Raw genomic sequence first — 57671 nt, 5'->3', positions numbered from 1 at the left:
GGAATATTTCCGGCACAAGGTCACCATTTTCGCAGACCGGCTACCTAAAGGCAAGCATACCTATACCATCAAACTTTTACCGCGCTATAACGGGGTGTACACACTCAATCCTGCTAAGGCCGAGCTAATGTATTTTCCGGTGTTCTATGGCCGCACGGGTCTGAAGGGGATGAGAATTGAGTAGGCCAGGCAAATACGCTGCAGTGGCTTGTTTTTTTTCGGGAAAGCGCAAAATCCTACGCAATGCAACCAGTGTATAAGTTGTTATACATCAATGGTTTGTGTTGTTTTAATGTGCCTGTCAGGTTTCCTGGAGGCCGTTTTGGATAAGTATTAAAATATTGTTAAAATTATTTGTAACAATTATTGGGAATTAAATTTTTGTCTCCTAAATTGCACTATGCTGTTTAAGTTCAAACACATACGCAATCTATCCCTAACCTTAAAAACACACAACCTGATTTGAACTAAAATGTGTACTTTTCGGCTTTATACCCTAAATGGTACACTTCCTGGGAAAATCAGAAACAACATTTAACTTTTAGCCAATGTTAGATATCATCAATTTTATTGCGCTTGCCGGCATCTTTAACATCTGTTTCTTTTGGTATGCATCCACTAAAATGAAAACAAAGCCCGATCCGGTTAAGACGCTCGTTGTGTCTTTTGTATTCTCTATCCCGCTTAGCTTTTTGTTGATCGCCGTTTATACAACCATGCTGCTTTATGCGGCTAAGATCGGTGCCAGCGAAGATGCCATGTGGGAGTACATGGAGCAGGAAGAATTGCAGTAGTACCTCGCAGGTATAGCCACTCGGCTAACCTGTTCTCTTAAACGCATCGCGGGCACTTGTCAAAAGCAGGTGCCCGCGATGCGTTTAGGGTTTATTGAAAGAAGTCTTTATGAGCGATCGCTGTCCCAATCTACGAAGCACTTAATACCAGATAATCTATCAGGTTAAGAAAGAAAACCTGTTTTGCGTTTTTAATAACAGAAGACTTACCCCGGGCGATAGATCTTCTGCTATCTGCTGCCAAGATCCTTTCAGGATGACAAAATAATAGAATGTGTAACGAACGTGCTTATAAGGCCTAACTCAAAATCCGCAATTCGTCGCGCCTGATCAGCGGAGAGCCTGCGTAGCGGTCTTCACGCGGACCATTCTCCAGTTTCAGTACGCCGCGCGGACAAACGTGTGCGCAAATGCCGCAGCCCACGCACGATGCCCGGATGATCGGCTCGCCCTGTTGCGCATACCAGCGCACATCAATGCCCATTTCGCAGTAAGTGGAGCAGTTGCCGCAGGAGATGCATTGTCCGCCATTGGTACTGATGCGGAAGCGGGAGAAATGCTTTTGCAGCAGGCCCAGGTAAGCGGCCATCGGGCAGCCAAAGCGGCACCACACCCGGTTGCCCATCAGCGGATAGAAGCCCACGCCAATCACACCCGAAAACATAGCCCCGATAAAGAACCCATAAGTGCTGGCAAAGCCGCCCGACAGATCGCCCAATAGCCGTCCCTCGCTCCAGGAGTTAACCCAAAGGAAAAGCGTGGTGAGGATGACGAACCCCAGAATCGGATAGAGGATGGCCACTTCCCACTGCCAGGCCTTGCGGCTTTTGTCCGAGAGGTGCCGGTAGGGGTCACCTGCGGTTTCGGCCAGTCCGCCGCAGCCGCACACCCAGGAGCAGTACCAGCGCTTGCCATAGAAGTAAGTGAGCACCGGTGTTGCCAGAAAGGAAAAAACGGCTCCCCAAAACACCATGAATACGCCCAATGCGGCGCCATCGCGCACCAGATAATCTATAGTGCCTGGAAACAGGTAGTCGTATTTGAGTGGCCAGAAGTAGCTGAAGTAGTACTCTGGTTTGTTGAGCATCAGCAACAAGCCTGGCAGCAGAAAGGCAAAACCCAACTGGAAAAACATGACCGAGATAGTCCGGATGATGTGGTAGCGGCTGTTGCGGTACTTGAGCAGGGCGTATACCCCCATCACGAGAATGGCCAGGGTATAGAAAGTACCATACAGGAACCACTGATCGCTTGGTCTGCCGCGCAGCCACTGGCTCAGGGGCTCTGTGGCCTGAATCAATCCTTGCAGCGTGTCCGGGAACCAGTAGAGCAGCACGTAAAAACCAGTGAGCACAAAGCCAATGACCCAGGCCGAAGGCCCGCGGGAGGTGGCTTCCTGGTGCCAACGCCCGTGGTTTTGCTCAGCGGGCGATTTGTGCCAGCGGCTTTGCCAGATGTAAACCAAAGCGCCAACTGTGAGGACAAGCGTACCTCCCAACCCGGTGAAAACAGGGGAGATATAATCAGCTCCCACGGCAGCCACCAGAATACCCAACAGCCCGATGCTGATAAGCAGCAGACCCGCCATTTTCAGCACATTTTGCGAAGTGTTGGAAGTCGTGGAGGCAGTTTCAGAAATGAGAGCAGTATGCATCGTTATGATCAGTAATTAACAGGAAGTAGAATCAGAAAACAGCCCGAAGCGCTTGCGTAGCTCCCACCAGTTGCTGTGTCTACCAGGAGGCGGTTGGTCCGGGAAACGGGTATAATACTGGCGCAGGAGCTCTTCTTCGTAGTGCTGGAATAACTCAGGATCGAAGTTAACGGCCGGCAGCTCCTGCATCGCCTCGTGCAAGGTATAGCCTTGCTGCAGCCAGTGGTGACACAGGTCGTGGCGGTAGCGAACGCCGAGCAGATTTATACCTAACAGTCTGGCTGTATCCTTTTCATAGAGGAAGCGAATCGCCTTGTTCGCCGCCTCGTTCTGCCAGTAGAGCGATTCCTGCTGTTCCGTAAATTGGGCAGGCACGGTGCCGTAGGTCTGGTATTCGATGTCGAAAAACTTGGCCGAGTTGAACCAGGGCCCGCGCACGTAAGGCTGACGATCGCCGAGCAGGGTGGAAGCCAGCGCCTCGGCATGCAGACGACCCGTATACCAGAGCTGCTCCAGCATCGGCTGGCCCGGCGCGGGGTTCCGGAACTGGGCGCAGTCGCTCAGAGCGTATACATGGGGTTGGTTGGTTTCGAAAAACTCGTTTACCAGGATACCCCGGTCGAGGTCTATACCTGAACCTTTCAGAAAATCCACGTTCGGCTTTACGCCGGTAGTGATGCCCACAAACTGGCAGGGCAGCTCATGGCCGCTGCGGGTCCGGATACCGCGTACTTTACCTGTGTCGTCAGCCAGAATCTCCTGCAGTTCTTCCTGCAGCAACAGTTCGATGCCGTGCTGTCGGATGTGGTCGGTCACGAGCCGGGCTTCTTGCTGGGGCAGCACATTGTGCCAGTACAGTTTGTCCCGTATCAGCATGGTCACGGCTATACCACGACTCCGAAGCATCTCGGCCATCTCCACGCCGATCAGCCCTCCGCCTACGATCACCGCATGTTGTATACCTGCCGTGTTGGCTTCCATCAGTTCCAGATCCTGCAGCGAGACAAGACCCTGCACACCTTTCAGCGTTTGTCCGGGCCAGTCGTAGTAGGTGGCGCTGGAGCCGGTGGCCAGCACCAGTTTATCGTAGTGCAGGGGAGCGCCATCGCGCAGCACCAGCTTTTTATCACGCGTCTCTACCCGCTCCACATAGTCTTGCACCAGCTCGATCTGCTGTTCCTGCCAGTACCAGTCGGCATAAGGCACAATGTCCTGAAAGCGCATGTGGCCCATGTACACGTACATGAGGGCGGTGCGGGAAAAATGCAGCGGCGACTCGGCCGACACCATGGTAATGCGGCATTTGCTCCTTTGCCGCACACGCTGCGTCAGGGTAACGCCCGCTATGCCGTTGCCGATAATGACTAAGTGCTCCTGTGAGTTGATCTTCTCCATTGAAAAAGCCTGTGCCGGGTAAACGGCTATACCTGTTATACTTTGTGATGGCAAAGCAGGTATAGCCAAAGATACGAAATATGGGCAGGCATCAAAAAGGAAGGCCGGGTCATCCCCGGCCTTCCTTTTGCAAATCTATTTAAATGTTAGCGGCTACCGGCACTGCTGCCGACATCCTGTCCGCCGTCTTCCACACTTTTACCGCCCTGGCGTCCGCCGCTGCGTGGCTCGTTGCCCATGCTACGACCGGCCTGGTTACTCTCCTCAGAGCGTGCGATCTGCTCTGATGTGTCCTTTTTGGCGGTTGGGTGGATGTTCGGCACTTTGTTGCCTTCGTTTATTTTGCTTTTGTTTTGATCTTTGTTCTGGTCTTTATTCTTATCTGCGTTCATCTTCAATCTGTTTTAGTTGTCTTAAGTTGTACTCTGAATTGCTTCCAAGGTTAAGGCTATACCTTAATAGCGGTCATAATCCGGGTTGGAGGCGGTGCTGTCCGGTGGACCATAGCGGCGTGACTGACGCTGCTCGTAGCTACCCTGGCGTTGGCGCAACTCACCGGTCAGGGGGTTGTAACGGCGGTTATAGTCCGGATCGGAGTTATAGCCACCATCGTAGCCATAGCTCAGGGAGCCGGCCATGTTGCCGTAGTTCTCGCCACGGCGCTGTGGGTAGTGATCGGGGCGGTAGTCGGCGTCGAAGTTACTCGAGGTGCGGCGGCTGTAATAATCACCGTATTGCTGGTCTCCACCGCGTGAACTTCCTCTGCGGTCATCGTAATCTGAGCGGTTGTCGCGCATGCCTGCACTGCCTCCATAGCGGCCACCGAAGTCGTTGTAATCTCGCTGGCCTGGACTGCCGCCGCGGTAGCTCTGCTGGTACTGGCGCTCGGTATAGCCATCGTTGTCCTGCAGGTTGCGGCTGCGGCGGTATACGTAGTCGCCTCCGTGGTTATCGTGGTTGCGGTCTCTCTCTCCCAGATCACCGTGGCGGGATCGGTTGTAGGTGGTGTAGTGACTGTCTTCATCTAAGCGGTAAGCGCCTCTGTACTGTGATTCATCCAAACGACGGTTGTCGTGTGCGCGATCATCGCGTCGGTCCTGCCAATTATTATGTCTGTCCATAGTTTTATCTTGATTGGTACACCCTCTATAAACGCACAATCCGGGTGGGAGTTTAGGCTTGTCTTTAACCCAAAGCGGGGGCATGCCCGTAAACAGTAGCTGGATTATGTAGGAAATAAAACACAACGCTATGAGACACAACCGAGAAGAAAACCGTGAAAACCGTAACGTGGAGCCGCGCTGGGCGCACAGCCACCACCATGGCGAGAACTCAGACCGCGGCAACTACACCGTGGATTCGCGCTTCAACAGCGGCTACGGTGCGCAGGAAGACGACTACTATGACACTAGATCTTTCAACACCAACATTGACCACGAATACGGCTCCCGGCAGGGCCGCTTTCAGCCGGGCGGGGCACAGTACAGCGGCGAAGATTATGCTTCGAACAGACGCAGACGAAACGACAACCCCTATGGCATGAGCTATGTGCCAAACGACGACTACAACTCAGATAGACACTACGATCCGCAGGCCGACTACAGCAACCGCGACTATGACGACCTGCGTCGGCCGGGCAACTCGTGGACACGCTCTGCCCAGTACGACGAGTCATTCGGGCATGACCTAAGCCGCCGAAAAAAACGAGGAGACCAGGGCTTCCAGGGGCACTCCTCCATAGGCGACTACGAATCTTACCGCCGCTACGAGATGAACAATCCGGCCTATGACAACGATTACAGCGGGGGCTTTGCCGGGCGTAACCACACCGAGGGCCGCGACCACTTTGGTGAGGACAGCCATTACAGCAACCTTAGCCGCTGGGCACAGGAGAACCGCCCGCGCCGCCGCTCTGAAGACCGACACAACCGACACTAATTTGTAGAATCATGCAGCCGCAGGAGAGCACTCTTCTGCGGCTGTCATTTAAAAGATATAACCATGAGAGATTACAGAGATCAGCAATACGATGACTTCAATCGGCAGTACGAACAGGGATATCCGCGTCAGCAGTACTACCGCGAGGAGCGCCAAGACTGGGGGAGAAGACCCGAGGACCAAGGGGCAGGCCGGCAGTACCGCGCCACGTACGGGAACGCACGCATGCCCGAAGGTAACTACCGCGGCGACATGGAGGATTACTACAACACCACCTATGAAACCAACAACTACAGTGGTGTGCCGCGACATGAAGAGTACGGTTTGCCGCACGGTTCCGAAAATGATCTGGGAAGGGTAAGCCGGGGCAATCCGCAATTCTACAACCCAGACAGCTTCGAACGCACCCGCTACCGCTATAGTTCAGGGTATAATCCAAATTACGACAATCCGGAGGAAGGTGACCTGTACCGTAACTTCGACAGCCGGGGTAACCATGGCTACCGCCACGACGCTTCTTACGGCACAGCCGATGAGTTCAGAGACTTCGGCGATGACCACTACGGCTCGTCTGACCAAAGCGGCAGGTACTAATGAAAACGGCCCGGTGAAATGGTATTACGCGCTTGTATACTTTTTTTAACTATTGCGTATAAGTCACTATACATTAGTATTGAATTTCCATCTGAGAAAGGCCACAGCGTAACAGCTGTGGTTTTTTTCATTTCTTACGACATTTTGAAAATTGTATTAAATTAATTTGGATTGATAAGAATTTACGTTTACTATAAACTTATATGCATGTATTAAAATCTTTACTGCTTGGAGCCGCCACGTTAATCGCCATTTTGGGCGTTATTTCCATTAGCCTGCCCCGTCAGATCCATTTGCAACGCGATATCATCATCAATGCCCCTGCTGAAGTGGCCTTCGAGCAGCTCAGCGATTTGCGCAACTGGCCCAACTGGCTGCCTGGACATCACGTTGACCCCACTGAGGCGGTCAGCTATGCCGGCACGGCCGAAGGGGCGCGCTACAACTGGACGAGCCAGCGGCGGAGTATCGGACAGGGTGTGGTGACGATTGTAGAAGTTGAGCCACCAAGGCGGGTTGTCACTAACCTCGAATTTGAGAAAAACGATAAGGCAAACAGCACATTCGTACTGGAGGAGACAGAAGAGGGAACGAAGTTGACCTGGCATTTTGACCAGTACATAGGCGACAATCCTATCCGGAAATTTTCAGGCTTACTGATTGACAGTACCGTGGGGGAGGAATTTGAGGACGGGCTCGATAATATCAAAAAAGAAGTGGAGGCCAGGTATGCGCTGACCGATAATTAAGCATTCACCTTACATGCCGTATACCAGTAGGTATAGCAAGGTATAGCCTGAAAAAGCTATACCTTTTTTTATTTCCTTCCGCTACTGTTCTTTTGGAATGATCGTGATCTTACCGTCTTTTTCCAGAATGGCGTACTTGATCTGGTCGAGCCGCTCCAGGCCCTGCATTGCCCGGGCCGATTCCATGATGTCCGCTTCATCTACCCGCACTTTCTTCAGCCGGTCGTGCAGCAGCTTGCCATCGTCCAGTATGATGACCGGCACCCCGTCCAGCACCTTGCCAAAGTACTTGAACTTCTGCTTGAGAAGCGAGAGACTGATGTCGGCCAGCAAAAGCGTAATGATCAGCAAAAAACTATTGGTTACAGACTTATCCTCGCCACCGAGTGCCTGCTCCGCCGTTTCAGCAATGATTAGCAGGAGCACAAAGTCGAACACCGTGGCCTCGTACAGGGTTCTTTTGCCGCTTACCCTGAAAATAATCATCAGGAACACATACAGGAGCAATCCTCTGATAACGGTTTCCATAGCGTAGGCTTAAGGGTATATGAAGGGTGTGATGTTAACAGCTTTTCCGGAAGTGGAGAATTGCAAAGGCAGGGAGCCCATGCCATCAGGCTTCACGTAGAAGATAACTAAAAACGGCTGTTTGGCGGAAGCAAATCGATACGTAATGCCCTGCTCGTGGGTGAATTGCTCTGAAGGTTCAGGAAGAATCCTTTCCACATGGAGTTTCTCGTAAAAATCTTTGTTGAGGCGCAGGTTCGTGAGGGAGTCGCCGGGGGAGGGGGCCAACTTTACTTTGATTTCGGCCGGGGCGCCGCGCCTCAGGAACCTTTCATATTCAATCTCAAGCCCATCGGCACTGCTGCCGGCTTTTAATCGCTGCAGGTTGCCAATGCCACCGTTGCCGGTAAAACCCAGCAAAGCGGCCATCACAACGAAGACCATCAGGACCCAGGCTACCCGCTGGACTTTCCAGTTGGCGCTTTCCAGTTTAATATCCTCGTCTATTTCGAGTTCACCCCTGTGTTTTTTCACGGCTATACCTTGCGTTTGCAGGTATATAACGCTCGGGCAAGTTTATGGTTTTGCCAGGCTGTCAGGGCTGGCGATTTCGGGGTAGGCTTCTGTTTTAAAATCGGCCACTTTCTTGTAGAGTTTACCCTTTTCGGCGAGTGAGGACAGGAATAGCGTGACTTTGGAGGTATTGAAGTGGTTGGACAGATCGGCCAGCAGATCAGGTATACCATCGCGGTCGAGGTCGCCGACCCAGAGGAGGACGTAGATAGCACTCTCGAAGTTTTCGTCAGAAGCCAGTTCCTGCGAAATCCTGCGTCCGTTCTTGGTGCCCGACACCGTCCACTTGTAGTTTTGCACCGAGTAGGACTCCGATCCTTCCTGCTGTATGCTGTCGCCGCTGGCCGCCAGGGTATAGGTCTTGCCTTTATACCTGAGGTCGATGGATGTATTCGGCAAGATGACCTGATCCGGGTAGCCCACCGTGTCCACTTCACTGGCCTGCAGTTTGGCTATACCTGATACAAAGAGGAGGGTGTTTGGCAATTCGCCGCGCACTTCTCGACCTGAGCGAACCTGACGGCCCTTGTCATAAACCGGATCGAAAAAAGTAGTGACCTGCAGGTGGCTGGGCTGCAGCCGGAAAACGCTGTCGTCCTGCACAAGCGCCATCCAGGGCTTTCGCTCCGCACCCTGCCATACCTCATGCTTATGAAAGCGTCCCTCGATCATGATCTTGGCTGCCGTGTTGGGCTCCGGGCTCAAATCGGTCGTGTCGGGGGCATAGTGTTGCAGCTCGTCGTCTGGAGGCAGGGCGGCCGAGTCGGTCGCCTGCACCAGACTGGAGTCGGTTTCCAACAGATGCGTATGGTCCGTTTTATCGGCCTGCGACTGGTCCGGGGAGTTATTGCAGGCCGTCATGCTCAGTGCTAAAAACAGGATCGCAGGTATACGCATGGTGGTAAAGTATTAGGATAGAAGAAAACGAATATAGCGAAAATATCTTTGGCGGAACAAAAAAACAGGAAGGCTGACCTTCGCCAACCTTCCTGCTCTGTTTGCTATACCTTGCGCAGCTAACTACAGTTGCTTGTAAAGTCTGTCTTTGAGACCGGCAGAGGCCTCCACCAGCGGGAGACGCACCGCGCCGCCGCATACGCCAAAGCGTTCCAGCAATGCCTTTACGCCCACTGGGTTGCCTTCTTCATACATCATCGGGTTGATGTCCACAAAGTCGAACAGCAGATCAGTCGCCTCTTTGAACTGATTCGATAAGCCCAGGCGGACCATATTGCTGAATTTCTCAGGGAAGGCGTTGGCCAGCACGGAGATCACGCCCACGGCACCAAAGGTGAGCATCGGGAGGGTGAGCATGTCGTCGCCGCTGATCAGCAGGAAGTCGGCTGGCTTGTGTTTGGCAATGTGCATGCACTGTTCCAGGTTGCCGGAAGCTTCCTTGATGCCCACAATGTTTTTATGAGCTGCCAGCCTTACCGTTGTCTCCGGGGCCATGTTGCTGCCCGTGCGGCCCGGTACGTTGTAGAGGATCACCGGCACGGGGCAGGCGTCGGCAATCTGGGTATAATGCTGGATGATGCCCTGCTGCGAAGGCTTGTTGTAGTAGGGGCTCACCGATAGCACGGCGGCTATACCTTCCAGGTCCGTTTTCTGGATCGCGTCGAGCACCTCCCGTGTGTTGTTGCCACCCAGACCGTATACCAGCGGCACGCGGCCGTTCATGTGCTGCTTCACAAAAGCCAGGATCGCGGCTTTCTCTTCAGTTGTAGTGGTCACGGACTCACCCGTGGTGCCGTTCACCACCAGGTACTCCACACCACCTGCTATGGTGAAATCAAGCAGCTGGCGCAGGCCGTCGTAGTCCACGTCCAGGTTGCTGGCGAAAGGGGTCACCAGAGCAACACCTGTTCCTTTTAAATTATCTTGTATCATGCGCTGTTTTTCTAATGCGCGAAGTTCGAATTATCTGGCGGATTCTGCAAGTGATTTAAGGTATCACGACACACGTATCACGTAGCACGACTTCAGTGAAATGAACAATAGACTGCTTGACAAAAGACAAAATAATAATAGCGCAATCGTTTCCCGAAAAATCCTTTGTCTTTTATCAAGCAGTCTATTGTCCAGTCCTTTCTAAGGACATCGTGCTACGTGATACGTGTGTCGTGCTACGTAAAAGTGATACACAAAAAAGCGCTACTGTATATTATTCTCCTCCACCCAATGCAGGAAGTGGTCTTTGTATACCTCACCGATCGGGATTTCTTTGTTGCCGATGCGGATGCGGCCTTTTTCGATGCTGTCGATCTTGTGCAGGGCCACGATAAAGGAGCGGTGCACGCGCATGAACCTGGACTCGGGCAGTTTTTCCATGGCCTTGTTCATGCTCAGGAGCGTGATGATCTTTTGGTCTTTGGTCTGGATGATGATGTAGTCCTTCAAACCTTCTATCCAGAGGATGTCGGCAAAGCCAACACGCACGGTTTTGTAGTCGGCCTTCACAAACATGAAGTCCTGTTCGGGCGTCTGTGGGGCAGGAACGTTAGCCGGTGCCTCAGGCGTCTTTCTGCGCTGCAGACGTTCCTGTGCTTTGGTCACGGCCTTCAGGAAGCGGTCGAAGGGGATGGGCTTGAGCAGGTAGTCCACGGCATCGTGGTTGAAACCCTCCAGCGCGTAATTCGGGTAGGCCGTTGTGAAGATGATCAGCGGCTGATGCTTGAGGATGTTCAGAAACTGTATACCTGTCAGCTCGGGCATCTCGATGTCCAGAAACATCAGGTCGATCTGCTCTTGCTGCAGCACTTGCATGGCCTCCGTCGCGCTGGAGCATGTTTTCACAAGTTGTAGAAAAGGCAGTTTGCTCACGTAGCTCTCGATGATGTCGAGGGCTAGCGGTTCGTCGTCAACGGCAAGGCAGCGGATGGTCATAGGTTTATTTTTTGGGTTGGAAGTACAGTTTCAGCGAAGCAAAAAAAGTGTCGTCTTTATCTTCTAGGTACAGTTCGTGTTGGTGGGCGTAGAGCAAGTTAAGGCGTTGCTTTAGATTTTGCAAACCAATGCCGCCAAAGTCCTTTTTTTTATGACTGCTGCTGTTATTCACAGTCGAGAATTGGAGCCATTCATCCGTCACCACCAAATTGAGCGTAATGCCCACCTCGTTGCGACTCACCAGGCCGTGTTTGAAAGCGTTTTCAACCAGCGTCATCAGCAGCATCGGGGCGATCTGCTTTCCGCTCAGGTCGCCTTCAACATTTAGCCGGATGCTCGTCTGCTCGCGCAGGCGCAGCTTTTGCAGGTCGATGAAGTTCTGGATGTGCTCCACCTCCCGTTCCAGGCTCACCAGCGTGTCGTTGCTTTCATAGAGCATGTAGCGCATCAGGAGCGAGAGCTTCATAATGGCGTCCGGCGTCTCGGGCGACTGCTTGTAAGCCAGCGAGTAGATGTTGTTGAGCGTGTTGAAGAGGAAGTGCGGGTTCACCTGCGACTTCAGGAAGTTCAGCTCGGCGGCCAGTTTCTGGTTCTCGAGCTCCTTGTTGCGCCGCTCGTTGCGGATGTAGTTGCCGGTCACTTTCAGGGCAGAACTGATGAACACCACAATCAAACCTGCCAGCACGTAGTTGAGAATGCGGTCTGAGGAGTAGAGTACCGTCATACCTGGGTTAAACTCCCGGAAGACGTAAAAGTCGAGCGGCGAGCGGACCAGTGCCACCACCGTGAGTGTGAGCAAAACGACCCCGAGGTAGGCAAAAATGCGGTTCTTGGCCAGAAACTGAGGGATCAGCACATACCAGTTCAGGTAGAAGATCATCATGGCGAAGCTAAGCCCAACCAACGAGTCAACCGCCTTGTTGAAAGTAAGGCCGCGCTGAAACTGGATGTAGAAGATCCATGCTCCAAAAAATGCCCAGGCTGCCACGTGTATGGCTAATTTGTACCGCTTCTTCATGGTAAATGGTGGTAGGGCTATCAAGTTCAAGGCTATGCTGGGAATGGGTAGTGAAAGCTTTTAAAGATCAGTCTTTTGCTGAAGTTAAGCAATATTACGACGCGCCCATATAAACACAGCCCTATACTATACGGAAGGGTAAACCTGCCCCATCAATTCCCCTTTTTAAAAGATTAAACCTGAAAAGGAAGGGAAACGGTTGTTCGTATATCCTTTTCGGCTGTTCGTCTATTTCATTTTTATTTGTCTGATTAATTGGCTCCATTTGCAGCATGCTTCCCGGCTTTCAAGCTGTGTTGGGAAGAAGGGCCTTGCGGCCTATTCCCAAGTTTAATTGTTTTATTGTTTGTTTGTAAATCAATAAGCGCCGGCCTCTGGTAGACCGGCGCTTATTTTTTTGTAAGATGCCCAAATTATTGGCTGACCAGACCCAGGAACTCGTCTTCGGAGAGGATGGTGATACCGAGCTTGTTGGCTTTCTCGAGTTTGGAAGGCCCCATTTTATCGCCTGCCACCAGGTAGGAGAGCTTGGCTGAGATAGAGCTCACCACCTTGCCGCCGTGGCTGGCAATAAGGCGCTGCAGGTCATCTCTGCTCAAGCTCTCGAACACCCCCGATATCACAAAGGTCTTGCCCTCCAGCTTGTCACTTTCCATTTCCAGGGCGGTTTTATCACTCTTAAATTGCAGCCCGGCAGCTTTCAGGCGTTCGATCAGCTCCTGGTGCTCGGGTCTGCTGAAGTACTGCAGCAGCGACTGCGCAATGCGGTCACCGATCTCGTTCACGGCGATCAGTTCTTCATACATGGCACCACGCAGCGCTTCTATATCCGGAAACTGCTCAGCCAGTTTCTTGGCAACAGTGCTGCCCACATAGCGGATTCCCAGCGCAAACAGCACGCGGTCGTAAGGCGTCTGCTTCGACTTCTCCAGACTGTTCAAAATGTTGTTGGCCGATTTCTCACCCATACGCTCCAGGTTCACCAGGTGCTCAAACCGCACGTCATAAAGATCCGCGACGTTATGAACCAGGCCTGCCTTGTAAAGCTGCTCGATGGTTTTGGGGCCGAGCTCGTCGATGTTCATGGCTTTTCGGGAGATAAAGTGCTCCAGTTTGGCCTGAATCTGCGGCGCGCAGCCTTCTTCGTTCGGGCAGTAGAAGTTCGCCTCGCCCTCGGCGCGCACCAACTCAGAGCCGCAAGCCGGGCAGTGGGTCGGGTAAACGATGGGCAGGGAGTCGGCAGGGCGTTGGCTGAAGTCCACCCCGGTGATCTTCGGTATGATTTCGCCCCCTTTCTCCACGTGCACGATGTCACCCAGGCGCAGGTCGAGGCGCTGGATCTCGTTGGCATTGTGCACAGAGGCACGTTTCACGACCGTGCCGGCCAGCAATACAGGCTCCATGATGGCGACAGGCGTAACGGCACCGGTGCGGCCAATCTGGTACTGAATGTCAAGCAGGCGGCTTACGGCGCTCATGGCCGGGTACTTGTAGGCAATCGCCCAGCGCGGGCTCTTGGCGGTATAGCCGAGCTCTTCCTGAAGGGCATAGCTGTTCACTTTCACTACCACGCCGTCAGTCGCGATGGGCAGTTCGTGGCGTTTCTGCTCCCATTCGTTGATGTAGTCCAGCACCGTGTCGATGGAGTTGCACTTACGCCAGGTATCCGACACCTTAAAACCCCATTTCTGGATGGCCTGCAAACTTTCAGAATGCGTGTCGAAGGGACTGGAAGCACTCATGAAACCGTATGAGAAGCAGCCCAGTTTGCGACTGGCCACAATGGTGGAGTCCTGCTGCTTGAGCGTACCGGAGGCGGCGTTTCGCGGATTGGCCAACAGTTGTTCACCAGCCTCTTCGCGGTCGGCATTAAGCTGCTCAAACACCTGCAAAGGCAAAAAGACCTCGCCACGCACCTCAAAACTATCCGGGTAATTTTTGCCTTGTACCTGCAGCGGAATGTCGCGGATTGTACGTACGTTGGCAGTGATATCGTCGCCCCGGGTACCGTCGCCCCGGGTGGCGCCCTGCACAAATTGGCCGTTCTCGTAGGTCAGGCTGATGGCCACCCCGTCGAACTTCTGCTCGCACACATACTCCACCTCGTCGCCCACGATCTTGCGCACCCGCTTGTCGAACTCGCGCAGGTCTTCCTCGGAGTAGGTGTTGCTTAGCGAAAGCATCGGGTACTTGTGGTACACGGTCTTGAAGCTCTTGGTGATAGTACCGCCCACACGTTGCGTAGGGGAGTTAGGCAGGCGCAGTTCCGGGTGCTGCTGCTCCAGTTGCTGCAAGCGCTCGAGCATCATGTCGAACTCATAATCACTGACTTCCGAAATGCTGTTCTGGTAGTATTGGTAGTTGAGGTAGTTGATGCGCTGGGTGAGTTCCTGAATCTCAGTGGCCGGATCGTGTGCTAAGTCCATAGGGTATTTCTGTTATGTCTGTAAAAATAGAAAACGGACCGCAGCTTGCCAAGACACGGCACGCATATACCTGCAACGAAGCCTTATAAATTACCAGTGAAGGTGTAAGCCATCCTGGTGCACAGCACTTGGCGGGAGTCGCAGCGCTAAGGTCAGGTATAGGGTAGGTATAGCAGCGGACAAAAAAAGCGGCTGCTCCGGAAGAACAGCCGCTCAGGTATGGGTATAGCAGTTTCTTTTATTTCAATTTCACGCCATCGGCTACGAAACGCAATTCTTCTCTTGGCTCGGTGATGGCGGCAATCTCCTCAGCAGTTTTCCCCGCATCCTCCGCGAAATGACGCTGGTCGTCCACCGAAATCACTTCATGTTTGGCTATACCTGTGAACACGGCTGTTTTACCTGAAAGGTCTTCTACCGGCAGGAAAAAACCGTAGTCACGGAAGGTTACCTTCATGGTGCTGCCGTCCTCCAGCTTCACGTCCATCCAGCACCCCTTTGACTGGCAGCTTTCAACAATCTCGGCAGCAACGGTGGCCTGTATGGAATCGTTTCCACTGACGGCTTGCTGCAGCTGACCGGCTGAAAGTACGTTTTGCTCTTCGAAGGAAGCACCGTATGCGTTCGCCTCAGCTACGGTCTCAGTAGTTTCCTGCCCTTCGGTTGTGTTGTCGTTTTGTGAACAGGCCTGCAGCACTGCGGCAGTCAATAGCAATGCAAATAGTTTTTTCATGGAGGTATAGGCTTTTCGTGATTTCAAATATAGAGATTATCCACTAAGTGCAAAAGCATTGCGATGTGTTCCAGCCAAAAAGCAGGTATACGCCGCCGAACGCTTTAGAAAGACCTGCTCACTTACTCTAGCGCCCTGTTCTGGAACAGCAGAAAACCCAGGTGAAACAACACTCCCCACTCTTTGGTCTTGTCGTTGTAATAATTCAGGCTCAGCGCGGCCGGCCCCAATATGCCGTGGTAGACGACCGCCGCCGTGGCGGCCACGCCCGTGCCAGTGAGCTTCTTTCCGTAGTAGGCCTGCTGCCTGTCATTCTGCAGGATCGGCCTGTAAGGCTGGAACAGATAGCCCTCTGCACGCGCCTCCAGTCGGGGAGTGATCAGGTAGACGTATTGCAGGCCTCCGGCCACAAACTCATGTGCCCGAAAGCGATCCAGGAACAAGGTCCGGCTGTCGGACAGGGGGTGGAAGGCGGGGGCTATGGTGAGGGTAGAGCGGTAATTGCTGAAAAAGGGCTGTGTCGAGATCACACCTTCCAGCCTGTAACCAAACCGGTGACTCCCACTGCCAAGGAAATCCTCAAAAGACAGCCGGCCATAAAACCAGCTGTGATCCGCTGAAAGGTTCCGGGATTCATTAGCCGTTGAGCCGGGTCTGTACCTTTCCGTTGCGTTCACCATTCGGCCTGTGGCCGTGAACGAGCGACCGCCGGAAGGATATTGTTTTCGATTGAGCCCCCCACGCCTGAATGTCGCACCCACCGTCAGCCCGCTCGTAGCGGTGCGGTCTAGGGTATCGGAGCGCTGTATCTCCAGGCGGTTGCTATACCTGTCGATGTGCTGCGCATAGGACGCGCTGAGCACCAGCCTGCCTTTGTAGGTGTTGGTAAAGCCCAGGTTGAGGCCAAAATTCCGGTCAGTCTGCTCCAGTAAGGGCAAATTGTTGCGCTCCAGCAGCAAACCGGTGGTGGAAAGAAAATTCCAGTGATTGTAAGTGAAGGCAGGTTCAATGTAGTAAGGCAGGCCCGCAGGCACGTCGATGCGCGTGCGCAGCTGCGCGCCCTGGTAAAACCGGCCTGTCTGGAAGCTTCCGGCAAAGGTATAGAGCTGCCGGCCGAGCACGCTGTACTCCATACCGGCGTAGATGTTGTCGATCGGACGCGAAGCGATCACGCCGCCCAACGCTATTTTCAGGCCGTCCTCTTTTTTTACATTCAGGAGCAGGTCGTAGGTCTTCGCCTTGGCATCGTAGCGCATGGTCGGGTACAGGCTGCGGAAGTTGTCGATGGCGGCCAGCCGGTAGTAGCCGGTTTTCAGGTCCTGCATGGTATAGCCCGCTTCCTGTGAGCTTCTGAAAAAGCGCTGCACAAAGTCCTGCTGATTTTTTTTGAGTCCCTGTATCTCCACGTTGCGGAAAGCGTGGGGCTGAAACCCGCCTCTGAATTTCTCCCGCTTGGTCCCGAGCGCCTCGGCACTCACCCTGCGCTTTATTTTCGCCTGAATCTGCTCCATGTTGTCATTCGTCACCTTGTACCCAGCCGCGAAAAAGTCTTCTACATTTTTGAAATCCAGCGAATTGAGGTTGCCCAGATCAGGCTGCAGGTAAATGTCCTTTTCTGTCAGGGCGGTGGAGTCGGAGTTCGACATCATGGCGTAGAGCAGGGTATAGGCCAGGTCAAAGTCATCGTTGTCGTAAGGGTATTCGCTGTAGGTTTTAGAAGACACGTTCACCCCGATGATGATGTCCGGGTTGAAGTCCTTGCGGGCGACATCCACCGGAAAGTTGTTGTACAGTCCGCCGTCAAACAACAGGCGTTTCTCAATCCGGATGGGCTTGTAGAAGAGCGGCACTGTGAGCGTGGCCCGTACGGCGTCGGCCAGCTGGCCTTTGCGCAGGATGACCTGTTGCTGGGTGAAGATGTCGGCCGCAACGCAGCGGAAGGGTACCATCAGTTTGTCGAAGTCGTAGCCGGCGTGGGCGGCAGGCTGGGAGAGGAGCTGCGCCAGGGCAAAGTTGAGCGAGGCGTCGTTTACCAGATTGGAAGTGAGCTTGGCCTGAAAAGCCGAGTCGAGCGCCACATGCAGCTTGAGCAGGGCAGGGTTGGGGTCAGGTGAGGCAAAGTTGTAGGTATAGTTCTGCTCCGGTTTGCCGGTGGCCCAGGCCTGAAAAGCCTCCGTATTGATCAGGTACTCAATCTCGGCAGGAGAGTAGCCGGCCGCGTACAGCGCCCCCACGATGCCTCCCATGGAGGTGCCCACAATGTAGTCGATCGGGATGTTGTTTTCTTCCAGCGCCTTGAGAACGCCCACATGCGCAATCCCTTTAGCGCCGCCACCGCTAAGCACGAGCGCCACTTTCTGGGCATAGCCAAGTCTGGACCCGCTGAGCAGCAGGACGACGAGGAGCAGGTATGGAAGGGTGTTTCGGTATACCTGTATGCGTAAAAGTTGGCGGGCAGCCTGCAATAGGCGCATAGTTTGTGTTTTATCAGTTTCTAAGGTCAGCCCAGCGCGCACTGTGGATCGTGAACAGCATGCGCCCCGTCAGCCTGGACGTGTAGCGGGCGGGTACCCGAAGGCGCAGGTCCTGCAGCATCAGTTCGAAACTGGTGCTGAAGGTGATCGTGTTACGATCGGGCGTGAAAGTGACCGGGACAACCATTTCTTTGACAATACCTTGTATGTTAACGAAAACCCTGCTGTTGAGCGTCTGCCTGTTTCGGTTACCGGCATTGATCTGCTCAATCGGTGCTTCGATCTCAATATACAGCTCTGGGTAACGGGATGCAAAAAAGATGTCCTGCACCATGGATACAGGGCTGGAATCGTTGGCCGGCAGCAGGTTTTCGATGGGCAGGAGGCACTCGAGTTTGCGGGTATTCTGATCGTAGCGCACCAGCATTTTGGTAGACTGAAAGTCGTAGGTGCTGCGTGCCCCCTCCAGGCTGATCTGCATGCTGTTGTTGGCTGTGTAGGGTATACGGTGTGGCTGGGCTTGCGCCGGTACGGCCATCAGTAAAAACCAAAGTACAGGCAGTAACAATTTTATCATAATGGGGCTTGCTTTGCGTGTACTCCTGCTAACGCAAATCAGCCGTGAAAGGTAGAGCGGTGGCAGCGCTTTTATCCAGGGAAAATCTCCTGAAACAAGCTGCCTGCCACCCGGCACCGGCCAAACCTGGCCTGGACTGTAAAATAGACCGGTAAATCTTATTTTTTGTGAGGCATTTACAAAACTATAACCCCCGCTAGTTGGTATACAGAATAAGATAAATTACCCGCAATTGAATTGAACAGAGGAGGCCCGCAGCCATAAGCCGGGAATGCTCGGGGAGATGACTCGACATGAACCAGGACAGAAAGAATAAGGTAGGCGCACGCCAGGGCTCAGCATTTGGCAAGATCGAGCATCTGCACCCGATCCGGATGCTGTTATACCTGAGCATGGTTGGTATTGGCGTGCTGTTCTTTGTGCTAATTGTGGCTTTTGTTCGGACGGGCGGCTTCGGAAGCGAACAGTTTTCCCTTCCAAAGTTTTTCAGCGTCAGCACCCTTATCCTGCTTTTCAGCAGCTACACCATCAGCAAGGTTCCCCGCATCTACAAAAAAGACAAACTCCGGAAAATGACGCGCTACCTGGCCCTTACCTTCCTGCTGGGAGTGGCCTTTATCGGGGCGCAGATCCTGGGCTGGCGTGAACTGACACTATCCGGTGCCTACTTTACCGGCAAAGCCTCAGGTAGCTACCTATACCTGATCACGTCGCTGCACCTGCTGCACTTGCTGGGCGGTATGATCTTTCTGGCTTTCCTGCTCATCAAAACGGCCCACATGGCCAACGATGGGGTACGCAGCCTGATCTTCATCCGTGACCCGTACCGCCGCCTGCAGCTGGCCATGCTCAACACCTACTGGCACTTCCTGGGAGCCCTCTGGCTCACGCTATACCTGGTCATCCTCTTTATGGCCTAAGCCCACTAGCGCACCAGCGTCACGGATCCCCTGAACTTATCTGCCCCGTAATCGATCACGTAGTAATACACTCCGTCATTTACGTCCTTTCCGTCCCACTTAAAGTTGTGCGCTGTGCTCGAGAATACCTCTTTGCCCCAGCGGTTGTAGATGCGGATGTGCTGGAAGGAGCTCGTGCAGACGTCTGCCGGCATGCCCGGAATCTCAAAGAAATCATTCAGGCCATCCGCATTGGGTGTAAAAATATTGGGCGGGGTAAAATTCTTGTAGTCCGGGACTTTAACTTTAAACTCCATGGTGATCTGCTGCAAAGGGGAAGGGGCGCAGGCATCTTCCTGTAAGATAAAATCAACCCGTAACACACCTTGCTGAAAGGCATCGCAGTTGGCCGTCCAGTTAAATTTGCCTGTGGCTGTACCCGCACCACCGGTGGACGTGAAGGCCATGCCCAGACTGGCCAGGTCGAAATTCTCGCCCCGCGCCTGCATGCTCAGCAGGTGTTTGTCCAGGTCAGTGCCCGTAAAGTTGGCCTCAAAAGGTTCGTTCAGATCCAGCTCAAACACCAGTACCTGCTTGTCTGTTGTGAGCACCGGCACCTGATTCGGGTAGTCCGTCCTGACCTCGATCACTTCCGTCCGTGTCAATTCCTTTCCGCATACCATGGACGTTGCCGTAAATTCGATCTGATAGGAGTCCTGCCGGAGCGTTTCGCAATCTATCTGCCACCTGAAAGGGGACTGTACCTGCCCGATGCCCTTGTTACTCCGGAAATTGATCGGCACGGAATTGATATCGAAGTTCAGCCCTCTGGCAAAAATGGTCACTTCATCGTTGTCGGCGTCGAAGCCCAGCACGTTGAAGTCAATCACATCGCCCTCCATCACAGTATACAATTTGTCAGGGCGAGAGAGCTGAATCGTGGGCGGTTCGTTGGGTATGGGGTCAATGATGAAGCTCACCTGCAATGTGTCCTGCCTTGGCAGACTGCACCCATTGTCTTTCACGATCAGGTCGAGCTTAAAGACCTTCCCTTCTGTGTCGAAGCACTCATCAAAACACACATTCGCCTTCAACGTCTCCTGGCCACCGGGACCATTTACAATGCCACTGGTAGTACCGGTGAATGTATAGAGGTCACTGCGGAAATTGACAGGGCGTGCATAGAGCGTAATTCTGGAGTTAGGGTCCGGGTCTGTGAACTCCACGTTCAGGCAGCGGGCGTCGGTCGGGCTGATCCGAATGACGTCGCCTCGCTTGTAGTTGGTGGTCTGGCCGTTCACTTTCGCTTGCACAACCGGGCTTTCGTTGCGCGGACAGTCTTTTACGAGCAGCTGAAAGTCACGTCGCACTTCCCCGATCTTCACCCCGCCCCGGTACTCCTGCACGCGCACAGCAAACACGAACAGGCCTACGCGATCCGGCCTTACTGTCAGCCTGCCTGTCTGCTTTTCGATGATGATTGGTGGGGATCCCTGTATCTGATTGTCGCGGTTATACCCGGGCAGCCACCTGACCTCGGGGTATGGCGCAGGCCTTGCAATTGGGGCAGCGTTGGTCGGGTCTGGCGTGGCGTAGCCGTTGAGCGGGGTCACCATGTCATATACCAGGGAGTCGCCGTCGGCGTCGGTACCGCTGAAATCGTAGTAGAACAGCTCATTGGCGCAGGCATAGTCGCTCAGCGGCGGAAACAGGCGGGGAGAGGAATTGACAAACTGCGTTCCGTTTTTGGTGACAGGCGGAAACTCCATGTAGAAGACCTGGCCGGCCGCATCTGGCATCACGATGTTGTTGATCGTGCGGTTGCGGCAGCAGCGCTCCCAGGCCATGTAGTAACCCTGCTGGTTGTTGAACATGTTGGGTGACAGCATAACATCCTGCGAGTACACGATGCGGCGGGTGCGCAGCTCTCCGACCGTGCAAGCAATATCGGTGTAGTTCACGAAAGTGTCGCTGCGTAGGGGCAGCTGCACATCCATCATGAAGCGGTTGGTGCCCTTGTCAAATATCCTGATATTGGCAGAAGGGTCCCGTGCGCCCGGTGTGCCGTTCACATCATCAAAATAGAGGTTCATCGTGATGCGGTAAAAATAGCCTGAGCGGTGCTCTATCTCCAGTTCGCCACCGACAATATGTGTGGCTGTAGCCTGAAGGCATACCATTAGGAGGCACATCAAAAGAAGTAAAGCGTGTTTCATGTCAGGCGGCGTTTTGGTTTGCTTCAAATTCCGGTAAAATAGTACTGGTAGTGCGGTATAAGTTACATGAAATCCTGAAACTTCGCTATATAGCCCAAAACTTTGTAGTTATTGCATCCAACATTCGGGGATGTTTTGCGTTATATGGCATCTGGGTATCAGTTTAATATTTCAATTGCGAGTTAAAATATTACTGTTTATACGCATCCAAAACAATCCACGCCTACTGGAGTTATAAGCAGACACAAAATTTTTGGTGCCTTTCAAAATCGATCGTTTACCGGATAATCTATATACCATGATGACGCTAACACAAGAACTTGAACTGAAGAAAAGATTGCTCCAGGAGTCAACTAAGCTGTTAAACATGCAAATTCAGGCAGCGAAAGATGCCATGGACGAGGCGCAGGAGAGTGCCAATGAGCACCACGGCGCCATTGAAGACAAATTTGAATCCTTCCGGGAGGCCTGCCAGATCCAGCGCGACATGTATGCGCGGCAGCTGGACGAACTGATCACCACGATGGGCGTGCTGAAACGGGTGAACTCTACGAAGGAAAATAAGGAAGTGTCGTTTGGGGCAGTGGTGATGACCGAGCTTCAAAACTATTTTATAGGCGTGAGCCTGGGTGAGATCAAGATCGACGGGGAGTCATTCTATGCCATTTCGGGCTTGTCGCCGCTATATAAGGCGATGGAGGGCAAAAGCAGCGGAGAGAGCTTTGAGTTCCGAGGCAAATCGTATAAGGTCCTGCAAGTATTTTAATACTGACCATCAGTATAGTAAACCTTTTGCCCGAAAAACAGTTTAATATAGCAGTAAAGGGTTGAAAACAGAAAAGGTTGGCTTTCGGGCCAACCTTTTCTGTTTTATATGCTGGAGTTTGGCGCTACTCTACGCGCGTCCAGTTCTGCGTTCTACCAATCAGGGAAATGCCAATGTAACCTTTTACTTCCATCTTGTCTTTGCCCGTCATTTTCATATAACAGGAGTAGGTTTTGCCGCTCTCCGGGTCATAGATGGTTCCATCGTCCCACTTGTTGCCGCCGTCGTACTTAAAATCCTTCATGAACACCATACCCTGCAGCGGACGGTTGCGCATTTTCTTGTCCGGGTTGTTATCATCCAGCTTTGGTTTGCCATTTCTGAGCGGCTCTTTCAATTGCACGATCTTGCCATACAGTTTATCGCCTGACTGGTAAATCTCAAAACGAGCTTTGCCTTCTTCGTTGGTCCAGATGCCGACAGGAGAAAGTTTCTGAGCCCACGCTACAGTAGAAAGCAGCATTAGCGCTACAAGGGTTAGCAGGTGTTTTTTCATAATTAAGTTTTTGTTTGATAAGATTAGTAACGAAATATAGCTAAAATAATTCATTTTTCAACTAAAATACGCCGCTGGTCGATTTTAAGGCAAAGGCAGCGTATTGAGGCTTATTTTTTAGCGGAAATAACAAAGGGCGTTTAGTTTTCTTATACCTGACCAAAGCCTACTCTGCTACTGCACCTGCTTTATTTTGAGCCACTTAAGTTGACAGTATGCAATTTAGGGTCCACAATGTGTGCTTCGAAAAGAAAAAACGATAAAATAAGTGCAGAACCTTGTGAACTTATCGGCGTTATTTTAACTTTATACAATCAGTGAAAGCGGCGAGTGCTGCGGCTTTGCGTATGACTGCCCCGTGCAGCGGCGCATGGTTTATGTCGGACTAAAGAGAAAGGAGGTGCTATGTCTAATCCATCAGTCGTCTTAGTAAGCCTTGGTAATAGTGTTCACCTCAACAGTGAACTGGCTTAGTAAGCAGTGAGTATCTACTGCTTACGCAGTAAATATTACCTTTGGTCTTGAGTGATGGTGCTGCTGCAAAACAGGGCGCCGCTTGTTAAGATTTGAAGGATTCTTAAAGCGCTTGGTGTAACTTGACGGGCTACACTAGGCGCTTTTTCTTTTCCCGGCCTGCTTACCTTGTCTAAGATAATATAGAGCTATAGATCGTCTTTATAGATCGTGTTGTTGCGCAGACGCCTTTCTCTTAAGAACGAAGCCACATAAGAAAGCACCGCTAAGAAGCAGCTAATACCCATCAGCAGGATAAGGACGTGTTTGCTGTCCCACACAAAAGTATCCGGATCAATGCGCAGAATCAGCAGAAAACCTGCCATTAGGGTTAGTGCCGAAACAGTATGAAATACAAAACGGTTGTGGCGCTTGAGGTGATACGTGGTGGCCAGCAACAGTATCCCGAATACCGGAGCCAGCAAGGCTAGCAGGGGGCGGGAGGGAGATAGAAAATAAGCTGCAAGCCCGGCGAGGATCAAAACCAGGGCGTTGATGGAATTGGCTATGTAAGGATGCACCATATCTTTTTCGTTTAGCGGAAAATTGCCCGACCAGCAAGTGCCAGTCGGGCTATATAGTGTGTCTTACGTAATTACCGCGATTTTATGTTTAGCCTATACCTTACAGTACGCGTCTAACGTCCAGAAAACGGACATCATACCCTGTGCCTTCTACCTGGCTGATCTTAACACCGCCATTGGAAGAGGAATGCACGAAACTGATGGTGTCCCCTGGTTCAGAGATAACGATACCGACATGACCCGGCTCCCGCACCTGCGGATTTGTACCCGTAAATATTACCAAGTCGCCCGGACGCGCCTCGTCCCTCGATACCGATCTGCCATCCTCAGACTGTGTGGTCGAAGAACGCGTCACCGGCACACCAAACTCCTGGTAAACATGCGATGTAAAACCGGAGCAGTCGAAGCCACTATCGCTTGTGCCGCCATATTTATATGGGGTTCCCATTAAAGTCAGAGCATAAGTGACTAATTCATCCGCCGGGGTTTCTCCACGGGCGTTTATCCAACCTCTTTCAGCAACTCTCTTCAATGAAGTTCTTTCAGACTTGATAATGGCATTGCGCTTTTCTGAACTTGCTTTATGTATTGAGGACTCAGGATTGTCAGTTTTTGCACTGGCAAAATGCACTTGGGTTGTTTCATCAATTGGGGATGCTGCCTGGTCGCCATCCGTTGACACAAGTATCAACAGCAGTGCGACTGGGGCAAGCATTAAGGCAAATATCTTTTTCATAGCAGTAGGGTTTAGGTTTCTTAACATAACCTATGGAAATATCGTGCCAGAATCCCCCGATAGTTTGTAACAACAGTCCTACCTACGTGAGTTAACCTGAACATAGTCAGGTAGTAGTCTTGATTTAACAGTCGATTTAGGCCCGTTAATCAGCTGATTTGGGCCATTCATCTAATTAAGAACTCTTTAAGTAAATATTTTGGTATAATTGTGTTAAAAATTATCACATATTTTATAATATTGCAGACAGATTAAATCTTAAAGGGATGGAGTTGTTTAAGGCGGATACCTGTGAAGTGAGCTTTGTAGCAGACCGGTTGGAGTTACGGTTCGACCGGCACATGCAGTCACAGGATTTTAGGAGGGGACTACTCAAGGCATTGCAGTTTGCCAAGGATCATCGGATCAAGTTATGGTTATTTGACCTTCGCAGCATTGGAAAACTGAGCGAAGATGAGGAAACCTGGTTGCAGGTGCAGATTTTTCCGCAGATCATGATGCACCTGGGCACAGACAATCATGTAGCACTGGTGGTAGACGAGCGCTGTTACGATGACATGATCAAAGAATCGGGTCTGTTGGGACTCAAAAGCTATAATTCCTTCATCATCATGAATACTTTTTGCGACTTGCAGGGTGCCATCGAATGGCTCGACCATCGCCAGTCGGAGTGCGCCTAAGCCGGTCAGTCAGGCTATACATGGATCATGCGGATTTTGAAAAGCAGGCTTTTTATTGTAAAATGCCGGATAGCTTTTAATCATCAATCCAAAAAACCGCATGTTTCACCCCAGGCATTCTATCCTATACCTTTTCTTATCCTGTTGCTTCTTTTTCCTGACCATTCTCCCGGCCCTTGCCGCCGACCTGCGCTATACTTTGTCGATGCCAGAGCCGCATACCCATTATTTTGAGGTAGGGGTGGAGTTGAGCGGAGCCCGACAAAACTACATCGACTATAAAATGCCGGTCTGGGCGCCGGGCTCATACCTGGTGCGCGAGTTCGCCAAAAACGTGGAGGGCTTTAGCGCCACCGACAAATCGGGCAAAGCATTGCGCCACGAGAAGATCAGCAAAAACACCTGGCGTGTGTACAGCAACAAGGCCGATGCCGTGCGGGTGCGCTACAAGGTATACGCCTTTGAGATGAGCGTACGCACCAGCTTTCTAGATGCCTCGCATGGCTACGTGAACGGCACGAGCATGTTTATGTACCCGGAAGGCTATCAAAAGCAGCAGGGCACGCTGGTGGTGCAGCCCTATAAAGACTGGAAAACGGTCTCCACCGGCCTCAAAAGCACCGGCAGCTTTACCTATACCTTCCCTGACTACGACGTACTGGCCGACTCACCGCTGGAGATTGGCAACCACGAGGTGCTGCGTTTTGAAGCAGGTGGAGTGCCCCACGAGGTAGCCATGTACGGCGAAGGCAACTACGAGCCGGCGCGTTTGCTGGCCGACATGAAAAAAGTAGTGGAGGAGTCCATCAGCCTGATGGGCAAGCTGCCTGTTGACCGTTACGTGTTCATTGTGCACAACCTGCACCGCGGTGGCGGCGGACTGGAGCACCTCAATTCGACCACACTGCAGACGAGCCGCTGGAACTATGGCACGGAACAGGGCTATACCGGCTTTATGGCGCTGGTGGCCCACGAGTACTTCCACCTCTGGAACGTAAAGCGTATGCGCCCGGCACCGCTCGGTCCCTTCGATTATGACAAAGAAAACTATACTCGTTTGCTGTGGGTGTCGGAGGGCATTACAAGCTATTACGACGATCTGCTCACTCAACGGGCCGGACTGATGAGTACACAGCGCTACCTGGATGTAGTGGCGGGTAGCATCACCTCCGTGGAGAACACACCGGGTAACCAGGTACAGACGGTGGCCGAGTCCAGCTTCGATGCCTGGATCAAGTACTACCGACGCAACGAGAACACAAACAATGCCGAGGTGTCCTATTATACCAAAGGTGGTGTGCTGGGGCAGTTGCTCAACATGGAGATCATGAAAAATACCAAAGGTGACAAGAGCCTGGACGATGTGATGCGCTACATGTACGACCGCTACTACACGAAGCTGAACCGCGGCTTTACGGAGCAGGAGTTTAAAGAGGCGCTGGAACGCTTTGCCGGTCGCAAGCTGGATGATTTCTTCCAGAACTACGTACACGGAACCAAAACACCGGACTACAATCAGTATTTCGAGGCAGCCGGTCTGCGCCTTGTCAACCAAAACGAAGGCGTGCTTAACCTGAACTGGGGTGCTGGTACAGCCCTGGAAAACGGCCGCACTATTGTAAAGACCGTGGCCCGAGGCAGCAGTACGTATGAGGGTGGACTGAACGTAAACGACGAGCTCATCGCGATTGAAGGCTATAGAGTAGAAAGCGACATTTCCCCGTTGATCAGTGGCCGCGCGATTGGCGATCAGGTACCCGTAACTGTTGTGCGCGATGGCAAGTTGCTGGAACTGCAAATTCCGATCGTGGCAGACAAGAGCGTTCGCTATCGGTTTGAGCGGGTGGAGAAACCGACTGCAGTACAACAGAAAATCTACAATAAGTGGCTGAAGCAGGGGTAACCTGCCAATACCTTCAAGCACTTCAAAAAGGCGACGCCTCAACAGGAGCGTCGCCTTTTTAATTAGGTACCTATCATAGTGATGATCCAGTAAGGCTGAGTTAATATATACATCCAGAAAAGGTGGTGGTATAAGCCGTTAGTGAATAGACTAAGCAGGAGGAAAGAGATTAGCGGCAAACTAATATAAATATAGCTGTTTTAGTATGGATATTTAAAATAGTACTGCTTTTTAGTTATAAGTCAGAATATAAATTGGACTAGGATTATTAATTTTTTAATAGATGGTATTTGCACAAAAATAAATAACATATTATATTTCGAATATAAATACCAGAAACCAAGCAGTTTACTCTATGGTTATCAGTGATTCGTCCAATGCATTTGTTCACTATTCGAAGGAAGCCAACGTGCTGTGCATAAGCTGGAAACTGAATCCGGGAATGGAGCAGTTCAAAAATCTGTACTGGCAGGTACTGCAATTTGTAAAGACCAGTCCGAAGATCTGCTATTATACCACTGACATTTCACGCATTGGCCCACTGGATGCGGAACAGGAAGCCTGGTTGAGCCGCGAGTATTATCCCCAGGTATCCGATATAATCGGCGAAGACATTTACGCAGCCGTTATCTTCTCAGAAGGCCATTTTAAGGCGCTGGTCAGCAATTACATTGCATCGCCACTGCTGCCGGTGCATGACTTCATTCATTTCAATTACTTCACGGATATGGAAGAAGCAATGGATTGGCTGATGTATATGCAAAAAGGCCAGGACCTTGCCATCTCAGCAAAATCCTGACCTCTATTTCTGCAGTTACGCTAACCTGTTAAGGGAAAATTCCGAGTGCTTCGTAGCTTACCCCAATCTTTTCGATAGCCGAAAGGAAAGCGGCGGTACGCATGTCTTCTATGTCTTTTCTGTTCATCACCCCTCTGATCTCGTGATAGGCATTGATCATGGTGTCCTCCAGCCCGGAGCGCACCAGGCTGATCTCATCAGAGCCCTGTATTAGTAAGCTGCGCTCGTGCGTGGACATGCTCTTACCGGAGGCGCTTTCGATCGCATTAACCAATCGGCGGTGGCTGGCTTCCTCTGCCCGCTTGCCCATACGCCCAAAGCGCACGTTCGACAGGTTCTTGAGCCACTCGAAGTAAGAAACCGTCACACCGCCCGCATTGATGTACAGGTCAGGTATGATGATGATGCCTTTCTGTAGTAAAATTTTCTCAGCATCACGGGTAACGGGTCCGTTGGCACCCTCCGCCACAATTTTGGCTTTGATGCGGGCGGCATTGTCCGCGTTAATCTGGTTTTCAAGCGCGGCAGGCAGCAGCACATCGCACTCTTCTTCCAGCAGGTCAGCCGAGTTTTCGAAGTTCTTGCACTGGCCGAAATTCAGAATGGAGCCCGTTTCGCTGCGGTGTTTAAAGGCCTCAGCCACATCAATGCCGTTGGCATTGTAAATGCCCCCTTCGCGCTCAGCTATACCAATGATGATGGCGCCGTCCTGCTGGCAGAAGTTCGCGGCGTTGTAGCCCACGTTGCCCAGGCCTTGCACAATGATGCGCTTGCCTTCCATGGTGTTGCCTTCAATACCTGCTTTTTTCATGAGGTCACTGTCGCTGAAAGCTTCGCGTATACCATAGAATATACCTAAGCCGGTGGCTTCTGCACGGCCCCGTATACCTCCCTGCCCAACGGGTTTGCCGGTTACGCAACCCAGCGCGTTGGTTTCGCCGTACTTGAGTGCCTGGTAGGTGTCAGCGATCCAGGCCATTTCACGGCTTCCCGTTCCATAGTCAGGAGCTGGCACGTCCATACCTGGCCCAATCAGGTTTCTTTTGATGAGCTCAGCCGCATACCGGCGTGTTACCTTCTCAAGTGTTTTTACAGAGCTTGTACGCGGGTTGATCTTAACACCTCCCTTTGCACCACCAAAGGGAACGTCCACCACAGCGCACTTAAATGTCATGATAGTGGCAAGTGCCTTCACCTCATCCTCATCTACTTGCATGCTAAATCGGATACCGCCTTTAGACGGAAGCTTATGGTGGCTGTGCTGTACCCTGATGCCTTCGAACACTTCTACACGGCCGTCAATCTCTACCGGAAACGACACTTTATAAACGCTGTTGCAGGTTTTGATCTGTGCCAGGATACCAGGGTCTAGTTTTGAATAACTGGCAGCGTGGTCGAAGAACTGGTGCACGCTCTCCAGAAATTTTCTGCCCTCATTGTTGGTGTTTGCCATACGAGTATATCTTTTTGGTGAATGCATTAAATGTGTTTAGAACGTCTGCCCGGCTAATTTGTTTGCTTAGAGGCTTTTGTTTCAGTATCCGGCTGTGATTATGGTAAAATAATTTAGTGGCTTAGCTACTTGTCTCTAAGCCAGTTAGGGAAGACAACTATATGAATCCAATAAAATATTTAACTATATTTTGTTAATCATATATAAATATTACATCTTTGTTTATAATATAATCCTTGTCAGCTGGGTTTTGTTAAATTAATTCAGTCATGTTTACAACTTGGCGGCCAATCGCCGCATAATCTGATCCTGCCATGTACAGAGACAATTTGATAGGTGCCAATGCTTTTGGCAAACACTTTTCGGTAAAGGACAAGAACCGGAGTGTGTTGCAGGAGCAACTTATACTTAAGTACAATCACGATGAACAAACACTCTATATTAAGTGGGAGGGAGAGGTAAGCTCGAACGAGTTGCGGCAGGGCTACGCCCACATCATGAACATGGTCCTGACCTACAAGCCCCAAAAATGGATCATGGACCTGCAAAACAGGTTATCCATCGAAAAAGAGGATCAGCAGTGGGTGTTCAAGTATATTTTCCCGCAGGTGCTGCGCGCAGTGAACAAAAATGTGTTTGTGGCGATCGTGATGCCGGTGTTTGCTTACAACAGCCTGGTAAATGAAATAGACGGAGACGAGCTGATGGACGGGGATAACTTTATGATCATCCACCATTTTCTATACCAGGAGGAGAGCCGTCGCTGGCTGCTGGAAATGGCCGAAACAGATCTGAAGATAGCCTAGGTATTAGGTATAGGATAGTCAAATAAGAAGAGGTCCGGCCGTCGTGTTTAGAACGTGGCCGGACCTCTTTAGTATTATGGCAGTCTGAATTAGTGTACTGAGATCAGCTCCACATCAAAAATAAGGGTCGTGTTTGGTCCGATCGTGTCACCCGCGCCTTGTGATCCGTACGCCAGTTCCGATGGAATGAACAGTCTCCACTTGGCACCTTCTTTCATCAACTGAAGCGCCTCTGTCCAGCCGGCGATTACGCCGTTTACCGGGAAAGTGGCCGGCTGTCCGCGCTCATAGCTCGAGTCGAATACGGTGCCGTCGATCAAAGTGCCATGGTAATGGGTTGTTACCTTGTCAGAGGCAGCCGGCGACTTGCCCGTGCCTTCCTCCAGTACTTGGTACTGCAGACCGCTTGGCAGAGTCTTCACACCTTCTTTGTTTTTATTTTCAGCTAAAAAGGCCTCGCCGGCTTTCTGGTTTTCACCGCCCTTCGCGCCCTGCTTCTGTTGCATCTCCTGCTGCAGCGCCATCATGGCCATCTGGATTTCCTGCTGCGACAGAGAGGAGGGCTGACCGGCGATCACCTCTTTCAAGCCTTTAAAAAAAGCTTCCGCTTCGATGTCGATCCCCTGCTTTTTGAGGTTGGCAGCCATGTCGCGGCCAATGATGTAGCTTATTTTTTCCTGTTGTGTCATGTATAATGGTATAGATGATAGGATTGGTTTTAGATTGGTAAAGGTACGGTAATTGAGGCTATTTACCTATAAAGGGCCGTACGGGGATAAAAAAAGCAGGTTGTGAAACCTGCTTTGGAATTTATCAAAACAACAGTCGCAAGTCTAGAGATACAGATGTATGTCTTCTTCGTGGAGGTCCATTTGGAGCTGCTCAGGTGACATCCAGCCTTTCATGAAATAGCCGAATGTGGTACCGATAAGCAGGAGAGAGGAGATTTTCGTAAAGCGCATCATGTTTGTTAGCCTGAAGAGTTAAACTTAAGTTTCTTAACGCTATATAGAGATTAAGGTTATACCCGTTATAGGCTCATGAATTGTATTTTAGAAATAAAACGTAAAGTTGGTTCGTTGTCTTGCAATTGGAGTCAAAATACGGCGACTTATAATTATTAGTGGCTGTTTTTTGTGTTTTCTCCTTTTCTTTCCGCTAACTTTGCAGTATTAATCATAAAGATTATGAGGCCATCTGGCAAATACCTTTCTTCCTGGCTTGCTATACCTGCTTCGGGTCTTGTAGCGGCTTCGCATCATGTGGCAATGTGTGATGAGTTGAACGGCTATTGCCTTTACTTTTTTTCCTCCCCCAAGGCCTTTAACAAGTAAGCCAGAGCTTACAGCTCTGGCATCCCGCAAACATAACTGGCAATTACAGATTTCCGGTTTAACAATTTCCCTTTATTTCACTCATTTTCTTTGAATTTTTTAACATGGCAAGTAAAGTCAGTGTCAGGCGATCCATGGGATATGCCTTTCTATCAGCTTATCTGATTACCTTGTTTTTATCGGTGTTCGAACGGCAGTATTTGTGGCTGTTCGTGGCCATTGTACCACTACACCTGCTATACCTGGCTAACGTCCGACAGGGCAGGCATTCTATTCTGCGCAACTACCCGCTGGTAGGGTACCTGCGTTACTTCTTTGAGAGCATCCGCCCCGAAATCCGGCAGTATTTCTTTGAGTCCGACCTGGATGGAAAGCCTTTCAGCCGCAGGCAGCGCTCTATTGTGTACCAGCGCGCCAAAAACGTGCGCGAAACGGTGCCATTCGGGATGCAGGCCAACAGCCAGGAGGCCGGTTTCGAGTGGATCGCCCATACCATGTTCCCAGCGCATGTGCAGGCACAGGACCTGCGCGTGACGGTAGGGGGCAGTCGCTGCAAGCAGCCGTACAGCGCCTCGATTTATAACATTTCGGCCATGAGCTACGGCTCATTGAGTAAAACCGCCGTGACCGCCCTGAGTGCCGGTGCCAAACTGGGCGGCTTTGCACACAATACCGGCGAGGGTGGCGTGAGCCCCTTCCACATAGAGGGGGGCGGCGACCTGATCTGGCAAATAGGGACAGGCTACTTCGGCTGCCGCGACAAAGACGGCAAATTCTCTGAAAAACTGTTCCAGGAGCAGGTGGCTCATCCGCACATCAAGATGGTGGAAATTAAGTTGTCGCAGGGTGCCAAGCCCGGGCACGGCGGAATACTGCCTGCCGCTAAAAATACGCCTGAGATTGCAGCCATACGCAAGGTGGAGCCTTATACAACGGTGGCTTCTCCGCCAGCGCACTCTGCTTTCAGCGACCAGTTTACCATGTTGCTCTTCATCGAGCAATTGCGTGTGCTGTCAGAGGGCAAACCTATTGGCATAAAGCTCTGTATAGGAAATAAGCAGGAGTTTGAGCTCCTGTGCATGGAGATGAAGCACAACCGCATCTACCCGGACTTCATCACGATCGACGGAGCCGAGGGTGGCACCGGCGCAGCACCGCTGGAGTTTACCGACAGCCTGGGCATGCCGCTTTACGATGCGCTGGCCTACGTGCAGCACATGCTGGAAGTGTACGGGCTGCGCGACGAGATCAAGTTGATCGCGGCGGGCAAGATCATTACAGGGGTGGATATTATCAAGGCTATCTCATTGGGAGCCGACATTTGTTACAGCGCGCGCGGCATGATGTTCGCGCTGGGCTGTATACAGGCGTTGCAGTGCGACTCCGGTCGCTGCCCGGTAGGTATAGCCACGCAGGACAAGAACCTGTACCAGGGGCTGGACGTAGCTGATAAGCGGGTGCGTGTGGCCAACTTCCACGGCAATACCATTAAGTCTACCATCGAGGTGATGGAGGCCTGTGGATTTGCCTCGCTGGATGGCATTACACCTGACAAAATATTCAGACGAGTGGAGCAGGGCCAGACGAAGAGCTTCCGGGATATTTATTTTCCGAAACAGTCTTCATCCAGTCCTATCAGCAAAAATTACGTACTAAACTGATATGGAAAATGTGATCTATCTTACGGAGCAGGACTACAAGCGCCTGATCGAACTGGTGCAGCAGCAACGGCAGGGGCCAGGTATGCAGGCGAACATTGCCAAGCTGGGAGAGGAACTGAAGCGGGCCAAAAGAGTCGCTTCGGATGAGATTCCGGCCGAGGTGGTGACCATGAACTCCAGTGTGTTGCTGCGGGACATGAAGAGCGGCAATGAAATGGAAATCACGTTGGTATACCCGAAGGACGCCGATGTAAATGCCCGAAAGATTTCGATCCTGGCACCGGTAGGCACCGCTATCATCGGCTGCAAAGCAGGCGATGAGGTGGAATGGCCAGTTCCCTCCGGCACCATCAACTATAAGATAGAGAAAGTAACTTTCCAACCGGAGGCATCCGGCAATTTCGCACTATAAGCGTCAGCTTATTACATGGCAAAAAGCCAGTTCGCAACCTGACAAGGTATAGCGGACTGGCTTTTTGTTATTTAACGGTTAGAGCTGAACTCTACCTTTTATAGGCGATTTATACCTGTTCCTAATTAGGCGTAATTGCTGACGTCTTCGTCCCAAAGATCAAAATTAATGTCATCTTCTTCGATCCGGGTGCTGAGGTATACATAAGTGGCCAGGCCTAGAAACAGGAGGGCGGAGCCTACCAGTACAAAAGGGAAGTCTTCTAAGTCTTTGTTTTTTGTTTTCATAAACGCGCTGCTTGTATGTTGTTCTATAATACCTTGCTAAGCGGCAATTTGTTGTCAAGTTGCTCGCTGTCAGCCGGTATAAAAAAGAAGGCCGGGTAATTTCCCGGCCTTCCATTTCATTAACGCCAGCAGGAGCGGGCATCTTATAATTTAGTGCTTACATATTTCTGCGGTACTGTCCGCCTACCTCGAACAGGGCATTTGTGATCTGGCCCAGCGAGCAGTACTTCACGGCTTCCATCATCTCCTCGAAGATGTTGCTGTTGGCAATGGCCACTTGCTGGAGGCGCTTCAGCATCTCAGGCGTTTTGTCAGCGTTGCGCTGTTGCAGAGTCTGCAGCATGGCGATCTGGTATTGCTTTTCTTCTTCCGTCGCCCGGATAACCTCTGTCGGAAGCACAGTAGGGGAGCCGGTAGAAGAAAGGAACGTGTTCACGCCAATGATCGGGTACTCGCCCGTATGCTTCAGCGTCTCGTAGTACAGGCTTTCCTCCTGGATCTTGCCCCGCTGGTACATGGTTTCCATCGCTCCCAACACACCGCCACGCTCCGTAATGCGGTCGAACTCCAACAGAACGGCCTCTTCTACCAGGTCCGTCAGCTCCTCGATGATGAAAGAGCCCTGCAGCGGGTTCTCGTTTTTGGCCAGTCCCAACTCCCGGTTGATGATCAACTGAATGGCCATCGCGCGACGAACAGAAGCCTCCGTTGGCGTCGTGATCGCTTCGTCGTAAGCATTTGTGTGCAGCGAGTTGCAGTTGTCGTAGATCGCGTACAAGGCCTGCAGCGTGGTGCGGATGTCGTTGAAATCGATCTCCTGGGCGTGCAGCGAACGGCCGGACGTCTGGATGTGGTACTTCAGCATCTGCGAGCGGGCATCGGCACCATACTTATGCTTCATAGCCTTCGCCCAGATACGGCGGGCCACACGGCCGATCACGGCATACTCTGGATCGATGCCGTTGGAGAAGAAGAAGCTCAGGTTCGGCGCAAACTTGTTGATGTCCATGCCGCGGCTCACATAATACTCCACAAACGTGAAGCCGTTTGCCAGCGTGAAAGCCAGCTGTGAGATCGGGTTAGCACCGGCCTCTGCAATGTGATAACCTGAAATGGACACCGAGTAGAAGTTGCGCACGTTCTTGTCGATGAAGTAGGCCTGTACGTCACCCATCAAACGCAGTGAGAACTCTGTGGAGAAGATGCACGTGTTCTGCGCCTGGTCTTCTTTCAAAATGTCGGCCTGCACCGTGCCGCGCACTGCTGCCAGCGTGCGGGTTTTGATTGGCTCGTATACCTCGGCCGGCAACACCTGGTCGCCGGTCACGCCGAGGAGCATCAAACCCAGGCCGTCGTTGCCCTGCGGAAGCTCACCTTGGTAGCGCGGACGCTCTATACCTTTCTCTTTATAAATAGCGTCAATCTTCTGGTTGATTTCCTCTTCCAGACCGTTCTCCTTGATGTATAGTTCGCACTGCTGGTCGATGGCGGCATTCATAAAGAAGCCGGTCAGGATCGCTGCCGGACCGTTGATGGTCATCGAAACAGACGTCATCGGGTCGGCCAGATTAAAGCCGGAGTACAGTTTTTTGGCGTCGTCCAGGCAGCAGATGCTTACACCGGAGTTACCGATCTTGCCGTAAATATCCGGTCTGAAATCCGGGTCTTCGCCGTAAAGCGTCACCGAGTCGAAGGCCGTAGAAAGACGCTTGGCTGGCATACCCAGGCTCACGTAGTGGAAACGACGATTCGTACGCTCTGGTCCGCCTTCGCCGGCAAACATCCGGGTTGGGTCTTCGCCTTCGCGCTTGAACGGGAACACACCCGCCGTATAAGGGAACTCACCCGGCACGTTCTCCTGCAGGTTCCACTTCAATAGGTCACCCCAGGCTTCGTAGCGCGGTGTTGATACCTTCGGGATCTGTAGGTGCGAGAGCGACTCGGTATGTGTCTTTATCTTCAGTTCTTTGTCACGTACCTTGAACACGTAGAACTCGTTTTTGTAGGCCTGTACTTTTTCTTTCCAGTTCTCCAGGATCTTCTTGTTCTGTCCGTCCAGGCTCAGTTCCACCTCGGTATAAGCCTGCTCGAGCTGCTTGATCAAACGATCTTTGTCTTCCACCTCAATTCCTTGCACCGCCTCGATTGACTTCTTGATGCCGAAGAGTTTCTGTGCCACTTCTGCCTGGTCTTTCGTCCACTTGTCGTAGTTGCGGATGGTCTCGGAGATCTCAGACAGATAACGGGTGCGGGCAGGAGGAATGATGTATACCTTCTCAGACATCTCCTTGGAAGTCTGCAGGTTGGAGTCAAATGCTATACCTGTTTTCTCCGACAGCTTGGCCATCACGGCACGGTAAAGCTGGTTCATGCCCGGGTCGTTGAACTGCGAGGCGATGGTGCCGAACACCGGAATCTCCTCGTCGTTCACGTCCCACAGCTGGTGGTTGCGTTTGTATTGCTTTTTCACATCACGCAGGGCGTCGAGGGCACCGCGTTTGTCGAATTTGTTCAGGGCGATCACATCGGCAAAATCGAGCATGTCGATCTTCTCGAGCTGCGTGGCGGCACCGTACTCCGGCGTCATCACATACAAACTCATATCCGAGTGCTCGATGATCTCAGTATCAGACTGGCCTATACCGGATGTCTCGAGGATGATCATGTCGAAGTCAGCGGCCTTTACGATATCCACCGCATCCTGCACATACTTACTCAGAGCCAGGTTGCTTTGGCGCGTGGCCAGGGAGCGCATGTATACTCTTTCGTTAGAGATTGAGTTCATGCGGATGCGGTCACCCAACAGGGCACCACCTGTTTTGCGTTTGGATGGGTCCACCGAAATGATGGCGATTTTTTTCTCAGGGAAATCAATTAAAAAGCGGCGCACCAGCTCATCCACCAAAGAAGATTTACCGGCACCACCCGTACCGGTTATACCCAGCACCGGCGTTTGCACTTCTTTGGCCTGCTCTCTCACCTCGTTCAGGATGCTGCGGGCTTCTTCCGGGAAGTTCTCGGCCGCGGATATCAGGCGGGCAATGGATTTGGGGTCCTTGTCACGCAGGTGTTTGGCTTCTCCGTTCAGGTCTTTGCCTGTCGGGAAGTCGCATTTCTCCAGCATGTCGTTGATCATGCCCTGCAGACCCATGGCGCGACCATCGTCCGGGGAGTAGATGCGGGCAACGCCGTACTCGTGCAGTTCCTCGATCTCAGTCGGGAGAATAACCCCACCGCCTCCGCCAAAAATGCGAATATGGCCACAGCCGCGCTCGTTGAGCAGGTCGTACATGTATTTGAAATACTCCAGGTGTCCGCCCTGGTAAGAGGTGATGGCGATGGCTTGCGCATCTTCCTGTACGGCGCAGTCCACGATTTCCTGCACGGAGCGGTTGTGGCCCAGGTGAATCACTTCGGCGCCCGACGCCTGAATGATGCGGCGCATGATGTTAATGGAAGCATCGTGCCCATCGAACAGCGAGGCTGCCGTCACGATACGGATATGGTTGACGGGCTTATATGGCTCTAATTTAGTAACTTGCATATTTTACTAACAGGGATTTTTCAATTTTGATGCGAATATAGTCATTTTCGTGCAGGATTGACAGGGTTGAGGCTGTACAGAAAGTCCAGACCGGTATTCGCTTCAACGGAAGGAAAAGGAATACAGTTATTGGCTCTTATGGGCCTTATCGCCAATAGAGACCTGCCCCGAGCATGTGCGTTGTCCGGTTTTTAGTGAAACCTACCATCTGTTCGGGCTATATCAGATCGAAGGCGCGCGCATATTGGGCCAGTTCGTATGATGAAGAGGCGTTTAGTTTGGCTTTGATGTTGCGACGGTGAGTTTCGACGGTAGAGGTGGCAATGTATAGCTCCTCTGCAATCTCAGAAGAACTCTTGCCCAGCGCAGTCAGCTTCAGGATGTCCCGCTCGCGGCCGGACAATTGGGAGAAGGTAGCGAAGTTCTTTCGGAGGAAAATATTTTCCTCCAGCAGTTTGCCCACCTTGGGCGTTACGTGGTGGTCCGGGTCCACAGGTATAGACACCGTGATGGACATCAGGGGGGTGCCTTCTTCGTCACGCATAAAAATTTTGGAGCTGCTTAAATGCCACACATAGTCCTGTTCCGGTAGCAGCCGCACCTGCTGGAAGTAGGTGACATACTCATTAATATCGTTTCGCTTGATCAGCCCCAATAGCTTGGGAACATAGTATTCAGCATCTTCGGGGTTAAAGTATCTTTTGTGGTAATCCAGGCCCATCGCCTTTATTTCGTCCTGGGTAGTTCCTAGAGCTCTTGCTCCCCTTTCAGATATGTACTCGACCAGTCCGCTGTCAAGCCAGTGGATGATGACTACCCCCGGTATTTCTTCGTTTAGCGCCTGTACTTCCTTTATTTTCTCTTTTACGCTCTCATGGATGCTGTTACTACCGGTCATAACATTGCTTTATTTTGATATATATAGACTTTTACAATATATGGCGTTGTTGAGATGAATGCAAGTGCAGCACGCGTCGCTGAAAAGAAATTTATGCGCTTTAGGAGATGATTGTAGCTGTGGGAGGCAGACTGCATCCTGCAGTCGGGCGCTGAAAAACGGGTTAAGGGATGAGAACTGAGGTGGTGAGCAAGAGGGGGATATGCTTTGTTTGCCGCCGCATAGAACAGATTTAGTTCGTGCCGCCTGCACATAATTGAGATAAATTGACAGGAATATTATTAACTTTGTTCTCGTATTAAACTTATATGAAGAACATTCGCAATTTCTGCATCATCGCCCACATCGACCACGGTAAAAGTACCCTGGCTGACCGCCTGTTAGAGTTTACCTCGACGGTGGCAGAGCGTGAAATGCAAAACCAGCTGCTCGACAACATGGACCTGGAGCGTGAGCGCGGCATCACCATCAAGAGCCACGCCATCCAGATGAACTACCGTTACAAGGGAGAAGACTATGTGCTGAACCTGATCGACACACCAGGCCACGTCGACTTTTCCTATGAAGTGTCCCGTTCCATTGCTGCCTGCGAGGGTGCGCTGCTGATCGTGGACTCTTCGCAAGGTATAGAGGCGCAGACGATCTCAAACCTATACCTGGCCATCGGCTCCGACCTGGAGATCATCCCGGTGCTGAACAAGATCGACCTGCCGCATGCCATGCCGGAGGAGGTAAGCGACCAGATCATCGACCTGATCGGCTGTGACAAGGAAGACATTATCCTGGCTTCCGGCAAGTCCGGCATTGGAATAGAAAATATCCTGAACGCGATCTGCGATCGCATTCCCGCCCCGAAAGGAGACCCTGCCGCACCATTGCAGGCCCTGATCTTCGACTCGGTTTTCAACTCCTACAGGGGCATTGAGGTATACTTCCGAATTTATAACGGCACACTCAGGAAAGGGGAGAAGGTAAAGTTCATCAACACCGGCAAGACTTACGAAGCAGACGAGATCGGAGTATTGAAACTGAACCAGGAACCTCGCCAGGAAATGGCTGCCGGCAACGTGGGCTACCTGATCTCTGGCATCAAGAATGCAAAAGAGGTAAAAGTAGGCGATACGATCACGCACGTCGACCGTCCCGCGTTAGGTATACAAGGCTTCGAAGACGTGAAACCGATGGTTTTTGCCGGTATCTACCCGGTAGAGACAAGCGAGTACGAAGAGCTGCGTGCATCCATGGAGAAGCTGCAGCTAAACGATGCCTCGCTGGTATGGGAGCCGGAAACATCCGCCGCCCTTGGTTTTGGTTTCCGTTGCGGCTTCCTCGGTATGCTGCACATGGAGATCGTGCAGGAGCGTCTGGAGCGCGAGTTCGACATGACGGTAATCACCACGGTTCCGTCCGTGCAGTTCCACGCTTATTCTACCAAGGGTGAGCTACTGAAAGTGAACGCCCCTTCCGAAATGCCGGAGCCGAACTACATCGACCGCATCGAGGAGCCGTTCATCAAGGCGCAGATCATCTCGAAGGCAGAGTACGTGGGCCCGATCATCACGCTTTGTATGGACAAGCGCGGTGTTCTGAAGAACCAGACCTACCTGACCAGCGACCGCGTGGAGCTCTCGTTTGAAATGCCGCTCGCTGAGATCGTATTTGACTTCTTTGATAAACTGAAGACCATTTCCAGAGGTTACGCCTCACTTGACTACGAACTGATTGGCTTCCGCCAGTCGAACATGGTGAAGCTGGACGTAATGCTGAATGGCGAGAAAGTGGATGCCCTGAGTGCCATCGTGCACCGTGACAAGGCCTACGACTGGGGCAAGCGCCTTTGCGAAAAGCTGCGTGAGCTGCTGCCGCGCCAGATGTTCGAGATCGCCATTCAGGCGGCTATCGGTCAGAAGATCATCGCCCGCGAAACGGTGAAGGCCCTTCGCAAAAACGTATTGGCCAAGTGCTACGGCGGTGACATTTCGCGTAAACGCAAGCTCCTCGAGAAACAGAAGAAAGGAAAGAAACGCATGCGACAGGTAGGCAACGTGGAGATTCCGCAGGAAGCCTTCTTAGCTGTGCTCAAACTCGACTAACCATGCCAAGCCCCGACGTGCCCCCGCACGCCGGGGCTTATCGCTTATACTTCCTTGACAAAGGAAGCTTTTGACGAAGGGCAAAAGACTTAAGTGTAGATAATCTTTCCTTTGTCCTTTGTCCCACAGTCCTTTGTCAAATTATCTAATTAGAATCTGCCGACCGCTTGTACGCTGACATCTCCATAAAAGCCCACTGTGCCTCTCCATCTGAGGCGGAGAGCACGTTGTTGCAACACAAGGCAGACTATGTAGGCCTTGACATGCAGACAGACACTTTTTATGAAACCGAGCTAGGTAAGCTCAAGCACCGGCAGGGCAATATTGAAAATGTGCAGATGCACTACAAGCGGGAGATCAGTGGAGGGATGCAAAAGACCGAAGTACTGCTCTACCTGAAAAATCCCAGCCCGGCCACTGTTGCGCAAATTTGCGATGGCAAACAGATATTGGCACAGGTAAAGAAACTTCGCAAGATCTTCTTTATTGATAATGTCAAGTTTCACATAGACCACCTGGAAGGGTCAGGGCATTTTATAGAGATCGAAGCCATAGACCTGGAGGGTTCGCTAGGTATAAATGTGCTGCGACAACAATGCAGTTACTACAAAGAGCTGCTTCAGCTCGCCGATGAAGACCTGATTAACGACTCATATGTCGACTTATAACTCAGAACAATTAACACTTAACTTTCAATAAAAATCATGATTCTGCTCGACGGTAAAAAAACATCCGAAGCCATTCAGCAAGAGATTGCTGCTGAAGTTGCCGAAATAAAGGCTAATGGAGGCAAGGTGCCGCACCTGGCGGCCATACTGGTAGGCAATGACGGTGGTTCTGTCACGTACGTGAACAACAAGGTACTGGCCTGCGACCGTGTTGGTTTCGGCTCTACGCTGGTGCGCTACAACGACGATGTGACCGAGGAAGAATTGCTTGGCAAGATTCAGGAACTGAACGAGAGCGAAGAAGTAGACGGCTTTATCGTGCAGTTGCCGCTGCCAAAGCACATTAACACGCAGAAGGTGCTGGAAGCGGTAGATCCGAAGAAAGACGTGGATGGTTTCCATCCGGCTAACGTTGGCCGTATGGTGGCCGGCCTGACTTCTTTCCTGCCTGCCACTCCGTATGGCATCCTGCAACTGATCGAGCGCTACGGCATTGAAACGAGCGGTAGACATTGTGTGGTGATCGGCCGCAGCAACATTGTGGGCTCGCCTATGAGCATCCTGATGGCCAAGGCTGCCTATCCGGGCAATGCTACGGTGACCCTCTGCCACCGCAACACCTACGATCTGGCCTACCACACCCGACAGGCGGATATCATCATCGCCGCTGTAGGTATACCTGGTTTGATAACGGCCGACATGGTCAAAGAAGGTGCTGTGGTGATCGACGTAGGAACCACCCGCGTTCCGGACCCTACCCGCAAATCAGGCTACAGACTGCGCGGCGACGTAGATTTTGACAATGTGGCTCCAAAGTGCAGTTACATCACGCCGGTTCCAGGCGGTGTTGGTCCGCTGACCATTGCCATGCTACTGAAAAACACGCTGAGAGCGGCGAGGAAAGAGGTATACGCGTAAAGTATCTCTTGCGAAATACTTTTATAAAAGACCCCTGCACCTCCAAAACGGGCAGGGGTCTTTTTATAGAGTCAGATCGGCTGTTCCCTGCCTCTGATCATAATGCGTTCTGCTCTGTGGAGGCTTTCAATTGTTCATAAGGCTGTTTTGGATATATCTGCCGCTGAAATAAAACAGAGAGTGCCCGTGCCTAATTGTGCCGGGTCTCCAGGCTGGCATAGGCAAATGGAGAAGTAGGCAAGCTGAGCGCTCCCTGAGTGCTCTTTCGGACATCCGTGTCCGAAAGTAGTTCTGCTGGGGGCATCCTTGTCCCCGTATACCTTCTAACAACAGAGGCTAGCTGGGAACAAGCTCAAAGGCTCTTTCGGATTTATCAATCCGAAAGCAAACGGTAGGGGATTTCTTAATCCCCGTATACCTGCTGACCCACACACGGGGATGTGGACATCCCCTACAGCTGGCTTTCGGACAAGGATGTCCGAAAGAGCCTAAATAGAATAACCTTTTGAAAACGTAATCGCCTGTAGGGACAGGTCGCGACCTGTCCGCACATCTTGTGATCGGGACTGCAAATGACCGCACTGTATTTTTACCACATGCGATTCGTGATGTACCCACCTGCTAATTCCTGATTACGTTTCGTACAAGTCGCGACCTGTTCCTACAACGGCCTGATTACAGAAGTTTATGTTCCAGTCAGGTATAGCGGAACATAAGTTGATCTCTACCTTGTTGCATTTTTAACTAACTTTGCAAGTTCGGTGACGCTTATACTCTTTAGAGGTACAGCCGGGCCTTAATTTAATGAAGGTCTATACCTGGTTGATCAGGTATGGCCGATGGAATACAGAATTGGAAACGACAAAAGCATACAAGACTGCCTCGATTCATACAGTGCCCAAAGATGGCAGTGAACTTCCCTTGATGGAGGCTTTTTATACCATCCAGGGGGAGGGTGGCAACACTGGCACGGCCGCTTATTTTATCAGGCTGGGAGGCTGCGATGTGGGCTGCCACTGGTGCGATGTGAAAGAGAGTTGGGACGCTGAACAGCATCCGCTCACGCCTGTACAGGAGATCGTAGATACCGCCAGAACCTTTCCGGGTAAAACCGTCGTAGTGACAGGAGGCGAGCCTTTGCTCTACAACCTCAACCCGCTGACAGCCGGATTGCAGGACGCAGGTATACGCACCATGATCGAAACTTCCGGGGCTTACCCGCTGAGCGGTCACTGGGATTGGGTGTGTTTGTCTCCTAAAAAATTCAAGGCACCAGATGCTTCTGTCTATCCTTTTGCAGATGAGCTAAAAGTCATTATATTTAACAAATCGGATTTTGCGTGGGCAGAAGAGCATGCGGAAAGGGTAGGGGCCAGCTGTAAGCTATACCTGCAGCCAGAGTGGAGCAAAGCCGGGCAACTGATGCCGTATATTGTCGAATACGTTAAAAACAACCCCCAATGGCGTGTGTCCTTACAGACGCACAAGTACATGGATATTCCGTAAAGCTATGCTTAAGCCGCTGCTTCTTCTGACTCTGATTACCCTTAGTATAGCAACCACTGGCCTGGCACAGGACAGACCAGCCTCCAATTCCAGAAAAGCAGTAACCCTCTACTACAAAGCCGAAGAAGCAGCCCAGGCACGTGATTTTAACAAGGCACTCACCTACCTGGATGAGGCCATTGAGCGTGACCCCAAGTATGCTGACGCTTACCTGAAAATCGCTAGCCTGCACCGGGCCATGGGCAACAAGCCGGAGGTGTTTGAAAATCTGCAGAAAGGTCTGACCCTCAAGCCTTTTAATGCCGGTCTGATGAACAGCTATTTCGATTTGGCTGACCTGTACTTTGAGCGGGGCGACTACGAGAACGCCCGCAAAAACTTTGAGCTTTTCCTGCGCGGCAAACCCCGGAATGGCCGCATGACAGACTTCGCCCGTCAGCAGATCCAGTCCGCTGAGTTTGCTGCCGAGGCCATGAAGAAACCAGTGAGCTTCAACCCGGTCAGGCTTCCCGGCAACGTCAACCGATTTGAACTGCAATACTTTCCATCCACCACTGCCGACCAGCGTAACCTGATCTTCACCGCACGTGCCGGCCATCGGCCTGACCAGGACGAAAATATCTTCGTCAGCCAGTACCGCGACAAACAATGGAGTCCGCCAAACTCCATCTCGCCCTCCATCAACACGACTGCCAACGAAGGAGCCGCTACCATTTCCGGAGACGGCAAGACCATTGTGTTCACTTCCTGCAACCGCTCCGACAGCCAGGGCGATTGCGATCTGTACATTTCGTTCAGGAGCGGGGATGAGTGGAGCAAACCAAAGAACATGGGTACGGTCGTGAACTCCAAAGCATGGGACTCACAGCCAAGCCTTTCTGCTGACGGCCGCACCCTGTACTTCACCTCCACACGGCCGGGAGGTATAGGCAAAGAAGACATCTGGGTAACCCGGCTGAATGAAGACGGCTCGTGGCAGAAGCCCGAGAACATGGGCGAGCCTGTGAACTCCAAAGGCCGTGACATGGCACCCTTCATTCACGTAAGTGGGAGCACACTTTACTTTGTGAGTGACGGGCACCTGGGCATGGGTGGTCTCGACGTGTTTATGACCACGCAGGACAACAAAAGCAAATGGAGCGACCCCGAAAACATGGGCTACCCGCTTAACACGCATGCCGATGAAGGCTCACTCTTTATCACGGCCGATAATAAAAAAGGCTACTACTCCCGCCAAGAAATGACGGAAGCTGGTGCCGCCACCATTCAACTGTACGAATTGGACGTGCCGGAAAACTGGCGCAGTAAAGTAACCAGCACCTATGCCCAGGGCCGCGTTTTCCATGCCGATACCAAGAAGCCGATTGCTGCGGTGGTGCAGCTCTACGACGTAAGCGCCGACTCGCTAGTGCAGCAGGTGAACTCCGACAAGGTATCGGGTGAGTATACCATCGTGCTTTCCGAAGGGCAGCAGTACGCACTCTACGTGTCAGCGCCTGGTTTCCTGATGAACAGCCTGAGCTTTGACTATACCTCCCGCAAGTCGCTTGACCCTGTGGCGCTCGACGTATACCTGAAGCCAGTCAAATCCGGAGCAGCCATTGTGCTCAACAACCTGTTTTTCGACACGGGGCAGTATAAGCTGGAGCGTAAATCGAAAACGGAATTAGATAAGCTCATCACCTTCATGCAGCAGAATCCTTCCATTAGGATCGAAATTTCGGGCCATACCGATGATGTCGGTTCTGACGCTGACAACAAGGTGCTCTCCGAGCGTCGCGCCCGTTCCGTAGCCGACTACCTGCGCAGCAACAAAGTGCCCAAAGAGCGCATCACCTCTGTCGGCCACGGTGAAAGCCGCCCAGTGAAGCCAAATTCCTCAGAAGAAAATCGCAGCCAGAACCGTCGCATTGAAATGCGGGTGTTATAGGAGGGAAGCTGGTGAGAACGCGCGCTGGTACTCTGAATTCCTAACAGGGTACCGCGACATTCACTTTTAAATTTGCTGGAGTAGCCACTTATAAGGTATAGCGTTATCGGGAATTAAATCCATCCCAGTCTTTCCCTTTTATCAAGGGTCCCTACCCTAAGAACAGGGGAAGGAGTGGTGCCTGATTGTCACCCACTGCCCTCCCTTTAAAGGGGGACTTTTGGCCTTTACTAGTTCACAGATTTAAGTCCTGTGGCACCTGTCGCAGACCGCTGGCAGGTAAAGGAGGCTAACTCGCACGGAAGCTATGAAACAAATAGCTGTGCCCGGTGCACCGATGACGATTTTGTGTCTGAGCGGTCAGCGAGTTTAAAATCGTCTTGATTTTTTTGCTTACTTTTTTCATCAAGGAAAAAAGTAAGGCCCGCCCGGCCAGGGCAAGCTACAAAGCAATGCAGGTTGCTATACCTGCAACAGCACTTGCCACAAAGCAAAGCAGGCTATACCTATACCTGGGCCAGAGGCCCAACCATAGCAAACACGAGCGAGGACGCTCGCGCCATAAAATGAAAACCACATCAGGGGCTGCTGAAAACAAAAAACGGCCCGCTGCAAAGTAGCAGCGGGCCGTTTTCTTATAAATCTAGACAATATTATCTCTTCTCGATTTCTACGTAGTTACGCTCTGTTTCGCCAGTGTAGATCTGACGCGGACGGCCGATTGGCTCTTTCTGCTCACGCATTTCTTTCCACTGTGCGATCCAACCTGGTAGACGGCCGAGGGCGAACATTACCGTAAACATGTCGGTTGGGATGCCGAGTGCGCGGTAGATAATCCCTGAGTAGAAGTCTACGTTCGGGTACAGCTTACGCTCTACGAAATACGGATCGTTCAGCGCTGCTTCCTCCAGTTCCATCGCGATGGTCAGGATCGGGTCATTGATGCCAAGGGCAGTCAAAACTTCGTCAGCGGCCTTCTTGATGATGCGGGCACGTGGGTCGAAGTTCTTGTAAACACGGTGACCGAAGCCCATCAGGCGGAACGGATCGTCCTTGTCTTTTGCTTTGGCAATGAATTTCTTCGAGTCGCCACCATCCGCTTTGATCTGCTCCAGCATTTCGATTACGGCCTGGTTGGCACCACCGTGCAGCGGACCCCACAGGGCGCTGATGCCGGCAGATACAGAAGAATAAAGGCTGGCGTTGGCAGAACCTACCAGACGCACAGTAGACGTAGAGCAGTTTTGCTCGTGGTCGGCGTGAAGGATAAGCAGTTTGTTGATCGCATCTACTACCACCGGGTTGATCTCGTAGTCTTCCGTAGGGAAGGCGAACATCATGTGGAGGAAGTTAGAGCAATAGTCCAGCTTGTTTTTAGGGTAGTTTACCGGATGCCCTACTGAGTTTTTGTAAGACCAGGCAGCAATGGTTGAGATCTTGGCCATCAAACGAATGATAGACAGGTCCATCTCTTCTTTTGACTGGTTTGGATTAAGCGACTCCGGATAAAAAGCAGTCAGGGAACTGATCATGGCAGAAAGGATACCCATCGGGTGTGCCGTTGACGGGAAGCCGTCCAGAATCTTGCGCATGTCCTCGTTCACGAGCGTATGCATTTTGATCTTACCACTGAATTCCTCCAGTTCCTGCGCGGTTGGCAGTGCGCCGTAGATCAGCAGGTAAGCTACTTCAATGAAGTTCGACTTTTCAGCCAGTTGCTCGATCGGGTAACCTCTGTAGTGCAGAATGCCTTGCTCTCCGTCCAGGAAAGTGATGGCACTTTTGGTGGCACCCGTATTTTTATAACCGGAGTCCAGGGTGATGTAGCCTGACTCCGAGCGCAAAGTAGCTATATCAATTGCTTTCTCATTCTCGGTACCAGTTACAACCGGGAACTTGTAGGACTTCCCCTCTAAAATTATTTCAGCGTGTTCTGACATGCCTGTATTTTTTATATGTCCGTGAATTGTCTCTTAACGAAGCGAAATTATAGAAAAATGTATTTAAAACGAAATGGTTTGGGGCTATATATGGTAAATTAACAATGTTTTAACCCGCTTATCAGTCCGTCCATTGTATAAACGACAATCTGTCAAAATGTTTCAATATATTATGCTGTGTCTTGTACTTATCCGGCTCCCGGTGCTCACCAGGGAGAAGCGTTGTCATCGGCCTCAGACGACGCGTCCCCAAATCCATGTCTCGGGGTAAAGGGAGTGCCTTTGCCCTCCAGGTGGTTCTGCATATCCAGGTGCAGCTTGATGCGGTCCAGCTTAATGAATTCATCCCAAAGTTCCTGGTCACTAGCCGACATGCGGTTGATCAGGTCGGTTAGTTGCAGCCCATCTTCCGATTTCTGAAGATCCCGGATATAGGGATCGGAGTCGACCATGCCCTGTATTTTTATCCGGAAGTAGGTGTTCAGTTCCAGGTACCTGTCTTCATCCCAGTATTCCATTTCCTGCGCCATAATCTGCTTCGTTTATCATTTATACTCATTCCTGTGCATAAGGCTACATTCATCTGTCAAAATCCATCCAATCCCCGGTCCGGGTCCGGGTCGTCGGGCTGCACGCCGGGCGGGTTGAAAAGGCCCCAGCGGTCCACGGCGTAGTTCCAGGCGTCAAACGTTTTCACCCATTCCACAAACAGCAGGCGGTACTCCTCCAGCGCGTCCCTGATCAGGTGCAGGTAGTGGATGTGCTCGAATCCAAACATGGTCAGCGTGTTGCAGTGATTCTGCAGGTCGCGGGCTGCCTTGCGAATCAGGGTGGCGCATTCCATCCGGATGTCATACAGGTCGCCGCCCTCTGCACCGGCCACTTTTACACTCAGCATGGCCGCATCTTCCAGCATGAAAGCCTTGCTGCCGGAGAGCCGGTGGTCCTCTTCAGGTATAAGATCCGCGATCTTGACGGTGAGCTCATAGATCTCACGACCCTTCTGGAAAATCGGCATCTGGCGCGGGTTGAAGTTATCTTCTTGCATGTCTGTGTGTTGAGTCAGTATTGCCATACCTACAACAACAGGTATAGGGATAGACAATTTTGTACAAAATACGTATAGATGTGAAGTTATAAAATATTGCCGATTTTGAATCTAAAATACAAGTGCTCTGTTCTGCAAATAAAGAGAGGCACAAACCCGGCTACAGAAGTATAAAATCTACGTATAGCATAACATAGGGCACAGGGGACAGCCAATTTTGTCGCCGAGCCACTCTTCCCCTGTTCCGGGCAATGGAAAGCAGCGCCCTGCTTCATGTGTACGCGTACACATTTCCTGCCCGCATACCTGTCCGTGAGCGTACAGCCTCAGAACCAACCAAGGGCCTGGCCATGGCACGGTATCAGACAAGCAAGCATAGCGGCATTCCTTGCATAGAAGGCGTGCAGACCATAAAATAACTCAAATGATGACACATTCAACCGACAGGCAGTAAACGGGCTATCCATCACGAAGGCACTGCTTATTGCTCCCAGGTTTTAAAATGATTCTCTAAAAATACGCCCAATGAATATTTTAGAAAAGATCAAGACCAATTACAGTGCCTCCACGAACGAGATGACAGTAGCTGCCTATCTTGAGGAGTGTCGGAAAGACCCGAAGATGTACGCCAAGCCCGCCGAGCGCATCCTTGATGCCATCGGGGAGCCGGAGATGCTCGACACGCGCCAGGACCCTAAACTGAGCCGCATTTTCTCCAACAAGAAAATCAAGATTTACCCCGCCTTCCGCGATTTCTACGGCATGGAAAGCACCATCGAGCAGATCGTGTCCTACTTCCGCCACTCGGCGCAGGGGCTGGAGGAAAAGAAGCAGATCCTATACCTGATGGGGCCTGTGGGAGGCGGCAAAAGCTCCCTCGCCGAGAAACTGAAGCACCTGATGCAGCAGAACCCGATCTATGTGCTCAAAGCCGACGACCAGATCAGTCCGGTGTTCGAGAGTCCGCTGGGGCTGTTTGCCGACTATGCCGAAGAGCTGGAAGAGGAGTACGCTATACCTGCCCGCTACATACCCGGCTGCATGAGCCCCTGGGCATCTAAGCGGCTGCGTGAGTTTGACGGTGACATCAACCGTTTCAAGGTGGTGCGGCTTTTCCCGTCCATCCAGGAGCAGATCGCGATTTCCAAGACCGAGCCTGGCGACGAAAACAACCAGGATATTTCTACCCTGGTGGGCAAAGTCGACATCCGCAAGCTGGCCGATTACCAGCAGAGCGATCCGGACGCCTACTCGTATACCGGTGGTCTGTGCCTCGCCAACCAGGGTTTGCTGGAGTTCGTGGAGATGTTCAAGGCCCCGATCAAGGTGCTGAACCCGCTGCTCACCGCCACCCAGGAAAAGAACTACAAAGGCACCGAGCCGATCGGCGCTATACCTTTCGACGGCATTATTCTGGCGCACTCCAACGAGTCGGAGTGGGCAAAATTCCTCAACGACAAAAAGAACGAAGCCTTCCTCGACCGTATTTACAAAGTGCAGGTGCCTTACTGCCTGCGCGTGAGCGAAGAGATCAAGATTTACGAAAAGCTCATCCGCGAAAGCTCCCTGAAAGAAGCGCCCTGCGCCCCGAAGACCATCGAGTTGCTGGCTGAGTTTTCGGTGATGTCGCGCCTGAAGGAGCCGGAGAATTCCAGCATCTACTCCAAGATGCGGGTATACAACGGCGAGACCCTGCGCGAGACGGACCCGAACGCCAAGTCCATACAGGAGTACCGCGACGATGCAGGTATAAACGAGGGCATGCAGGGTATATCGACCCGCTTCGCCTTCAAGATTCTTTCCAAGGTTTTCAACTTCGACAGCGAGGAGATTGCCGCTAACCCGGTGCACCTGCTGTATGTGCTGGAGCAGGAAGTGATTAAGATGATGCTGCCGCCTGAAACCGAAACCAAATACCTGCACCTGATCAAGTCGGTGCTGGCCAGCAAGTATGCCGAGTTCATTTCCGACGAGATCCAGAAGGCCTACATCGAATCCTACAGCTCCTACGGCCAGAACATCTTCGAGAAGTATGTGGTATACGCCGACCACTGGATGCAGAACAACGATTACCGCGACCCGGACTCCGGGGAGATCTTCGATCGCAGCATTTTGAACGAGGAACTGGAGAAGATCGAGAAGCCGGCCGGCATCGCCAACCCGAAAGACTTCCGCTCCGAGGTGACCAACTTCTTCCTGCGCTTTAAGGCCAATCATGGCGGACAAAGCCCACGTTGGGATTCCTATGAAAAGATCAAAAACGTGATCGAGAAGAAGATCTTCACCAACACCGAAGACCTGTTGCCAGTTGTTTCCTTCAACGTGAAAACCAACGAGGAAGACGAGAAGAAGCACCGTGACTTCACCCGCCGCATGCGCGACCGCGGCTACACCGACAAGCAGATCCGCATCCTGGTAGATTGGTTCATGCGCGTAAGAAAAACAATGGCGTGATTTTGATGGAGTGAATTAGTGATGGAGTGGATGAGTGATGTCACATTGGAGAGTTGTTAATTATTAATCTCAACAATTTAACCATCAACAATTTAACAATTCACTAACTCACTCATTCACTCAATAAAAATAACTCACTCATTCGCTCAATCACTCCATCACTCAATCACTAACTCAAATGAGCCACATCATCGACAGACGGAAGAACGACAAGGGGAAGTCCACCGGGAACCGGCAGAAGTTTCTGAAGCGGGTGGAGAGCCAGATCAAGAAGGCTATACCTGACATCATTTCGCAGGAGAGCATCAAGGACAGCAGTACCGGTGGTAGTGTGAAGGTGCCTGTGCGCGGACTCGATGAACCTACTTTTCACCACGACCCCAAAACCGGCAAGAAGCAAAGTGTGAGGCCCGGCAACGACAAGTTTAGCGAGGGCGACCGCGTGCCCAAACCCAAAGGGGGAGGAGGCGGCGGCGGACGGGGCAAGGGCTCCAACAGTCCGGAGGTGACCGAGGATGAGTTTACCGTGGTGCTGTCGCGGGAGGAGTTTCTGAAGTACTTTTTTGACGACCTGGCGCTGCCCAACATGGTGAAGAAACTGATGGACAGCACTGATAATTTTGAGATGCGACGAGCCGGTTATACCCGCGACAGCGTTCCTTCCCGCCTCAACATCAAGACCAGCTACCAACAGTCGCTTGGGCGTCGACTGGCCCTCAAGGGCGTACTGGACAAGAAGTTGGCGCTACTGGAGGAGCAGCTGTCGCTGGCGACCGACCCGCAGCTGAAAAGCACGCTCACCGAGGAAGTGGAAAAGGTTAGGCGACAGGCGAGCACCCTTCCTTTCTTCGAGGACATTGACCTGCGCTACAACAATTTTGAGCGGGTGCCTATACCTGTCACTTCGGCCGTGATGTTCTGCATCATGGACGTATCGGCCTCGATGGGTCAACATGAGAAAGACGTAGCCAAGCGCTTTTTCACGCTGCTCTACATCTTCCTGACCCGGCAGTACAAGAACGTGGAGCTGGTCTTTATCCGGCACCATACCGAAGCCAAGGAAGTGTCTGAAGAAGAGTTTTTCAATTCCAGAGAAAGTGGCGGTACGGTGGTGGCGCCCTCGCTCAAGCTGATGGAGCAGATCATGCGCACCCGCTACGACGAGAACTGGAACGTGTACTGCTGCCAGGCCTCCGACGGTGACGTGTGGTCGAAGCAGGACGCGACCGAATGCAAGCAGCTTTTGCTGGAGAATATCCTGCCCGCTATTCAGTACATGGCCTATCTTGAGATCAGCAACAGTCCGCGCGAAAGTGACCTGTGGCAGGCCTACAACCGCATCAGTGACGACGACTCTTTCTCGATCAGGCAGGTATACGAGCCTTTCGAGATCTGGCCTGTTTTCCAGGGACTGTTCAGGAAGCGAAGCGTGGCTTAAAACGTATCAAGTATCACGTAGCAAGTAGCACGATGCCTTCAAAACATCCTTTTTCAAGCCATTCCCTCAAGCTAAGTCTTGCTACGTGATACCTAATACTTGATACCCAAAAAAATATGACTGACAAAGAAAAATACCGGGCGATGTTTTGTGATCCGAACTGGGATTATGAAACGCTGCAGGCGGCGGATGAGGTGATCAGCCGGATCGGGCAGGAATATCTGAAGCTGAAAATATACCCGAACCAGATCGAGGTCGTGACTTCGGAGCAGATGCTCGATGCCTATGCGCTCACCGGCCTGCCTACCTCGTACCCGCACTGGAAATTCGGGAAGGACTTCGTGCTCAACCAGAGCAACTACAGCAAGGGCCGCATGGGGCTTTCGTACGAACTGGTGATTAACTCCAATCCCTGCATCAGCTACAACATGGAGAACAACTCCACCTGCATGATGCTACTCGTGATCGCCCACGCCTGCCAGGGCCACAACGCCTTTTTTGCCAACAACTACATGTTCCTCGACTGGACCTCGGCCGACTCCATTGTCGACTACATGGCTTTTGCGCGGGAGTATGTGTTACGCTGCGAAGAAGAGCATGGAGAAGAGGAGGTAGAGAAGGTGTTGGATGCAGCACACGCACTCATGAACTACGGCGTCGATAAGTACAGGAAACCCTCTAAGCTGTCGGCACTGGAGGAGAACGAGCGGCTGAAGAAACTCACTTTGATCCGGCATGAAAACTACAACGAACTGTGGCGTACCCTGCCCAAAAGCACAGCCGAACTGGAAACAGGTGCTTTGGACGAAGGGCGCTTTCCCAAAGAGCCGGAAGACAACATCCTTTATTTTATTGAGAAATACGCTCCCGCTCTACCGGCCTGGAAGCGTGAACTGGTGCGCATCGTCCGCAAGGTGTCGCAATACTTTTACCCACAGGGCGCGACCAAAGTCATGAACGAGGGCTTTGCAACATTTGTGCACTACCACATCATCAACAAGATGTTCGAGGAGGGCTACCTCAACGACGGCTTCATGCTGGAGTTCATCAAGAGCCACAGCGGCGTGCTCTATCAACCAGAGTATAGCAGCAAGTTCTATTCCGGGCTCAATCCCTATACCCTGGGCTTCAATATTTTCATGGATATTAAGCGCATCTGTCAGGAGCCGACCGAAGAGGACAAGGCCTGGTTCCCGGACCTGATCGGCAAAGACTGGCTGGACCAGGTGCTGTATGTGATGGAAAACTTCCGCGACGACAGTTTTATTCTGCAGTACCTTTCCCCGAAAGTGATCCGCGACATGAAGCTTTTCACGATCATCGACAACGAAGGAGAAGCGGAGTTTGAGATCGGGGCCATCCACAACGAACGGGGCTACCGCCGGGTGCGGGAGCAGTTGGCGGCACAGTACGACCGTTCCAGCCACATCCCCAACATCCAGGTGACCCGCGTAGACCGGCACCAGACCAGCAAGCTATACCTGACGCACTACATGCAGCGGGACCGCAAACTCGAAACCAAAAGCGCCCGCCAGACCATGGCCCATCTCCGCTACCTGTGGGGCTTTCCGGTGGAGCTGCACTCTAAGAATAAGTTGGGGATCAATGAGAGTTCTTTTGAGATAAAGTAAGAGACAGAGACTATCGTCTATCCACTTTAGTAGCCCTGTTTAAGTCCTTACTTTAAATTATAAAAGCGCCGAAGGAACACTTCCTTCAGCGCTTTTATAATTCATGTCTAGCTTATTCTATCCAGCCTGACTTATTCGCCTTATAGATCGACCACAGCGGACGGCATAATGACGGAGTCGAGTACGTGAATCCTGCCGTTAGAGGCTTCCACATCCGTCTTGATCAGCTGTGCGTTCCCGACTGAGGTAATGGTGCCACTGTTATCGGTACTCACAAGGAGGTAGCTCTGGTCTGTCATCCGGATTCTTGTATTGCTTTGTAATTGCCCCGAGCCTACCTCCGAAGGCAGAATGTGTGCCTGTATCATGGCGGAAAGTACAGCGCTGTTGTCAGTTAGCAGCAGCTTGGCGAGCTTATCTTCCGGTATTTTGGCAAAGGCTTCGTTTGTTGGAGCGAAAAAAGTCATTTTATCTAAACGCTCCAGGTCGTTTTCCAGGCCGGCCTGCTCGATTAGCTTCACAAAGGTGGAGAGGTTAGGGGTTTTTCTAGCCAGTTCCATGACCGTATACTGTTCTGTATCGTCAATGTCATCAAACATGTCATCAATCGGAAAGGGGTTTTCCAGGGCCAGCGCGGTAACGGCGATCGTTCCAACCGGAACCATTGCCTTTTCTTCCACAACCAGCACATCCAATATCTGGCCTTCCTCATCGGTAGTGCTTCCTGCCATACGCTCGGTTTCACTGTATGTGGCTTCTTGTTCCATGGCAGTTGCATCTGTCGTCTCGGCAGAACTGGCGCAACCAGACAGTACAAAAGTCGATAATGTCATCACGGCAACTGGCTTCAAAATATTCTTCATCATCATAGCTTTCTGTGTTAATATTTACAAAATATAAAAATCTTTACCTGCCTTCTTTTTGATCAGGAGACAAGTCTTATAAATTTCTACTGTTTTAAAGCCATGATGTTTCAATGTTGCTACATTAAATACCACGGTGTTAAACCCTTAACTAAAAAAATCTGACTGTTTGCACGAGGATTACGTGTGTTCGAATGAAAAAACCCATGCTTGGCTAAAATATGGCAAAGCATGGGTTTTCGTTAGCAGTGTAGGGAGTTTGAGGTATAGAACCCCGTGTGTTGGAAAACTATAATTGTATAATTATAAGATAAAAGTAAGTAATTATTGTTTAGCAACCCTCATATGGCAGTATATTAGAAGCTTCGCGCCGGGGCAATTCACTTGATTTAATTGATGTTCAGTGAGTAGCCATGAATTCCTTCAGGCCTTTCTCAAAAAGCACTACTTCCTCCATCGTGTTGTAAGGAGCCAGGCCGATCCTGATCCAGCCGCCCATGGGGTTTACGCCCAGTTTGTCGGCCATGGTGGAGGCGTAGAAATGGCCGTCGGCAATGCACATATGGTAGTGTTCGGCAAACCAGCTCGTCACGTCGCGGGCTTTTATACCTGACAGCGTAAAGGCGAAGGTCGGGGTTTTGTTGGTGCCTTCAGCTGCTCGGTAAAGCTTCAGACCAGGCATCTGGCGCAGGAAACTTTCCAGCCGATCTGTGAGCTGCTGCTCGTGCTCTTCGATGCGCTGCATGCCTGATACCAGTCGTTCTCTTCGGGTATGGCCTTCGCCCAACTGTTCTATGAACGTGATGGCCCCGATCAATCCGGCAATGGCTTCGTGGTTTTGGGTGCCCGTTTCGAGCTTGTCGGGAATCTGCTGCGGTGCAGGCGCCAGTTTGTATACCTGCAGTTTCTCGAAAAGCGATGCCGCGATCACGGCGATACCAATGTGCGGACCGAAAAACTTGTAGGCAGAGCAAAACAGGATGTCGCAGCCCAGTTCCTGGAAGTCGATGGGCAGATGCGGCACGGCGTGCACGGCATCCACCACCACGATCGCATTCACCTCTTTGGCCCGCGCTATCACCCGCCTCACATCCGTCACCGTCCCTGTCACGTTCGACGACATCCCGACCGCTACCAGCTTTGTCTTCTCGGTGATCAGTTCGTCGAGTCTGTCAAGGTTTAAGGTATAAGTGTCGGGGTTCAGCTCTATAAACCGCACCTGAGCGCCTTTATCCTTGGCCAGCGTCACCCACGGATCCACGTTGGCGCGGTGGTCCATTTCGGTCACCACCACTTCGTCGCCGGAAGAGATAAAGCTGCCCAGACTGCGGGCGATGCTGAAGGCCAGCGTCGTCATGTTCTGCCCGAAAGCCACCTCCTCCGGAGCACAGTGCAGCAGGTCCGCCACCGCTTTGCGTCCTTCCAGCAGCAGGTTGTCGGTGCCCACGCTGGTCGGGAAGGCGCCGTGCAGGTTGGCCATCCCGCCAGTGATGTAAGCCAGCATCCCCTCAATGGCCTGCTTTGCCATTTGTGTACCGCCGGGTCCGTCGAAATAGATGAACGGCACTTGATCACCTGATTGCTGCAGGGCCGGGAAGGCTGCGCGAATATTTGCTGCTAAAGAACTCATAAGCTGATTGTCTGGATGACCCGCCAACGGACCGGTTAATCGTTAAAATGATACAGGAACGTCACCACGCCTGTATAAGCCGGTTTACGGCTGTTCTCGATTTCGAGGGTAACTTCGATCTGTGTTTTGGCGATTCCGCGCAGGTTTTTAACTGACAGCATTTTGGCACGCAGCCGCACCCGGCTGTTCACGGTCACGGCCTGGTTGAAGCGCAGACTTTCTATCTCGTAGTTCACCTGCATTTTCACATTCCCGATCTTCACGATCTGGCCCCACAGGTAGGGAAGCAGCGACACCGTCAGGTAGCCGTGCGCGATCGTCGACCGGAAAGGCGTCTCGATGGTCGCGCGGTTCTCGTCCAGATGAATCCACTGGTGGTCGAGGGTAGCGTCCGCGAATTTCTTGATCTGCTCCTGCGTGATGGTGTGGTAGTCCGATACACCCAGTTCTTTCCCCTGGTACGATTCCAGTTCTTCGAGGCTGTTGATGGTTAATTGACTCATGTTAGGTTTTGTGTTTGTGTTGGTGGTATAAACATACGTTTTATTCTGGAAAATTAGTTGTTTCCTATATTGAGGATAGGGGTTTTTATATGATATAAATGGTTTTTTGCCTTGCTGGCAGGTTTATACTTTCATGACTTTCATGGCGCGAGCGTCCTCGCTCGTGTTTGCTATGGTAGGGTCCTTGGCCCAGGTATAGGTATAGCTACGGCTGTTGCAGGTATAGGCACCTGAATTGTTCTATAGCTTCGCCTGTGCGGCTGGCACCTACTTTTGTCTTGACACAAAAAGTAGGCAAAAAAGTCAAGACGCTCCAAACTCGCTGAACGCTCAAACAGTGGAGCGTCGTAATGTGCACCTGGCTGAAGTGATCTGTTTCATTGCTCAGGTGCAAGTTACTATTGCTATACCTGCCAGTGGTCTGTGATACTCTCATCAGGGATTATACCTGATACAGGTAATGGCTGAAGTCCCCCTTTGAAGGGTAGGGCCGTTAAGATCTGGGTAATTCTCCCCTTGAGGACAAGTGAGAACGGGAGTTCGAAACTTGCGAGCGTAGCTCTCAGAGGGGTGTTTACGATTGTGTTAAAACAGTAATATGGCCAGCTATCAGCATTTTAGTACTGAAGCAACACCCCTATAATCCCCTCAAGGGGATAGTTTTATACAGAACTTAACAGCCCTGCCCCTTTGAAGGGGGTAGGGGGATGTCAATCATACACATGAAACTGCAGCCACAACGCC

General features: G+C 51.7%; 51 protein-coding genes (1 of these 51 running past the window's edge). 21 read left to right on the top strand and 30 right to left on the bottom strand.

Going from position 1 to position 57671, the window contains the following annotated elements; all coding sequences use genetic code 11:
- Both IEV97_RS20200 and IEV97_RS01675 read left to right on the top strand, forming a co-directional pair.
- On the top strand, positions 1–184 hold the 3' portion of the coding sequence (locus tag IEV97_RS20200; protein WP_188499767.1) for an alpha-2-macroglobulin family protein. The gene continues 8 nt to the left of window position 1, outside the view; the window shows 184 of its 192 coding nt (coding positions 9–192); its start codon lies beyond the left edge, outside the window; it ends in the stop codon at positions 182–184.
- Positions 185–548: 364 nt separating this feature from the next.
- On the top strand, positions 549–794 hold the full coding sequence (locus tag IEV97_RS01675) for a hypothetical protein (protein WP_007652719.1): 246 nt from the start codon (positions 549–551) through the stop codon (positions 792–794).
- A 298-nt stretch (positions 795–1092) separates the two neighbouring features.
- Here the strand turns inward: IEV97_RS01675 and IEV97_RS01670 are convergent, their stop codons facing one another.
- The 4 genes from IEV97_RS01670 to IEV97_RS01655 form a co-directional block, all read right to left on the bottom strand.
- Positions 1093–2448 (bottom strand): 4Fe-4S binding protein, encoded by a 1356-nt coding sequence (locus IEV97_RS01670; protein WP_188499766.1) that lies wholly within the window; start codon positions 2446–2448, stop codon positions 1093–1095.
- A 15-nt stretch (positions 2449–2463) separates the two neighbouring features.
- A complete protein-coding gene (locus IEV97_RS01665; protein WP_229733741.1) occupies positions 2464–3897 on the bottom strand; it encodes an NAD(P)/FAD-dependent oxidoreductase in 1434 nt (477 codons plus the stop codon).
- Between the two features lie 92 nt (positions 3898–3989).
- A complete protein-coding gene (locus IEV97_RS01660; protein WP_188499765.1) occupies positions 3990–4235 on the bottom strand; it encodes a hypothetical protein in 246 nt (81 codons plus the stop codon).
- A 63-nt stretch (positions 4236–4298) separates the two neighbouring features.
- Positions 4299–4964: a hypothetical protein gene (locus tag IEV97_RS01655; protein ID WP_188499764.1), complete on the bottom strand. Its 666-nt coding sequence runs from the start codon at positions 4962–4964 to the stop codon at positions 4299–4301.
- Positions 4965–5094: 130 nt separating this feature from the next.
- On the opposite strand from IEV97_RS01655, the gene IEV97_RS01650 reads away from it, so the two are divergent.
- The 3 genes from IEV97_RS01650 to IEV97_RS01640 all read left to right on the top strand — a co-directional run bounded on the left by IEV97_RS01650 (position 5095) and on the right by IEV97_RS01640 (position 7124).
- Positions 5095–5781, top strand: coding sequence for a hypothetical protein (locus tag IEV97_RS01650; protein WP_188499763.1), 687 nt, complete (start codon positions 5095–5097; stop codon positions 5779–5781).
- A 63-nt stretch (positions 5782–5844) separates the two neighbouring features.
- Entirely contained in the window at positions 5845–6375 is a 531-nt protein-coding gene (locus IEV97_RS01645) for a hypothetical protein (RefSeq protein WP_188499762.1), read from the top strand.
- Between the two features lie 203 nt (positions 6376–6578).
- Positions 6579–7124 carry an SRPBCC family protein gene (locus IEV97_RS01640; RefSeq protein WP_188499761.1) on the top strand — a complete coding sequence of 182 codons (546 nt, stop codon included), beginning with the start codon at positions 6579–6581 and terminating at the stop codon, positions 7122–7124.
- 81 nt (positions 7125–7205) lie between these two features.
- Here the strand turns inward: IEV97_RS01640 and IEV97_RS01635 are convergent, their stop codons facing one another.
- The 10 genes from IEV97_RS01635 to IEV97_RS01590 form a co-directional block, all read right to left on the bottom strand.
- A complete protein-coding gene (locus IEV97_RS01635; RefSeq protein WP_188499760.1) occupies positions 7206–7652 on the bottom strand; it encodes a DUF421 domain-containing protein in 447 nt (148 codons plus the stop codon).
- A 9-nt stretch (positions 7653–7661) separates the two neighbouring features.
- A complete protein-coding gene (locus tag IEV97_RS01630; protein ID WP_188499759.1) occupies positions 7662–8165 on the bottom strand; it encodes a hypothetical protein in 504 nt (167 codons plus the stop codon).
- Positions 8166–8207: 42 nt separating this feature from the next.
- On the bottom strand, positions 8208–9101 hold the full coding sequence (locus IEV97_RS01625) for a hypothetical protein (protein ID WP_188499758.1): 894 nt from the start codon (positions 9099–9101) through the stop codon (positions 8208–8210).
- A gap of 123 nt (positions 9102–9224) precedes the next feature.
- Positions 9225–10094, bottom strand: coding sequence for a 4-hydroxy-tetrahydrodipicolinate synthase (dapA, locus tag IEV97_RS01620; protein WP_188499757.1), 870 nt, complete (start codon positions 10092–10094; stop codon positions 9225–9227).
- Between the two features lie 264 nt (positions 10095–10358).
- Positions 10359–11090 carry a LytR/AlgR family response regulator transcription factor gene (locus IEV97_RS01615; RefSeq protein WP_188499756.1) on the bottom strand — a complete coding sequence of 244 codons (732 nt, stop codon included), beginning with the start codon at positions 11088–11090 and terminating at the stop codon, positions 10359–10361.
- Positions 11091–11094: 4 nt separating this feature from the next.
- Positions 11095–12108, bottom strand: a complete 1014-nt coding sequence (locus IEV97_RS01610; RefSeq protein WP_229733740.1) for a sensor histidine kinase — start codon at positions 12106–12108, stop codon at positions 11095–11097.
- Positions 12109–12521: 413 nt separating this feature from the next.
- Complete coding sequence (gene ligA, locus IEV97_RS01605; protein WP_188499755.1) at positions 12522–14534, bottom strand: NAD-dependent DNA ligase LigA; 2013 nt, start codon at positions 14532–14534, stop codon at positions 12522–12524.
- Positions 14535–14772: 238 nt separating this feature from the next.
- A complete protein-coding gene (locus IEV97_RS01600) occupies positions 14773–15267 on the bottom strand; it encodes a DUF4920 domain-containing protein (protein WP_188499754.1) in 495 nt (164 codons plus the stop codon).
- A 122-nt stretch (positions 15268–15389) separates the two neighbouring features.
- Positions 15390–17741: a patatin-like phospholipase family protein gene (locus tag IEV97_RS01595; RefSeq protein ID WP_188499753.1), complete on the bottom strand. Its 2352-nt coding sequence runs from the start codon at positions 17739–17741 to the stop codon at positions 15390–15392.
- 13 nt (positions 17742–17754) lie between these two features.
- Positions 17755–18318 carry a hypothetical protein gene (locus IEV97_RS01590; RefSeq protein WP_188499752.1) on the bottom strand — a complete coding sequence of 188 codons (564 nt, stop codon included), beginning with the start codon at positions 18316–18318 and terminating at the stop codon, positions 17755–17757.
- Positions 18319–18611: 293 nt separating this feature from the next.
- Between IEV97_RS01590 and IEV97_RS01585 the strand changes: the two genes are divergently transcribed.
- Positions 18612–19238, top strand: coding sequence for a cytochrome c oxidase subunit 3 (locus tag IEV97_RS01585; RefSeq protein ID WP_188499751.1), 627 nt, complete (start codon positions 18612–18614; stop codon positions 19236–19238).
- 5 nt (positions 19239–19243) lie between these two features.
- Here IEV97_RS01585 and IEV97_RS01580 read toward each other — a convergent pair whose 3' ends face one another.
- Entirely contained in the window at positions 19244–21433 is a 2190-nt protein-coding gene (locus IEV97_RS01580; RefSeq protein WP_188499750.1) for a T9SS type B sorting domain-containing protein, read from the bottom strand.
- Positions 21434–21800: 367 nt separating this feature from the next.
- Between IEV97_RS01580 and IEV97_RS01575 the strand changes: the two genes are divergently transcribed.
- The gene (locus IEV97_RS01575) at positions 21801–22199 is read left to right on the top strand and encodes a hypothetical protein (RefSeq protein WP_229733739.1); all 399 of its coding nucleotides are present in this window, start codon (positions 21801–21803) and stop codon (positions 22197–22199) included.
- A gap of 124 nt (positions 22200–22323) precedes the next feature.
- On the opposite strand, the gene IEV97_RS01570 is transcribed toward IEV97_RS01575, so the two are convergent.
- The 3 genes from IEV97_RS01570 to IEV97_RS01560 form a co-directional block, all read right to left on the bottom strand.
- On the bottom strand, positions 22324–22755 hold the full coding sequence (locus IEV97_RS01570) for a DUF2147 domain-containing protein (protein WP_229733738.1): 432 nt from the start codon (positions 22753–22755) through the stop codon (positions 22324–22326).
- 662 nt (positions 22756–23417) lie between these two features.
- On the bottom strand, positions 23418–23792 hold the full coding sequence (locus tag IEV97_RS01565) for a hypothetical protein (RefSeq protein WP_188499748.1): 375 nt from the start codon (positions 23790–23792) through the stop codon (positions 23418–23420).
- Positions 23793–23892: 100 nt separating this feature from the next.
- Positions 23893–24528 (bottom strand): C40 family peptidase, encoded by a 636-nt coding sequence (locus tag IEV97_RS01560; RefSeq protein ID WP_188499747.1) that lies wholly within the window; start codon positions 24526–24528, stop codon positions 23893–23895.
- Between the two features lie 266 nt (positions 24529–24794).
- Between IEV97_RS01560 and IEV97_RS01555 the strand changes: the two genes are divergently transcribed.
- The 3 genes from IEV97_RS01555 to IEV97_RS01545 all read left to right on the top strand — a co-directional run bounded on the left by IEV97_RS01555 (position 24795) and on the right by IEV97_RS01545 (position 27910).
- On the top strand, positions 24795–25208 hold the full coding sequence (locus IEV97_RS01555; protein ID WP_188499746.1) for a hypothetical protein: 414 nt from the start codon (positions 24795–24797) through the stop codon (positions 25206–25208).
- A 100-nt stretch (positions 25209–25308) separates the two neighbouring features.
- A complete protein-coding gene (locus IEV97_RS01550) occupies positions 25309–27111 on the top strand; it encodes a M61 family metallopeptidase (protein WP_188499745.1) in 1803 nt (600 codons plus the stop codon).
- Positions 27112–27466: 355 nt separating this feature from the next.
- A complete protein-coding gene (locus IEV97_RS01545; protein WP_188499744.1) occupies positions 27467–27910 on the top strand; it encodes a hypothetical protein in 444 nt (147 codons plus the stop codon).
- Positions 27911–27938: 28 nt separating this feature from the next.
- Here the strand turns inward: IEV97_RS01545 and IEV97_RS01540 are convergent, their stop codons facing one another.
- Positions 27939–29363 (bottom strand): Glu/Leu/Phe/Val family dehydrogenase, encoded by a 1425-nt coding sequence (locus IEV97_RS01540; RefSeq protein ID WP_188499743.1) that lies wholly within the window; start codon positions 29361–29363, stop codon positions 27939–27941.
- Positions 29364–29677: 314 nt separating this feature from the next.
- Between IEV97_RS01540 and IEV97_RS01535 the strand changes: the two genes are divergently transcribed.
- Complete coding sequence (locus tag IEV97_RS01535; protein ID WP_188499742.1) at positions 29678–30169, top strand: hypothetical protein; 492 nt, start codon at positions 29678–29680, stop codon at positions 30167–30169.
- A gap of 89 nt (positions 30170–30258) precedes the next feature.
- Here the strand turns inward: IEV97_RS01535 and bamJ are convergent, their stop codons facing one another.
- Positions 30259–30858 (bottom strand): BamJ family beta-barrel-assembly machinery protein, encoded by a 600-nt coding sequence (gene bamJ / locus IEV97_RS01530; RefSeq protein ID WP_188499741.1) that lies wholly within the window; start codon positions 30856–30858, stop codon positions 30259–30261.
- Between the two features lie 144 nt (positions 30859–31002).
- Positions 31003–31134 (bottom strand): hypothetical protein, encoded by a 132-nt coding sequence (locus IEV97_RS20115; protein WP_262890279.1) that lies wholly within the window; start codon positions 31132–31134, stop codon positions 31003–31005.
- Between the two features lie 473 nt (positions 31135–31607).
- Between IEV97_RS20115 and IEV97_RS01525 the strand changes: the two genes are divergently transcribed.
- A complete protein-coding gene (locus IEV97_RS01525) occupies positions 31608–33164 on the top strand; it encodes an FMN-binding glutamate synthase family protein (RefSeq protein WP_188499740.1) in 1557 nt (518 codons plus the stop codon).
- 1 nt (position 33165) lies between these two features.
- Positions 33166–33576, top strand: coding sequence for a nucleoside diphosphate kinase regulator (gene rnk / locus IEV97_RS01520; protein ID WP_188499739.1), 411 nt, complete (start codon positions 33166–33168; stop codon positions 33574–33576).
- A 125-nt stretch (positions 33577–33701) separates the two neighbouring features.
- Here rnk and IEV97_RS01515 read toward each other — a convergent pair whose 3' ends face one another.
- From IEV97_RS01515 to IEV97_RS01505, 3 genes are all read right to left on the bottom strand, one after another.
- A complete protein-coding gene (locus IEV97_RS01515; RefSeq protein WP_188499738.1) occupies positions 33702–33863 on the bottom strand; it encodes a hypothetical protein in 162 nt (53 codons plus the stop codon).
- A gap of 157 nt (positions 33864–34020) precedes the next feature.
- A complete protein-coding gene (locus IEV97_RS01510; protein ID WP_188499737.1) occupies positions 34021–37407 on the bottom strand; it encodes a methylmalonyl-CoA mutase family protein in 3387 nt (1128 codons plus the stop codon).
- Positions 37408–37624: 217 nt separating this feature from the next.
- Positions 37625–38305, bottom strand: coding sequence for a helix-turn-helix transcriptional regulator (locus IEV97_RS01505; RefSeq protein WP_188499736.1), 681 nt, complete (start codon positions 38303–38305; stop codon positions 37625–37627).
- A gap of 308 nt (positions 38306–38613) precedes the next feature.
- On the opposite strand from IEV97_RS01505, the gene lepA reads away from it, so the two are divergent.
- The 5 genes from lepA (at position 38614) to IEV97_RS01480 (ending at position 45420) form a co-directional block, all read left to right on the top strand.
- Positions 38614–40398, top strand: coding sequence for a translation elongation factor 4 (lepA, locus tag IEV97_RS01500; protein ID WP_188499735.1), 1785 nt, complete (start codon positions 38614–38616; stop codon positions 40396–40398).
- 167 nt (positions 40399–40565) lie between these two features.
- Entirely contained in the window at positions 40566–41066 is a 501-nt protein-coding gene (locus IEV97_RS01495; RefSeq protein ID WP_188499734.1) for a class IV adenylate cyclase, read from the top strand.
- Positions 41067–41102: 36 nt separating this feature from the next.
- Entirely contained in the window at positions 41103–41984 is an 882-nt protein-coding gene (locus IEV97_RS01490; RefSeq protein ID WP_188499733.1) for a bifunctional 5,10-methylenetetrahydrofolate dehydrogenase/5,10-methenyltetrahydrofolate cyclohydrolase, read from the top strand.
- A gap of 852 nt (positions 41985–42836) precedes the next feature.
- Entirely contained in the window at positions 42837–43490 is a 654-nt protein-coding gene (locus tag IEV97_RS01485) for a 7-carboxy-7-deazaguanine synthase QueE (RefSeq protein WP_188500364.1), read from the top strand.
- Positions 43491–43494: 4 nt separating this feature from the next.
- On the top strand, positions 43495–45420 hold the full coding sequence (locus tag IEV97_RS01480) for an OmpA family protein (protein ID WP_188499732.1): 1926 nt from the start codon (positions 43495–43497) through the stop codon (positions 45418–45420).
- 653 nt (positions 45421–46073) lie between these two features.
- Here IEV97_RS01480 and IEV97_RS01475 read toward each other — a convergent pair.
- From IEV97_RS01475 to IEV97_RS01465, 3 genes are all read right to left on the bottom strand, one after another.
- The gene (locus tag IEV97_RS01475) at positions 46074–47360 is read right to left on the bottom strand and encodes a citrate synthase (RefSeq protein WP_188499731.1); all 1287 of its coding nucleotides are present in this window, start codon (positions 47358–47360) and stop codon (positions 46074–46076) included.
- 206 nt (positions 47361–47566) lie between these two features.
- Positions 47567–47890 carry a hypothetical protein gene (locus IEV97_RS01470; protein WP_188499730.1) on the bottom strand — a complete coding sequence of 108 codons (324 nt, stop codon included), beginning with the start codon at positions 47888–47890 and terminating at the stop codon, positions 47567–47569.
- A gap of 56 nt (positions 47891–47946) precedes the next feature.
- The gene (locus IEV97_RS01465; protein WP_188499729.1) at positions 47947–48408 is read right to left on the bottom strand and encodes a hypothetical protein; all 462 of its coding nucleotides are present in this window, start codon (positions 48406–48408) and stop codon (positions 47947–47949) included.
- Positions 48409–48933: 525 nt separating this feature from the next.
- On the opposite strand from IEV97_RS01465, the gene IEV97_RS01460 reads away from it, so the two are divergent.
- From IEV97_RS01460 to IEV97_RS01450, 3 genes are all read left to right on the top strand, one after another.
- A complete protein-coding gene (locus IEV97_RS01460; RefSeq protein WP_188499728.1) occupies positions 48934–50862 on the top strand; it encodes a PrkA family serine protein kinase in 1929 nt (642 codons plus the stop codon).
- 178 nt (positions 50863–51040) lie between these two features.
- Positions 51041–52300: a YeaH/YhbH family protein gene (locus IEV97_RS01455; protein ID WP_188499727.1), complete on the top strand. Its 1260-nt coding sequence runs from the start codon at positions 51041–51043 to the stop codon at positions 52298–52300.
- Positions 52301–52416: 116 nt separating this feature from the next.
- Positions 52417–53931: a SpoVR family protein gene (locus IEV97_RS01450; RefSeq protein WP_188499726.1), complete on the top strand. Its 1515-nt coding sequence runs from the start codon at positions 52417–52419 to the stop codon at positions 53929–53931.
- A gap of 140 nt (positions 53932–54071) precedes the next feature.
- On the opposite strand, the gene IEV97_RS01445 is transcribed toward IEV97_RS01450, so the two are convergent.
- The 3 genes from IEV97_RS01445 to IEV97_RS01435 form a co-directional block, all read right to left on the bottom strand.
- The gene (locus IEV97_RS01445; protein ID WP_188499725.1) at positions 54072–54800 is read right to left on the bottom strand and encodes a fasciclin domain-containing protein; all 729 of its coding nucleotides are present in this window, start codon (positions 54798–54800) and stop codon (positions 54072–54074) included.
- Between the two features lie 394 nt (positions 54801–55194).
- Entirely contained in the window at positions 55195–56424 is a 1230-nt protein-coding gene (locus IEV97_RS01440; RefSeq protein WP_188499724.1) for a cysteine desulfurase-like protein, read from the bottom strand.
- Between the two features lie 35 nt (positions 56425–56459).
- Complete coding sequence (locus IEV97_RS01435) at positions 56460–56927, bottom strand: MaoC family dehydratase (RefSeq protein ID WP_188499723.1); 468 nt, start codon at positions 56925–56927, stop codon at positions 56460–56462.
- Between the last annotated feature and the right edge of the window lie 744 nt (positions 56928–57671).

Origin of the sequence: Pontibacter amylolyticus (assembly GCF_014638845.1) — a bacterium.
Taxonomy (GTDB): domain Bacteria; phylum Bacteroidota; class Bacteroidia; order Cytophagales; family Hymenobacteraceae; genus Pontibacter; species Pontibacter amylolyticus.
Note: the sequence above shows the minus strand (reverse complement) of the source record. Positions and strands in the feature narration are given on the sequence as shown.

Bases quoted from the DNA above. Each gene is read 5' to 3' on its own strand.
- IEV97_RS01675 (WP_007652719.1), top strand. From the start codon at position 549: ATGTTAGATATCATCAATTTTATTGCGCTTGCCGGCATCTTTAACATC.
- IEV97_RS01670 (WP_188499766.1), bottom strand. From the start codon at position 2,448: ATGCATACTGCTCTCATTTCTGAAACTGCCTCCACGACTTCCAACACT.
- IEV97_RS01660 (WP_188499765.1), bottom strand. From the start codon at position 4,235: ATGAACGCAGATAAGAATAAAGACCAGAACAAAGATCAAAACAAAAGC.
- IEV97_RS01655 (WP_188499764.1), bottom strand. From the start codon at position 4,964: ATGGACAGACATAATAATTGGCAGGACCGACGCGATGATCGCGCACAC.
- IEV97_RS01650 (WP_188499763.1), top strand. From the start codon at position 5,095: ATGAGACACAACCGAGAAGAAAACCGTGAAAACCGTAACGTGGAGCCG.
- IEV97_RS01645 (WP_188499762.1), top strand. From the start codon at position 5,845: ATGAGAGATTACAGAGATCAGCAATACGATGACTTCAATCGGCAGTAC.
- IEV97_RS01640 (WP_188499761.1), top strand. From the start codon at position 6,579: ATGCATGTATTAAAATCTTTACTGCTTGGAGCCGCCACGTTAATCGCC.
- IEV97_RS01635 (WP_188499760.1), bottom strand. From the start codon at position 7,652: ATGGAAACCGTTATCAGAGGATTGCTCCTGTATGTGTTCCTGATGATT.
- IEV97_RS01625 (WP_188499758.1), bottom strand. From the start codon at position 9,101: ATGCGTATACCTGCGATCCTGTTTTTAGCACTGAGCATGACGGCCTGC.
- dapA (WP_188499757.1), bottom strand. From the start codon at position 10,094: ATGATACAAGATAATTTAAAAGGAACAGGTGTTGCTCTGGTGACCCCT.
- IEV97_RS01615 (WP_188499756.1), bottom strand. From the start codon at position 11,090: ATGACCATCCGCTGCCTTGCCGTTGACGACGAACCGCTAGCCCTCGAC.
- IEV97_RS01610 (WP_229733740.1), bottom strand. From the start codon at position 12,108: ATGAAGAAGCGGTACAAATTAGCCATACACGTGGCAGCCTGGGCATTT.
- ligA (WP_188499755.1), bottom strand. From the start codon at position 14,534: ATGGACTTAGCACACGATCCGGCCACTGAGATTCAGGAACTCACCCAG.
- IEV97_RS01600 (WP_188499754.1), bottom strand. From the start codon at position 15,267: ATGAAAAAACTATTTGCATTGCTATTGACTGCCGCAGTGCTGCAGGCC.
- IEV97_RS01595 (WP_188499753.1), bottom strand. From the start codon at position 17,741: ATGCGCCTATTGCAGGCTGCCCGCCAACTTTTACGCATACAGGTATAC.
- IEV97_RS01590 (WP_188499752.1), bottom strand. From the start codon at position 18,318: ATGATAAAATTGTTACTGCCTGTACTTTGGTTTTTACTGATGGCCGTA.
- IEV97_RS01585 (WP_188499751.1), top strand. From the start codon at position 18,612: ATGAACCAGGACAGAAAGAATAAGGTAGGCGCACGCCAGGGCTCAGCA.
- IEV97_RS01580 (WP_188499750.1), bottom strand. From the start codon at position 21,433: ATGAAACACGCTTTACTTCTTTTGATGTGCCTCCTAATGGTATGCCTT.
- IEV97_RS01575 (WP_229733739.1), top strand. From the start codon at position 21,801: ATGCAAATTCAGGCAGCGAAAGATGCCATGGACGAGGCGCAGGAGAGT.
- IEV97_RS01570 (WP_229733738.1), bottom strand. From the start codon at position 22,755: ATGAAAAAACACCTGCTAACCCTTGTAGCGCTAATGCTGCTTTCTACT.
- IEV97_RS01565 (WP_188499748.1), bottom strand. From the start codon at position 23,792: ATGGTGCATCCTTACATAGCCAATTCCATCAACGCCCTGGTTTTGATC.
- IEV97_RS01560 (WP_188499747.1), bottom strand. From the start codon at position 24,528: ATGAAAAAGATATTTGCCTTAATGCTTGCCCCAGTCGCACTGCTGTTG.
- IEV97_RS01555 (WP_188499746.1), top strand. From the start codon at position 24,795: ATGGAGTTGTTTAAGGCGGATACCTGTGAAGTGAGCTTTGTAGCAGAC.
- IEV97_RS01550 (WP_188499745.1), top strand. From the start codon at position 25,309: ATGTTTCACCCCAGGCATTCTATCCTATACCTTTTCTTATCCTGTTGC.
- IEV97_RS01545 (WP_188499744.1), top strand. From the start codon at position 27,467: ATGGTTATCAGTGATTCGTCCAATGCATTTGTTCACTATTCGAAGGAA.
- IEV97_RS01540 (WP_188499743.1), bottom strand. From the start codon at position 29,363: ATGGCAAACACCAACAATGAGGGCAGAAAATTTCTGGAGAGCGTGCAC.
- IEV97_RS01535 (WP_188499742.1), top strand. From the start codon at position 29,678: ATGTACAGAGACAATTTGATAGGTGCCAATGCTTTTGGCAAACACTTT.
- bamJ (WP_188499741.1), bottom strand. From the start codon at position 30,858: ATGACACAACAGGAAAAAATAAGCTACATCATTGGCCGCGACATGGCT.
- IEV97_RS20115 (WP_262890279.1), bottom strand. From the start codon at position 31,134: ATGATGCGCTTTACGAAAATCTCCTCTCTCCTGCTTATCGGTACCACA.
- IEV97_RS01525 (WP_188499740.1), top strand. From the start codon at position 31,608: ATGGCAAGTAAAGTCAGTGTCAGGCGATCCATGGGATATGCCTTTCTA.
- rnk (WP_188499739.1), top strand. From the start codon at position 33,166: ATGGAAAATGTGATCTATCTTACGGAGCAGGACTACAAGCGCCTGATC.
- IEV97_RS01515 (WP_188499738.1), bottom strand. From the start codon at position 33,863: ATGAAAACAAAAAACAAAGACTTAGAAGACTTCCCTTTTGTACTGGTA.
- IEV97_RS01510 (WP_188499737.1), bottom strand. From the start codon at position 37,407: ATGCAAGTTACTAAATTAGAGCCATATAAGCCCGTCAACCATATCCGT.
- IEV97_RS01505 (WP_188499736.1), bottom strand. From the start codon at position 38,305: ATGACCGGTAGTAACAGCATCCATGAGAGCGTAAAAGAGAAAATAAAG.
- lepA (WP_188499735.1), top strand. From the start codon at position 38,614: ATGAAGAACATTCGCAATTTCTGCATCATCGCCCACATCGACCACGGT.
- IEV97_RS01490 (WP_188499733.1), top strand. From the start codon at position 41,103: ATGATTCTGCTCGACGGTAAAAAAACATCCGAAGCCATTCAGCAAGAG.
- IEV97_RS01480 (WP_188499732.1), top strand. From the start codon at position 43,495: ATGCTTAAGCCGCTGCTTCTTCTGACTCTGATTACCCTTAGTATAGCA.
- IEV97_RS01475 (WP_188499731.1), bottom strand. From the start codon at position 47,360: ATGTCAGAACACGCTGAAATAATTTTAGAGGGGAAGTCCTACAAGTTC.
- IEV97_RS01470 (WP_188499730.1), bottom strand. From the start codon at position 47,890: ATGGCGCAGGAAATGGAATACTGGGATGAAGACAGGTACCTGGAACTG.
- IEV97_RS01465 (WP_188499729.1), bottom strand. From the start codon at position 48,408: ATGCAAGAAGATAACTTCAACCCGCGCCAGATGCCGATTTTCCAGAAG.
- IEV97_RS01460 (WP_188499728.1), top strand. From the start codon at position 48,934: ATGAATATTTTAGAAAAGATCAAGACCAATTACAGTGCCTCCACGAAC.
- IEV97_RS01455 (WP_188499727.1), top strand. From the start codon at position 51,041: ATGAGCCACATCATCGACAGACGGAAGAACGACAAGGGGAAGTCCACC.
- IEV97_RS01450 (WP_188499726.1), top strand. From the start codon at position 52,417: ATGACTGACAAAGAAAAATACCGGGCGATGTTTTGTGATCCGAACTGG.
- IEV97_RS01445 (WP_188499725.1), bottom strand. From the start codon at position 54,800: ATGATGATGAAGAATATTTTGAAGCCAGTTGCCGTGATGACATTATCG.
- IEV97_RS01440 (WP_188499724.1), bottom strand. From the start codon at position 56,424: ATGAGTTCTTTAGCAGCAAATATTCGCGCAGCCTTCCCGGCCCTGCAG.
- IEV97_RS01435 (WP_188499723.1), bottom strand. From the start codon at position 56,927: ATGAGTCAATTAACCATCAACAGCCTCGAAGAACTGGAATCGTACCAG.